Source organism: Metallococcus carri, assembly GCF_011440275.1.
Lineage (GTDB): Bacteria > Actinomycetota > Actinomycetes > Actinomycetales > Dermatophilaceae > Metallococcus > Metallococcus carri.
In genome coordinates, this window is record NZ_JAAOIV010000006.1 from 118984 (window position 1) to 176654 (window position 57671).

48 protein-coding genes and 2 riboswitches (1 of these 50 running past the window's edge) are annotated in these 57671 nt (G+C 70.3%); of the genes, 12 read left to right on the plus strand and 36 right to left on the minus strand.

All coding sequences use genetic code 11. The annotated features are described in order from the left end of the window. Window positions 1-329: hypothetical protein (locus G9U51_RS17075; RefSeq protein ID WP_207948179.1), on the plus strand; the 329-nt coding region annotated here is incomplete at its 5' end. On the opposite strand, the gene G9U51_RS09695 is transcribed toward G9U51_RS17075, so the two are convergent. The 5 genes from G9U51_RS09695 to G9U51_RS09715 all read right to left on the minus strand — a co-directional run bounded on the left by G9U51_RS09695 (window position 317) and on the right by G9U51_RS09715 (window position 5618). Continuing rightward, window positions 317-1879: an RNA polymerase sigma factor gene (locus tag G9U51_RS09695; RefSeq protein WP_166196431.1), complete on the minus strand. Its 1563-nt coding sequence runs from the start codon at window positions 1877-1879 to the stop codon at window positions 317-319. The genes G9U51_RS17075 and G9U51_RS09695 overlap by 13 nt on opposite strands. Window positions 1880-2112: 233 nt before the next feature. After that, window positions 2113-2466, minus strand: coding sequence for a universal stress protein (locus G9U51_RS09700; protein WP_166196432.1), 354 nt, complete (start codon window positions 2464-2466; stop codon window positions 2113-2115). Window positions 2467-2507: 41 nt separating this feature from the next. Continuing rightward, entirely contained in the window at window positions 2508-3638 is a 1131-nt protein-coding gene (metX, locus tag G9U51_RS09705; RefSeq protein ID WP_166196433.1) for a homoserine O-acetyltransferase MetX, read from the minus strand. Between the two features lie 40 nt (window positions 3639-3678). Beyond that, window positions 3679-3793: riboswitch (SAM riboswitch) on the minus strand. Window positions 3794-3825: 32 nt separating this feature from the next. Beyond that, on the minus strand, window positions 3826-4830 hold the full coding sequence (locus G9U51_RS09710; protein WP_166196434.1) for a DUF4192 domain-containing protein: 1005 nt from the start codon (window positions 4828-4830) through the stop codon (window positions 3826-3828). Window positions 4831-4925: 95 nt separating this feature from the next. Then, the gene (locus G9U51_RS09715) at window positions 4926-5618 is read right to left on the minus strand and encodes an EcsC family protein (RefSeq protein WP_166196436.1); all 693 of its coding nucleotides are present in this window, start codon (window positions 5616-5618) and stop codon (window positions 4926-4928) included. Window positions 5619-5670: 52 nt separating this feature from the next. On the opposite strand from G9U51_RS09715, the gene G9U51_RS09720 reads away from it, so the two are divergent. From G9U51_RS09720 to G9U51_RS09730, 3 genes are all read left to right on the plus strand, one after another. After that, a complete protein-coding gene (locus tag G9U51_RS09720) occupies window positions 5671-6075 on the plus strand; it encodes a SufE family protein (protein WP_166196438.1) in 405 nt (134 codons plus the stop codon). Window positions 6076-6133: 58 nt separating this feature from the next. Then, window positions 6134-7177 carry a hypothetical protein gene (locus G9U51_RS17080; RefSeq protein ID WP_207948180.1) on the plus strand — a complete coding sequence of 348 codons (1044 nt, stop codon included), beginning with the start codon at window positions 6134-6136 and terminating at the stop codon, window positions 7175-7177. Window positions 7178-7266: 89 nt separating this feature from the next. Beyond that, window positions 7267-8859: a DNA polymerase gene (locus G9U51_RS09730; protein ID WP_166196440.1), complete on the plus strand. Its 1593-nt coding sequence runs from the start codon at window positions 7267-7269 to the stop codon at window positions 8857-8859. Here G9U51_RS09730 and G9U51_RS09735 read toward each other — a convergent pair. The 5 genes from G9U51_RS09735 to G9U51_RS09755 form a co-directional block, all read right to left on the minus strand. After that, the gene (locus tag G9U51_RS09735; RefSeq protein WP_166196442.1) at window positions 8856-9767 is read right to left on the minus strand and encodes a PAC2 family protein; all 912 of its coding nucleotides are present in this window, start codon (window positions 9765-9767) and stop codon (window positions 8856-8858) included. The genes G9U51_RS09730 and G9U51_RS09735 overlap by 4 nt on opposite strands. 76 nt (window positions 9768-9843) lie before the next feature. Then, window positions 9844-10272: an HIT family protein gene (locus G9U51_RS09740; protein WP_166196444.1), complete on the minus strand. Its 429-nt coding sequence runs from the start codon at window positions 10270-10272 to the stop codon at window positions 9844-9846. 10 nt (window positions 10273-10282) lie between these two features. Then, entirely contained in the window at window positions 10283-14137 is a 3855-nt protein-coding gene (gene hrpA / locus G9U51_RS09745; protein ID WP_166196446.1) for an ATP-dependent RNA helicase HrpA, read from the minus strand. 91 nt (window positions 14138-14228) lie between these two features. Continuing rightward, window positions 14229-14726 (minus strand): hypothetical protein, encoded by a 498-nt coding sequence (locus G9U51_RS09750; RefSeq protein ID WP_166196448.1) that lies wholly within the window; start codon window positions 14724-14726, stop codon window positions 14229-14231. A gap of 108 nt (window positions 14727-14834) precedes the next feature. Next, window positions 14835-15806, minus strand: a complete 972-nt coding sequence (locus G9U51_RS09755) for a DUF4185 domain-containing protein (RefSeq protein ID WP_166196450.1) — start codon at window positions 15804-15806, stop codon at window positions 14835-14837. Between G9U51_RS09755 and G9U51_RS09760 the strand changes: the two genes are divergently transcribed. Beyond that, window positions 15805-16035 (plus strand): hypothetical protein, encoded by a 231-nt coding sequence (locus G9U51_RS09760; RefSeq protein WP_166196452.1) that lies wholly within the window; start codon window positions 15805-15807, stop codon window positions 16033-16035. The two genes, G9U51_RS09755 and G9U51_RS09760, sit on opposite strands and share 2 nt — an antisense overlap. Before the next feature lie 6 nt (window positions 16036-16041). Here G9U51_RS09760 and G9U51_RS09765 read toward each other — a convergent pair whose 3' ends face one another. The 5 genes from G9U51_RS09765 to G9U51_RS09785 all read right to left on the minus strand — a co-directional run bounded on the left by G9U51_RS09765 (window position 16042) and on the right by G9U51_RS09785 (window position 21075). Further along, entirely contained in the window at window positions 16042-16878 is an 837-nt protein-coding gene (locus G9U51_RS09765; protein ID WP_166196454.1) for a serine protein kinase RIO, read from the minus strand. Window positions 16879-17025: 147 nt separating this feature from the next. Beyond that, complete coding sequence (locus G9U51_RS09770) at window positions 17026-18345, minus strand: bifunctional o-acetylhomoserine/o-acetylserine sulfhydrylase (RefSeq protein ID WP_166196456.1); 1320 nt, start codon at window positions 18343-18345, stop codon at window positions 17026-17028. Window positions 18346-18392: 47 nt separating this feature from the next. After that, a riboswitch (SAM riboswitch) is annotated at window positions 18393-18509 on the minus strand. A 78-nt stretch (window positions 18510-18587) separates the two neighbouring features. Next, complete coding sequence (locus G9U51_RS09775; RefSeq protein ID WP_235945869.1) at window positions 18588-19847, minus strand: DUF445 domain-containing protein; 1260 nt, start codon at window positions 19845-19847, stop codon at window positions 18588-18590. A gap of 20 nt (window positions 19848-19867) precedes the next feature. Next, window positions 19868-20500, minus strand: coding sequence for a hypothetical protein (locus tag G9U51_RS09780; protein WP_166196458.1), 633 nt, complete (start codon window positions 20498-20500; stop codon window positions 19868-19870). 98 nt (window positions 20501-20598) lie between these two features. Then, complete coding sequence (locus tag G9U51_RS09785) at window positions 20599-21075, minus strand: hypothetical protein (protein ID WP_166196460.1); 477 nt, start codon at window positions 21073-21075, stop codon at window positions 20599-20601. Between G9U51_RS09785 and G9U51_RS09790 the strand changes: the two genes are divergently transcribed. Continuing rightward, on the plus strand, window positions 21062-21373 hold the full coding sequence (locus G9U51_RS09790) for a hypothetical protein (RefSeq protein ID WP_166196462.1): 312 nt from the start codon (window positions 21062-21064) through the stop codon (window positions 21371-21373). The two genes, G9U51_RS09785 and G9U51_RS09790, sit on opposite strands and share 14 nt — an antisense overlap. Before the next feature lie 75 nt (window positions 21374-21448). Here the strand turns inward: G9U51_RS09790 and serA are convergent, their stop codons facing one another. From serA to G9U51_RS09810, 4 genes are all read right to left on the minus strand, one after another. Beyond that, window positions 21449-22642, minus strand: a complete 1194-nt coding sequence (gene serA / locus G9U51_RS09795) for a phosphoglycerate dehydrogenase (RefSeq protein ID WP_328823409.1) — start codon at window positions 22640-22642, stop codon at window positions 21449-21451. A gap of 71 nt (window positions 22643-22713) precedes the next feature. Further along, window positions 22714-23025, minus strand: a complete 312-nt coding sequence (locus tag G9U51_RS09800) for a DUF3349 domain-containing protein (protein WP_166196466.1) — start codon at window positions 23023-23025, stop codon at window positions 22714-22716. Then, the gene (locus G9U51_RS09805; protein ID WP_166196468.1) at window positions 23025-23345 is read right to left on the minus strand and encodes a hypothetical protein; all 321 of its coding nucleotides are present in this window, start codon (window positions 23343-23345) and stop codon (window positions 23025-23027) included. The genes G9U51_RS09800 and G9U51_RS09805 overlap by 1 nt, the downstream gene beginning before the upstream one ends. A gap of 11 nt (window positions 23346-23356) precedes the next feature. Then, window positions 23357-24568: an inorganic phosphate transporter gene (locus G9U51_RS09810; RefSeq protein ID WP_166196470.1), complete on the minus strand. Its 1212-nt coding sequence runs from the start codon at window positions 24566-24568 to the stop codon at window positions 23357-23359. A 124-nt stretch (window positions 24569-24692) separates the two neighbouring features. Between G9U51_RS09810 and G9U51_RS09815 the strand changes: the two genes are divergently transcribed. Beyond that, a complete protein-coding gene (locus G9U51_RS09815; protein WP_328823411.1) occupies window positions 24693-28148 on the plus strand; it encodes a TM0106 family RecB-like putative nuclease in 3456 nt (1151 codons plus the stop codon). Here G9U51_RS09815 and G9U51_RS09820 read toward each other — a convergent pair. After that, a complete protein-coding gene (locus tag G9U51_RS09820; protein WP_166196476.1) occupies window positions 28145-29590 on the minus strand; it encodes an HAD-IB family hydrolase in 1446 nt (481 codons plus the stop codon). The two genes, G9U51_RS09815 and G9U51_RS09820, sit on opposite strands and share 4 nt — an antisense overlap. Before the next feature lie 10 nt (window positions 29591-29600). Continuing rightward, window positions 29601-30893, minus strand: coding sequence for an esterase/lipase family protein (locus G9U51_RS09825; protein ID WP_166196478.1), 1293 nt, complete (start codon window positions 30891-30893; stop codon window positions 29601-29603). 72 nt (window positions 30894-30965) lie between these two features. Between G9U51_RS09825 and G9U51_RS09830 the strand changes: the two genes are divergently transcribed. Together G9U51_RS09830 and G9U51_RS09835 are read left to right on the plus strand one after the other, a co-directional pair. Then, window positions 30966-32069, plus strand: a complete 1104-nt coding sequence (locus G9U51_RS09830; RefSeq protein ID WP_166196480.1) for a serine hydrolase — start codon at window positions 30966-30968, stop codon at window positions 32067-32069. Window positions 32070-32416: 347 nt separating this feature from the next. Continuing rightward, a complete protein-coding gene (locus tag G9U51_RS09835) occupies window positions 32417-32926 on the plus strand; it encodes a mycothiol transferase (RefSeq protein ID WP_166196482.1) in 510 nt (169 codons plus the stop codon). 132 nt (window positions 32927-33058) lie between these two features. Here the strand turns inward: G9U51_RS09835 and G9U51_RS09840 are convergent, their stop codons facing one another. The 3 genes from G9U51_RS09840 to G9U51_RS09850 all read right to left on the minus strand — a co-directional run bounded on the left by G9U51_RS09840 (window position 33059) and on the right by G9U51_RS09850 (window position 37162). Beyond that, window positions 33059-35935, minus strand: coding sequence for a vitamin B12-dependent ribonucleotide reductase (locus tag G9U51_RS09840; RefSeq protein WP_166196484.1), 2877 nt, complete (start codon window positions 35933-35935; stop codon window positions 33059-33061). A gap of 49 nt (window positions 35936-35984) precedes the next feature. Next, window positions 35985-36446: a transcriptional regulator NrdR gene (nrdR, locus tag G9U51_RS09845; RefSeq protein ID WP_166196486.1), complete on the minus strand. Its 462-nt coding sequence runs from the start codon at window positions 36444-36446 to the stop codon at window positions 35985-35987. Window positions 36447-36772: 326 nt separating this feature from the next. After that, window positions 36773-37162 carry a LysM peptidoglycan-binding domain-containing protein gene (locus G9U51_RS09850; RefSeq protein WP_166196488.1) on the minus strand — a complete coding sequence of 130 codons (390 nt, stop codon included), beginning with the start codon at window positions 37160-37162 and terminating at the stop codon, window positions 36773-36775. A gap of 245 nt (window positions 37163-37407) precedes the next feature. Between G9U51_RS09850 and lexA the strand changes: the two genes are divergently transcribed. Then, on the plus strand, window positions 37408-38127 hold the full coding sequence (gene lexA / locus G9U51_RS09855) for a transcriptional repressor LexA (protein WP_166196490.1): 720 nt from the start codon (window positions 37408-37410) through the stop codon (window positions 38125-38127). Here the strand turns inward: lexA and G9U51_RS09860 are convergent. Continuing rightward, window positions 38102-38989, minus strand: coding sequence for a Sir2 family NAD-dependent protein deacetylase (locus G9U51_RS09860; protein ID WP_166196492.1), 888 nt, complete (start codon window positions 38987-38989; stop codon window positions 38102-38104). The two genes, lexA and G9U51_RS09860, sit on opposite strands and share 26 nt — an antisense overlap. A 57-nt stretch (window positions 38990-39046) precedes the next feature. On the opposite strand from G9U51_RS09860, the gene G9U51_RS09865 reads away from it, so the two are divergent. Next, on the plus strand, window positions 39047-39997 hold the full coding sequence (locus tag G9U51_RS09865; protein WP_166196494.1) for a LysR family transcriptional regulator: 951 nt from the start codon (window positions 39047-39049) through the stop codon (window positions 39995-39997). A 21-nt stretch (window positions 39998-40018) separates the two neighbouring features. On the opposite strand, the gene G9U51_RS09870 is transcribed toward G9U51_RS09865, so the two are convergent. The 11 genes from G9U51_RS09870 to hflX all read right to left on the minus strand — a co-directional run bounded on the left by G9U51_RS09870 (window position 40019) and on the right by hflX (window position 57334). Further along, a complete protein-coding gene (locus G9U51_RS09870; RefSeq protein ID WP_166196496.1) occupies window positions 40019-42496 on the minus strand; it encodes a ComEC/Rec2 family competence protein in 2478 nt (825 codons plus the stop codon). Beyond that, window positions 42493-43506 (minus strand): ComEA family DNA-binding protein, encoded by a 1014-nt coding sequence (locus G9U51_RS09875; protein ID WP_235945872.1) that lies wholly within the window; start codon window positions 43504-43506, stop codon window positions 42493-42495. The genes G9U51_RS09870 and G9U51_RS09875 overlap by 4 nt, the downstream gene beginning before the upstream one ends. A gap of 165 nt (window positions 43507-43671) precedes the next feature. Next, a complete protein-coding gene (locus tag G9U51_RS09880) occupies window positions 43672-44550 on the minus strand; it encodes a DegV family protein (protein WP_166196498.1) in 879 nt (292 codons plus the stop codon). A 13-nt stretch (window positions 44551-44563) separates the two neighbouring features. After that, window positions 44564-47425: a leucine--tRNA ligase gene (gene leuS, locus G9U51_RS09885; RefSeq protein ID WP_166196500.1), complete on the minus strand. Its 2862-nt coding sequence runs from the start codon at window positions 47423-47425 to the stop codon at window positions 44564-44566. Between the two features lie 238 nt (window positions 47426-47663). Next, entirely contained in the window at window positions 47664-47924 is a 261-nt protein-coding gene (gene rpsT / locus G9U51_RS09890) for a 30S ribosomal protein S20 (RefSeq protein WP_166196502.1), read from the minus strand. Window positions 47925-48379: 455 nt separating this feature from the next. Continuing rightward, window positions 48380-49336, minus strand: coding sequence for a DNA polymerase III subunit delta (holA, locus tag G9U51_RS09895; protein WP_166196504.1), 957 nt, complete (start codon window positions 49334-49336; stop codon window positions 48380-48382). A gap of 21 nt (window positions 49337-49357) precedes the next feature. Further along, window positions 49358-51754 (minus strand): ATP-dependent DNA helicase, encoded by a 2397-nt coding sequence (locus G9U51_RS09900; RefSeq protein WP_166196506.1) that lies wholly within the window; start codon window positions 51752-51754, stop codon window positions 49358-49360. Between the two features lie 78 nt (window positions 51755-51832). Beyond that, window positions 51833-52675, minus strand: a complete 843-nt coding sequence (locus tag G9U51_RS09905) for a hypothetical protein (RefSeq protein WP_166196233.1) — start codon at window positions 52673-52675, stop codon at window positions 51833-51835. Between the two features lie 32 nt (window positions 52676-52707). Continuing rightward, the gene (locus G9U51_RS09910) at window positions 52708-55377 is read right to left on the minus strand and encodes an MGH1-like glycoside hydrolase domain-containing protein (RefSeq protein ID WP_328823412.1); all 2670 of its coding nucleotides are present in this window, start codon (window positions 55375-55377) and stop codon (window positions 52708-52710) included. A 19-nt stretch (window positions 55378-55396) separates the two neighbouring features. After that, window positions 55397-55822 (minus strand): aspartate 1-decarboxylase, encoded by a 426-nt coding sequence (gene panD / locus G9U51_RS09915; protein ID WP_166196508.1) that lies wholly within the window; start codon window positions 55820-55822, stop codon window positions 55397-55399. Window positions 55823-55867: 45 nt separating this feature from the next. Continuing rightward, the gene (gene hflX, locus G9U51_RS09920) at window positions 55868-57334 is read right to left on the minus strand and encodes a GTPase HflX (protein WP_166196510.1); all 1467 of its coding nucleotides are present in this window, start codon (window positions 57332-57334) and stop codon (window positions 55868-55870) included. Between the two features lie 72 nt (window positions 57335-57406). Between hflX and G9U51_RS09925 the strand changes: the two genes are divergently transcribed. Further along, window positions 57407-57671: the 5' portion of a class I SAM-dependent methyltransferase gene (locus tag G9U51_RS09925; protein WP_166196512.1), read on the plus strand. The gene runs 374 nt beyond the window's last position; only the first 265 of its 639 coding nucleotides appear in the window; the start codon lies at window positions 57407-57409; its stop codon lies beyond the right edge, outside the window.

A 57671-nucleotide genomic window follows, 5' to 3' on the forward strand; every position in this document is an offset into this window, starting at 1 on the left:
CATACGGCCCCCGCCTGCCGCCTCACCGCGCGCGGCCGCCGAGCACTACCGGCGGGCGGCGCTGCTGGGCGGGTCCACCTCGGAGGCGCTGCGCCGGGCGACCGCGACCGTCGAGCGGGTGCGTTACGCCCCGCCCGGGGCGGCATACCGACGCCGACATCGCCGAGGACGGCGCGCGCGTGCTGCGCGGGGTGCAACAGCACGCATCGCTCACGACCAAGCTGCGCGCGCGGGTGCTGCCGACCGTGGGCCGCTCCTATCTGCAGGAGGTATGGCGGCGCCTCACCTTCCGCGCTCCCTCACGGGACCGACGGGATCAGTCCAGGTAGTCGCGCAGCACCTGGCTGCGGCTCGGGTGACGCAGCTTGCTCATGGTCTTGGACTCGATCTGGCGGATCCGCTCGCGGGTGACGCCGTAGACCTTGCCGATCTCATCCAGGGTCTTGGGCTGACCGTCGGTGAGGCCGAAGCGCATCGAGACCACACCGGCCTCGCGCTCGGACAGGGTGTCGAGGACGGAGTGCAGCTGCTCCTGCAGCAGGGTGAAGCTCACCGCGTCGGCCGGCACGACCGCCTCGGAGTCCTCGATCAGGTCGCCGAACTCGCTGTCGCCGTCCTCACCGAGCGGGGTGTGCAGCGAGATCGGCTCGCGGCCGTACTTTTGCACCTCGACGACCTTCTCCGGGGTCATGTCGAGTTCCTTGGCCAGCTCCTCCGGGGTGGGTTCGCGGCCGAGGTCCTGCAGCATCTGCCGCTGCACGCGGGCGAGCTTGTTGATGACCTCGACCATGTGCACCGGGATGCGGATGGTGCGGGCCTGGTCGGCCATCGCGCGGGTGATCGCCTGCCGGATCCACCAGGTCGCGTAGGTCGAGAACTTGTAACCCTTGGTGTAGTCGAACTTCTCGACCGCACGGATCAGACCCAGGTTGCCCTCCTGGATCAGGTCCAGGAAGAGCATGCCGCGGCCGGTGTAGCGCTTGGCCAGCGAGACGACCAGCCGCAGGTTGGCCTCGAGCAGGTGGTTCTTGGCCTTCTTGCCGTCCTGGGCGATCCACCACAGCTCGCGCTTGAAGGTCATGTCGATCTTCTCGCCCGAGTTGAGCTTCTCCTCGGCGAACAGGCCGGCCTCGATGCGCTTGGCGAGCTCGACCTCCTGCTCGGCGTTGAGCAGGGCGACCTTGCCGATCTGCTTGAGGTAGTCCTTGACCGGGTCCGCGGTCGCGCCGGCGGTGACGACCTGCTGGGCCGGGGCGTCGGCCTCGTCGTCATTGCTCAGGGTGAAGCCGGCGTTCTCCTCGCCCTCCTCACCGGCCTTGGCGGTGGGCTCCTCGGTCTCGGCGGCGAGCTCCTCCAGCGACAGGTCCACGACCTCTTCGCCGTCGACGGGCGCGGCGTCGGCGTCGGTGGTGGTCTTCTTCGCCGAGGTCTTCTTGGCCGCGGTCTTCTTGGTGGCGGTCTTCTTGGCCGGCTCGGCGGCTGCAGCCGCGGCGGCCTTGGTGGTTGCCTTCTTCGCGGTCTTCTTCGCGGCGGGCTTCTCGGCGTCCTTGACCGTGTCCTTGGCCGCGGTCTTGGCGGCCGACTTCGCCGTGGTCTTCGCAGCCTTGGCGGGGGCCTTCTTGGCCGGCGCCTTCTTGGTGGTGGCCGCGACCGCACGCTGGGCGGTGGCCGGGTCCAGGGTGACCGCGATGCCCTGCTTGTCGAGGGTGCGCAGCACGACCTTCATCCGCGCCGAGCTGATCTGAGCCGACTCCAACGCGACCTTCAACTCGGCACTGTCGACCGACCCGTTGACCAGCCCGGACGCCAGCAGCTCCTGCAGTGCGGGGTGGGTGAACTCTTCGGGGAGATCGGCCGGGCTCTGGGGCGCAGAGGTCACGAGTTGCCTTCCGTGCGACGAGAGACCGTCGTCGCACGCAAGCGAGCGCGACGACTCGACCGCTGCGGGCGGCCGGAGGTCTCGGGTGGGGGTGGAGCGAGGGCGCAACGGTCGGTGTTCGGTTCTCGCCGGGGGGCTCGGAGCCGGGCGTCCGCTGCGTTCTGTCTTCCATTATAAAACGAGATGCCCGGACGCACCGAGCGTGTCCCCGAGATGAGGCCGTATGCCGCCCGTCACTCGGCGGTGACGGTCAGCACCGGACAGCGCGCGTCGAGCAGGATGCGCTGCGCGCTGCCGCCCAGAATGAGCTTGCCGACGGCGGTGCGCTTGCGCAGCCCGATGACGATGAGTTCGGCACCGGCCTCGTCGGCCCGGGCGAACAGGCCGTCGACCACATCGCCGTCGTCCGGCAGCGAGACCACGTCGGTGCCGGGGTGCTGCGCGGCGAACCGGTCGGCCCCTTCACGCGCCTCGGCGGTGAACGGGACGACGGTCAGGCCGATCCCGTGCGCGGACGCCTCGATGGCGCCGCGCTCCAGTGCGGCGTCTCCTTCGGCGTTTCCGGCATACCCGACAACGATCGACATACTGCCCTCCTGCGCGGCCGTCGGCGACCGCAGGACCGAAGCTACCCGACCCGGGCGATCCTGCGGTCGGCTAGTGGCCGACAGGCTGCGTCGGCGACGATCGCTTCGATCTGATCGGTCTCGACCAGGAAGCCGTCGTGGCCGCACCGCGAATGGATCAGCCGCAGCTCCCCGGCGGGGTGCGCCCGCACGATCTCGCGGGACAAGGCGGCCGGGAAGAGCCGGTCGCTGTCGACACCGGCGACGACCAGTCGGCCGGTGAACGGCGCGAGCGCCTCGGCGAGTGACCCGCGGCCGCGGGTGACGTCGTGCGTCGCCATCGCCCGGGTGAGGGTGAGATAGGACCCCGCGTCGAAGCGCGCGGTGAGCTTGGCCGCCTGGTGGTCCAGATAGCTCTGCACCGCGAACCGGCCACCTGCCAGCGGGTCCTCCCCCTGCTGCGGCTCGGCACCGAAGCGGTCGGCCAGCTCGTCCGCGCTGCGGTAGGTCTGGTGCGCGATCCGCCGGGCGAGGCCGAGCCCGGCGGTGGGCGCGACGCCGCGGGCGAGATAGTCGCCGCCGTGATAGGCCGGGTCGGACTCGATCGCCAGACATTGCGCGTGGCCCCACGCGATCTGGTCGGCGGTGGCGTGCGCTGCCGAGGCGATCACGAGGGCGGTGCGGGTGCGTTCGGGGTGGGTGGCGGCCCACTCGATCACCCGCATGCCGCCCATCGACCCACCGAGCACCAGGTGCCACGAGCGGATGCCGAGCAGGTCGGCGAGACGACGCTCGGCCGCGACCTGATCGCGGATGGTGATCTGCGGGAAGCCGCCGCCCCAGGGCCGGCCGTCGGCACGGGGTGAGGCCGGCCCGGTGGTGCCGCGGCAGCCGCCGAGCACATTCGGTGCGACCACGAACAGGTCACGGGTGTCGAGCGGTCGGCCCGGCCCGATGATGCCCGGCCACCAGCCAGGGGTCGGCTGGCCGGGTCCGATCGGGCCGACGACATGGGCGTCACCGGTGAGGGCGTGCTCGACCAGCACGGCATTGGAGCCGTCGGGAGCCAGCGTCCCCCAGGTCTGGAAGGCCATCGTGACCTCGGGCAGCGTCACGCCGGATTCGAGTGGCAGGTCGCCGAGATCGGCGGCCCGCAGGGCGGGGTTGTCGAATGGATCGTCGGCGGCAGCCATGACATCTCTCCCGGTCGTTCCGGGGGCCCGTCGGCCACGAACCCCGCGCTTGCCGACGCGAGGTGCGCGCCGGCCTTGTCCTCACCCGGGGCACCCCACCGCGGTAGGAGGGTTGCCGGCCAGCGAGCCGGGGCTTGACGCTGGCGCTCTTGACCGGGTCGAGACTAGCAACCGGGCGCAGCAGCGCCTACGCGGACGGCCGGCGCTCTCGCGGACTGGGACGCATGCCGCCCTGGATGGCGGTGAGCACCAGGAGCGCCAGGGAGTGGTCCGGGTCGGCCTCAAGCGCCTTCTCGATCGCGATGGAGGCGACGGCGCCTCCTTGGGTGAGCCAGGCGTAGGTCCCGAGCAGCGCCCACGCCCCGGCCCGTTCCGGCCCTTGCGTGCGCCGGGCCCATTCGGCGAGCCGGTGGCGCAGCGCGTGGTCGTGCTCGCCCTGCTCGCAGCCGTGCGGGCAGTCGGCTTCCTCCCAGTCGTCGCCGTCGTCGTCGTCATCTTCGTCGTCGAGCGGGTCGGCGCCCCAGGCCGGGACCAGCAGCCGCAAGATGATGTCGCGCCGCCCGCCATCCCCGAGCAGGACGGCCAGCCGGCGCACCCGTTCGGCGCCGAGCGAGCTGATCGGTGGGCCATGCGGGTCGATGAGGTCGAGCAGCAATGCCCAGTCCTCCTCGGGCCAGGTGGTGTCCCCCGGATCGACCACTTCGGCGGCCACCGGCGCGAGGCGCTCGTAGATCGCCCGGCGGGAACCGTCGAGGTGCACCCCGCGCGCGATCTGCTCGGTGACCATCGCGACCTGGTGGGCCTGGGGCAAGGGTCGTGGCGTCACCGGGCAGGTGCCGCAGGTGCAGCGGCGGGCCCACCACTGCCCGTCGCGCACCTCGAGCAGGTGATCCAGCGCGACACCGGCCCGGCGATAGGAGGCGGCGATCAGGTCCATCGCCCGCCGGGACAGGTCCGGAGCGTTCCACCGGGTCAGCACCACGACATCGGCGTGCGGCGCGCCCGGCGCCCCTATGTCTTTGGCCCACTCGGTCTCGTGGTGGGGATGCGGCGGGTCCAGTCGCAGGTTGAACGCGACCGCGCCATCGCGCAAACCGGTGACAATCAGGCTGTTGTCCGGCACGAACTCGAAGGCCCACGGCAGATAGGTGAGCAGCTGCCCGAAGCCGCGTACAGAGGAAGTCGTCGTCATACGACCCAAGCCAACGCGGGTCGGACGGCGAGCGACAGGGCGACCGGGCCCGGCTGTGGATAACCGGAACTAGGCTCCGCGCGCCCCTGTGCAGATCAGCGGGGCTGGTTGAGCACCTGGGTCGCCGGCGGGAACTGGGTCTTGGCGTTGTCGGCGATCTTGCGCAGCAGGTAGACATCCAGCCCGGCACCGATGAAGCCACCGGCGAGGGGGATCGCCTTGCCCAGCCGGGTGGCGAACTTCTCACCGAGCTGGCCGATGAGGCGGAACCCGACGGCCTTGTTGACCACCATCAGCACCGGAGCCGGCAGCTGCTGGGTGGCCATGCTGGCCAGCCGGCCGGTGGCCACGACGCCGGCCTTGCGCAGCACGTCGTCAGCGTCGGCGCCGACGAGGGTGAGCAGGACGGCGCTGCGCAGCTTGGGGTCACGCAGGTCGTAACCGCGGATCGCGGCCACCGCGGCGACCATCCGGGTGGCGGCGACATAGAAGCCCGCGACATTCGCCGGGAGGGCGACGACCATGGTGACGAACCCGCCGAGGCCGGTGAGGAAGCCGTTGGCGGCCACCATCTTGCGGTGATCGCCGATGACCTCCTCGATCGCCTTGTCGGCATTGCCGTTGTGCTTGGCCAAGGCGTCGCGCGCGACCTTCTCGGCCGGGTCGAAGCCGGCCTTGCCGCCGATGCCGACGTCGACGAGCTTTTGGGCCAGCGACATCGCCGAATTGCCGAGGGGACCGTTGTCGAGTTTGACGGGCGTCTGCGCGTCGCGCTTCTTACCGAACATGGGCCACATCCTGCCTGATCGACGACGCCCGCGGCGGCTTAGGGTGCAAGGCGTGACCACGGCCGGCTGGCAGGAGCTCGTCGCGCAGTTCGATGGGCTGGACGAACGCGCGCGCCTCCAGGTGCTGCTCGAGTTCGGGGAGGACTTGGCGCCGGTGTCGCCGGAGCCGGACTGGCGGCGGGTGACCGGTTGTCAGGTGCCGGTCTTCCTGCGCACCCGAGCGCTCGATGGCCGGGTCGAGTTGCGCATCTCGGTGTCCCCCTCGGCCCCCGTTGTGCGGGGGTATGCCGGTCTGTTGCAGGCCGGCGTCGACGGCGCCGTCCTCGGTCCCCCGGCATACCCGCCGCGGGATCTGCCCGAACGACTCGGACTGCCGCGGGCGGTCTCGCCCCTGCGCCTGCGCGGTCTGTACGCGCTGACCGAAGCGGTCACCGACGAACTGCGGCGACTGCGCTGATCCGGCGCGCGGGCGCGGACCCGGCGGCCAGTGCCGTGCATGAGTTAGATTTTGGCGCATGTCAAACACTTCCGCCGGCCCGAAGAAGGCCCTGCTCGCCCTCCCGGCGGCGGTGGCGCTCATCGGCCTGGTCCTCGTCCTCGTCGCCCTGCTGTCCAGCTCTGCGGTGAAGCTGGCCGGGTTCACCGACCGCCAGACCATCCAGGCGAACGCGTCCGGCTTCTCGGTCTACAGCGCCGACCAGGGGGCTCGCACCACCGCGAACTGCCAGGCCGCGGCCGGTGGCAACAACGTCAGCCTCAACCAGCCGGCCTCCGACTTCTCGGTGTCCGCTGGGGGCTCGAAGTACTGGGAGATCGCCCGCACCCCCGACTCGCTCAGCGCCGGTGACTACCAGGTCACCTGCCAGGGAGCCAACGGCACGCTGTATGCCGGCCCGCGCGCCGACAAGATCGGCGGCGGCTGGAAGACCCCGGTGCTCATCCTCGGCCTGCTGATGCTGCTCGCCGGCATCATCGGCGCGGTGCTGATGTTCCTGCGCGGCAAGAAGGCCACGCCGCAGACCTCCGGTGGTTACCCCAACCAGTACGGCGGCGGTTACAACAACAACCAGTACGGCGGCGGTTACTCCGACGGCTACGGCACCCCGGGCTCGTATGGCGTGTCGACCGGCTCGGGCAGCAACACCCCGGCCTACGGCCAGGGCGGCTACGGCCAGCCGGCTCAGGGTCAGCCAGGCTACGGCCAGCAGCCCGGTCAGCAGGGTTATGGCCAGCCCCAGCAGGGTGGCTACGGCCAGCAGTCTGGTCAGCCTGGTCAGCCGGGTTACGGACAGCAGCCCGGCCAGGGTTACGGCCAGCCGCAGCAGGGTGGTTACGGCCAACAGGGTTATGGCCAGCCCCAGCAGGGTGGCTACGGCCAGCAGTCGGGCCAGGGTTACGGCCAGCCGCAGCAGGGTGGTTACGGCCAGCAGCCCGGCCAGGGTGACTCCGATGTCTCCGACGCGGCGACCCAGGCGGTGTCGGCCGACGACGTGCGCGACGCGGGCCGCAACAACTCCTCCGGTGGCTGGGAGCCGCCGAGCGAGGGCCGGCAGTCCTGACGCCCGACCCGCACTCCCACCGAGCCCCGCAGCGCCCAGCGTTGCGGGGCTCGGTGTGTGCGCTGGCGGTGGCGGGCGATCACGCGGCCGTGATCACGCCGCACACCGAGCAGGTGGTCGCGGTCAGCGAGTGGGCGAGCTTCGTGCGGGCCACGGACCCGGCGTGGCGCTGGACCTGGTGGTCTGCGCCGGCCGTCGCGCCCGCGCTGACCAGCCGGCCGGTCGCGCGCTGCTTCGACATCGCGGCGGTCCACCGCCTGCTGGCGGGCGGCGCCGCCGACGAACCCGCGCGGGCGTGGGCCTACGTGCGGGACCTGCCCGCGGACGGCATACCGGCCGATCGGCAGAGTGCGGACGACCTGTTCGCGGTGCAGACCGAGCCGGCCCTGGTGCGCAGCGACGGCCACCTCGACCCGCGCGCGGGCGGGCCGGGCTGGTCCCCCGATCCTTCGCAACTGCTGGAGTGGGCGCGGCTGGCGGCCGCGACCGCGACCGCGCAGGCCGACCGGCTGGCGGCACGCGAGCACGGCCTGGAGACGGCGGCCAGCGAATCGGCCGCCGCGCAACTGTGCCTGGAGTTGGAGCGGGACGGGCTGCCGGTCGACCGGGTGGCGCTGGAGCAGCTCCTCGGGGAGCTCATCGGGCCGCGGCCGCGCGACGAACAGGATGCGGCCGCCAACCGGCGCGCTCGCGACGCGATCGTCTGGCGGCACGCGCCGGCCGGCCGGCCGGTCGACCTGCGCAATCCGGCGGTCGTGCGCGATCTGCTGCGTTCGGCCGGCATCGTCGTGGACGACACGCGCGCCTGGCAGCTGGAGCCCTATCGCGCGGTCTCACCGCTCGTCGACGCGCTGCTCACCTGGCGCAAGGCGGAGCGGATCGCGACGACCTACGGCTGGAGCTGGGTCGAGCGCTGCCTCGGGAGTGACGACCGGTTGCGCGGGCCATGGCACCCCAGCGACGGTGGCGCGGGACGGATGACGGCTGGCGCGGGATTGCACAGCCTGCCTGCTCCACTGCGGCCGGCGATTGCCGCTCCCCCGGGCCGGGTGCTCGTGCGTGCCGACCTCGGCCAGGTGGAGCCGCGAGTGCTCGCGGTGGTGAGCGGCGATCCCGCCTTCGCACAAGCGACCCGCGCGGACGATCTGTATGCCGTGGTCGCGCGTCAGTTGGCGATCGAGCGGCCGGTCGCCAAGATCGCGGTGCTGGCGGCGATGTACGGCCAGACGAGCGGTTCGGCCGGCCAGGCCCTCGCCCGGCTCGAGCGCGCCTATCCGGTCGCGATGGACTATTTGCGCACCGCTGCCCGCCAGGGTGAATCGGGCGAGCCCGTCGAGACGTATGGCGGCCGGCTGGTCCCGGTGACCGGCGGCGGTGACCTCGCGACGACCCGCGCCCGCGGACGCTTCACCCGCAATGCGGTGGTGCAGGGCGCGGCCGCCGAACTGTTCAAGGCGTGGGCGCTCACCGTGCGGCACGAGATTGCACCGCTGGGGGGCCGGATCGTGATGTGCCTGCACGACGAACTGCTCGTCGAGGTGCCGCAGGAGCACGCGACGGCCGCCGCCGAGGCGGTGGACCGCGCGTTGGCGGACGCCAGCCGGCGGTGGAGTCACGGCGCGCCGGTGCGTTTCGTCAGCGACACCCAGGTGGTGCGCCGCTGGTCGGAGGCGAAGGGTTAGGCCTCGTCGTCGGCGTCGCGCAGGAACTGCTCGAACTCCGCACCGATCTCGTCGGCGCTCGGCAACTCGGCCAGCTCGGTGGCGAGCAGGCTCTCGCGGCGCCGGCCCTCGGCGAAGGCGTCATACTGCCGCTCGAGACCGCGCACGACCTCACCGACCTCTTCGCTCTCCCCGATCTGGGCATCGATCGCCATCCGGGTCTGCTCGGCCAGCGCGGCGAGTTCGCCGATGGACAGCTTCAGCCCGGTGCTCACCCGGATCGCCTCGAGGGCGGCCACCGCGCCGTCGGCGAAGTCGGCCTGCACCAGGTAGTGCGGCACGTGCACGCCGAAGCCGATCACGTCATAGCCCGCTTCGCCGAGGCGGTAGTGCAGCAGCGTCTCCAGGCTGGAGGGCACCTGCACCAAGCCGAAGACGGGGGCGTTGCCGGGGATCAGGTCGGGGTCGTTGGCGTAGCGCGTCATCCCGACCGGCCGGGTGTGCGGCACCGCCATCGGTATGCCGTGCGCGCTCACCACCCGCTCCACGCCGAGCACTCGCACGAGGTGGCGGACCGCCTCGATGACGCGCTCCCACTGGTAGTCCGGCTCGGGGCCGGTGAGCAGCAGGAATGGCGTGCCCTCGTCATCGACCAGCCGGTAGAGCAGCAGGCTCGGATCGGCATACGCGCTGAAGTGGTCGGAGTCGAAGGTCATGACCGGGCGACGGCCGCGGTAGTCGATCAGTTGGTCGACATCGAAGGACGCCACGACGGTGTGCTCGCAGGACGCGAGCAGGTGCGACACCAGCAGCCGCTGTGCGTTGCCGGCGTCGATGAAGCCGCCGAGCGCCACCATCAACGTGGGAGCGCCGAGAGCGGCGGGCGGGGTGTCCTGCTCGAAGCGGAACAGCTCCAGCGGATCGCGCACGGGATCTCTCCTCAGTCGTTCTCAAAACGTGTCTGCGGGGTGCAACGGCCCCGGCCCCGAGGGCATTCCCGGCGGATCAGTCCTGCGGGACCTGTGCTCCGGCGCCGTCGGTGCGCAGCTGGTCACGCAGCTTGGCGGCATTGGCGGCGAGGATCTGCTGGTCCTGCCCCCGGGTGACGTTGTGCACCTCGAAGTCGTCGAGCGAGTTCGCCGGCCAGGTGTGCAGGTGCAGGTGGGGCACCTCGAAGCCCTCGGCGAGCAGGCCGACGCGCTGGGAGCCCCATGCCGCCCGCTGCGCCCGCCCGATCGTGCGAGCCACCTGCACCAGATGGTTCAGCAGGTCGGGGTCGGCGTCGACCCACTGGTCGATCTCCTGCCGCGGCACGACGACGGTGTGCCCGTCGGTGATCGGGTCGATGACCAGGAAGGCGACGCAGCGGTCGTCCTTCCAGACGAAGTGCGCGGGGATCTCCCCGTCGATGATCTTGGTGAAGAGGGTCGCCATAAACCTCAGGCTAGCGAGCGGCCCGCGCCTCGGTCTCGTCCTCCACCGCATCCATCGCCTGGTAGATCCGCTTGGGTGACACCGGCCCGGCAGTGCCGAGCTTCTGCGCGAACAGGCTGACCTTGAGTTCCTCGATCATCCAGCGCAGGGCGACGACATCAGGGTCGGTATGCCGGGTGGGCGCAGTTTTCGCGAGCAGCGCCTGCCGCTCGGCCTCCACGGTGTCGACCTCGGCCTGCCGCTGGGCGTCGCGCGCGAGGTTCTCCGGCGCCTTGGTGAGGCGCTCGGTGCCGGCCCGCACGTAGCGGTCCAGGGCGACCAGCCGCTCGGCGCCGGTCTCGCTGACGAAGCCGGGGTGCACCAGTGCGTCCTTGCCCTTTTGCACCTCCGCTCGCAGCGCCGCGACCGACGGGGCGGTCATGGCGTCGAGCCGCAGCTGCAACTCGCGCGCGTGCTCCAGCACCGGCCCGACCCGGTCGACGATCTCGATCACCCGCGGCACCACCTGCTGACGCACGAGGCGCAAGGCCTGGTCGAAGTCGGCCTCGGTGCGCACGCTGCCGCCGGGCAGCCCGTCGGCCACGATCGCGTCGATCGCGGCGGCGAGGATGTCGTCATACAGCGCCTGCTGGCTGGCGTAGGGGTGACTCGACAGCGCGAGTTTGCGCCGGGTGTCGAGCAGACCGAGGATCTGCTTCCACGGCACGGTGGTGTTGAGCAGCAACAGTTTTCGCAGCCCGGCGCGGGTCGCGTGGTCGCGCTCGGAGGCGGTCGGCAGCACCTTGAGGTCGACCGTGTCCCCGCTGTCGACGAGCGCCGGGAAGCCCTTCACCCGGTTGCCCTCGAAGGTCTCCGGCAGCGTGCCGAAACTCCAGGCACGCAGGCCGCTGCGCTCGAGGGAACCTGCCGCCTTGGACACGGTGCGCTGCACGTCACCGGCCAGATCCCGTTGCAGCACAGCGAGATCCTTGCCTTCGGCGAGTGTGCGACCACGGGCGCCCTCGACCCGGAAGGTCATCCGCAAGTGGTCGGGCACCCGGCTCCAGTCCCACTCCCCCGGATCGACGCCGGTGCCGGTGCGCTGCCGCAGCACCTCGCCGAGCACCTCGGTGATCGGCCGACTCGGGTCCGTGCCCATCACGACCAGGGCGGCGCGAGCGTGGTCAGGTGCCGGCACGAAGCTGCGCCGCGTCGCCTTGGGCAACGACCGGATCAGGGCAGTGACCAGTTCCTCGCGCAGTCCCGGCACCAGCCAGTCAAAACCGTTGTCCTGCAAGCGATTCAGCTGATCGACTGGCACATGCACGGTGACACCGTCGGCGTCAGCGCCGGGGTCGAACTGATAGGTCAGCGGCAGGGACAGGTCACCCTGGTGCCAGGTTTTCGGATAGTCCGCGACGTCGACGGCGGCGGCATCGTCGGAGAGCAGCAGGTCCTCGGTGAAGGTGAGCAGCCGCGGGTGCGCCTTGGAGTGCTTCTTCCACCAGCTGTCGAAGTGCGCGCCGGAGACGATATCGGCGGGCAGCCGCTCGTCGTAGAACTCGTAGAGCACGTCGTCACCGACGACAAGGTCGCGGCGCCGGGCGCGTGCCTCGAGTTCGGACAGGCGCTGCACGAGCTTGCGGTTGTCGTGGAAGAACCGGTGGTGGGTGTCCCAGTCGCCCTCCACCAGCGCGTGCCGGATGAACAGCTCGCGGGCGTATTCGGGGTCGACCGCGGCGAAGTTGGCCTGCCGCCCGGCCACCAGCGGTATGCCGTAGAGCGTCACCCGCTCGGCCGCCATCGCCGCAGCGCGCTTGCGACTCCAGTGCGGGTCGCTGTAGCTGCGCTTAACCAGGTGCTGCGCGGCCGCCTCCACCCAGGCCGGGTCGATCCGCGCGTTGTCGCGCGCCCACAGGCGGCTGGTCTCGACCATCTCGGCCGCCATCACCCAGTCCGGCTGAGAGCGGAACAGCGCCGACCCCGGCTGGATGGCGAACCGTGCGTTGCGGGCCCCGAGATAGTCGCGGGTGTCCCGATCGCGCAGCCCCACCTGCGACAACAGGCCGGTCAGGATCGCCTGGTGGATCGTGTCGGGGGCGGCGGGGTTGTCCGAGGGCCGCAACCCCAGATCACGGCATACCTGACGCAGTTGGGCATGCAACTCCTGCCACTCGCGCACCCGCAGATAGTGCAGATATTCGTCGCGGCACATCCGGCGAAAAGCGCTGCCAGACAAGGCTTTCTGCTGCTCCCGCAGATAATCCCAGAGGGCGAGGTAACCGAGGAAGTCGCTGTCCTCGCGTTTGAAGCGCGCGTGCAACTGGTCGGCCTGGGCACGCTTGTCGACCGGCCGCTCCCGCGGGTCCTGGATCGACAGGGCGGCCACGATGACCAGCACCTCGCGCAGGGCGCCGGTCTCGGCGGCAGCGACCAGCATCCGCGCCATTCGCGGGTCGACCGGCAGCGCGGCGATCGAGCGACCGGTGCGGGTGAGCCGGCGGCGCCGATCGGTGGCACCGGAGTCGATGGCGTCGAGTTCGTGCAGCAGTCGCAGCCCGTCGGTGATCTGCCGCCGGTCCGGTGCGTCGACGAAGGGGAACCGGGTGATGTCGCCCAGGCCGAGCGAGGTCATCGCGAGGATCACCGACGCCAGGCCGGTGCGCTGGATCTCGGGATCGGTGAACTCCGGGCGGGCCTCAAAGTCCTCCTGCGAGTAGAGCCGGATGCAGACACCTTCGGCGACGCGGCCGCACCGGCCGGTGCGCTGCAGGGCGCTGGCCTGCGAGATCGGTTCGATCGGCAGCCGCTGCACCTTGGTGCGCTGGCTGTACCGGGAGATCCGCGCGGTGCCGGTGTCGACGACATACCGGATGCCGGGGACTGTGAGCGAGGTCTCGGCGACATTAGTGGCGATGACGATGCGGCGCCCCTGGTGCGGGGTGAAGACGCGGTGCTGCTCGGCCGCGGACAGCCGCGCGTAAAGCGGCACGATCTCGGTGTCAGGCAGCTTCAGCCCGGCCAGCGCGTCGGCTGCGTCGCGGATCTCGCGCTCGCCGGAGCAGAAGACGAGCACGTCGTGCGGGCCGCCGGTGTCCGGCTCGGTGGCGAGCTCTTCGATGGCGTCGACGATGCCGGTCACCTGGTCGACGTCGACCGTGGTCGGGGTGCCGTCGGCGCCCTTGCCGGGGATCTCGCGCACGAGCGGTCGGTAGCGCACCTCGACCGGGTAGGTGCGTCCCGAGACCTCGATGATCGGCGCTGGAACCCCTTGTGTCGCAAAGTGTTCGGCGAATTTCTCGGGGTCGATGGTCGCCGAGGTGATGATGACCTTGAGGTCGGGGCGGCGCGGGAGCAGTTGCTTGAGGTAGCCGAGGATGAAGTCGATATTGAGTGACCGCTCGTGCGCCTCGTCGACGATGATCGTGTCGAACTGCCGCAGGTCGCGATCGGCCTGCATCGCCGACAGCAGGATGCCGTCGGTCATCACCTTGATCAGGGTGTCGCGGGTGGAGTGGTCGCTGAACCGCACCTGGTAACCGACCGTAGCCCCGAGCTCCACGTCCAGCTCTTCGGCGAGGCGCTCGGCGACCGCGCGGGCCGCGATCCGGCGCGGCTGGGTGTGGGCGATCATGCCGCCGAGCCCGCGACCGATCTCCAGGCACATCTTGGGCAGCTGGGTGGTCTTGCCCGAGCCGGTCTCACCGGCGACCACGACCACCTGGTGCTCGCGCAAGGCGGCGACGATCTCGTCCTTGGCCTCGACGACCGGCAGCTGCTGCGGGTAGTTCAACGCCGGGACGAGGGCCCTGCGTTTGTCCTCATCGAAGGACCACCGGGGCGTATGCCGCTTCGGCCGGCGCCGGCGGGTGGGAGTGGAAGGCATGACGGGGATCCATTCTCCCAGACCCGTGGTCGGTGGCGCGCGGGCGTTTGCTGCCGCGACGTCGGAGTGCGGCTGCACGCCGAGTCGGACCTCAGATGCGGTGCGCGGGGGTGAAGTACTTCGCGCAGTTGTCCTTGCCGACTCCCTTGATCTCCCGGCAGACCTTCATCTCCATCCGGACCTTGGTCGCGACGCGTCGCTGGTACCAGGTGAAGTGCTTGGGGATGTTGATGCTCGCAACTCCGCGCACCTCCCGGTTGACACCTTTGCGGTTGTTGTAGCGCTCCGAATAGCCCACCGTCGGGTAACCCACCGAGTGCCACTCACCCCAGTCGCCGTCGTAGTACTGCGGCACGAACCGCACGTAGACGTCATGACCGTCCTTGCGCGTGTCCCGCAACACGTAGGACATCGTGTAGGTCGACCCTGAGCGGGTCCAGGTGCCGATGGCGTAGGCGCCCGTGGTGCGCCCGCTCCAGCCGGTGGCGGCTGCGGCGTGCGGCATGGTGGTGAGCGCGACGATCGGCACGATCGCACCGGCGATGAGGCTGCCGCGGATGGCGTATTTCTTCGTGGTGGAGCGTTTCATGATGAGCCCTCCCTGGCTCGTCCGGGGGATGGCCGGGCGTCTTGAAGCCCGACGCAAAGACTCGGACGTGATCGCGGCGCGAGGGGATCCGTCGGATCGACAGGTCCTTCAGGGGCGGGGCACCTCGAGGAAGAACGGCCGGCCGCGCCGGGGGTCGGCGAACAGATCCGAAAGCTTGGCCGGGTTGCGCGACACGGACACGAGCAAGTTCCCTGAGCTCAGGACGATCTCGGGGTGCGCCAGCGGCTGGTAGACCACGTCGCCACCAGCCGCAGCCGGCACCGCGGCTCGGGACGCCAGGGTCCACGGGCCGGTGGGAGCGGGAGCCCGCCATACCGCCACGGAGCGCGCGAGGTCACCGCCCTGGGTGGAGACCGCGACAACTCCCCCACCCCACGGGATCACGCTGAAGGCTTGGGAGACACCGAAACTCGAGGGCAGCACGGCACGCGCCGCGGACGGGTCGTCGGTCCACCCGGAGCCGTCGAAATAGCGCCATGCGGCCCGGTCGGTGGCGCTCGCCGGTGGCACCCGGGCCAGATACGCAGCACGCGTGCCGGCCGACCCCTGCAGCGCGGTGCCGTAGATGTACAGCTCACCGTCGCGCACGATCATCGCCGCGCCCCAGTTGACCTGGCCGGGGTTCTCGTCGTCCGGTGTCACTTTCGCAACCCCGGTCACCTGCGGAGCACCGCCGCGGGGCACCTTCAGCGTCGCCAAGCTCAGACCCAGATAGGTGAAGGCCAGCAGGCCGCCGGGCTGCCGCTTCACCCGCGAACAGGCGACGAGCAGCCGGTCCTCCCCAGGCGCCGGCACGCTCGCCATCGACGTGGGCCAGCAGGCTGTCCGCGCCGCGGGGTCGGGCACCAAGGCACCATGGCTGCGCGGCACCGCGGGCTGGGCGCACAGACCGGTGGTGACGAAGGCCGAGTTCGACACGATGCGCGGACTGCGCGAAGCGGCGCGCAGGGTGTCGCCGAAGACCCACAGCACCCGCCCGTCCAGCAGCGACGCGGTCAGACCCACATCGGCCGACTGCCAGTCCGGCAGGCCGTTCAGCCGGCCCATCCAGGCGTTCATGTCGTTCACCGTCGTCGGTGTGCCCCCCGCCGCCGGGCACTTCGCGCCGCTGCTCGTGCGCAGCGTCGTCGGCGGTTCCGACCTTGTGGCGGCCCGCGACGAGGGCAAGGGCGACTCGGCATACGTCGGGGGCGCGACATCGCGGCCACCGCAGCCGGCGGTCACCGCGAAGGCGACCACCGCCACCAGGGCTTGCGGGATCGCGGCGCGGCGCACGCGGCAACCCTAACGAGGCTCACCACAGCGCACCCAGCAGTTCGGCGAAGAGCAGGTCACCGTCGACGTCCAGGCCCTTGCTCGCAAACCAGGTGCACACGTTGACGCAATCGCGGTGCAGGAAGTCCGGTCCGTTGACATTGGCGATCAGGTCGACCGCTTGCGGAACGTCGATGATCACCAGCCGGTCCCCGCTCGTCAGCAGGTTGTATGCCGACAGGTCCCCGTGCGCGATTCCCTTGCCGGCCAAGGTGATCAGCGCATCGCGCAGCTGGTCATACCACCCCTGCAGTTGCGCCCGGGTGCCCCGCGAGGCGGCCAGGCGCGGTGCGGGATAACCGTCCTCGTCGGTAATCAGCTCCAGGCACAGCTCGGTGCCGTCGATCTGCACTGGATAGGGCACGGGTAGCCCCTCGCGCCACCAGTCGACAAGGACACCCCATTCGGCCTGGGCCCAGACGCCCGAGGCGACCTCCCGGCCGAACCGGCTGCCCTTGGCCACCGCGCGGCGCTCCCGGGAGTCCTTGATATGCCGGCCCTCGGTGTAGCTGTCGTTGCGCCGGAAGGTGCGGTGCTCGGCGGTGCGATAGCGCTTGGCCACCATCCGGGTCGAGCGGGTGGGATCGGAGGCGGCGGTGCGTTCGATGAGGAAGACATCGGCTTCCTTGCCGGTCTTGAGGACACCGAGTTCGGTGTCGATGGACTCGTCGTCGGTGATGACGAAGTCCGGTCGCGGCTCGGGTCCACGTTGTAGGCGTTCGAGCGAGGACCAGCTCGACCAGCGTTGGCCGGGTGCGAGCTCGTCGTCGATCGGGCGGAAGTCGAAGGGGTCAGGTGATGCGGCCTCGAAGGGCATGGGCGGTGCTCCAGCTGATGGAAGGGAAGGACCGGTTGCGGTCCAGGACCGTCGTCGACATGTCACTGCTCCTTCCATCGGTGCACCGCGAACGCAGTGCTGGGCGCCCACCACGATGGCGGACGCCCAGCACCAGCGGCAACCGATTTACTTCGCGGCGCGGAAGCCCTGCTCGAGGTCGGCGAGGATGTCGTCGATGTGCTCGGTGCCCACCGACAGCCGCACCAACCCGGGCGTCACGCCGGCCGCGAGCCGCGCGGCATCCGAGCCCTGGGAGTGGGTGGTCGAGGCGGGGTGGATCACCAGCGAGCGCACATCGCCGATATTGGCGACATGCGAGTGCAGGGTGAGGCCCTCGACGAACCGCCGCCCGGCGTCGGCACCACCGGTGATCTCGAAGGAGATCACCGAGCCGGCGCCCTTCGGCGCGTACTTCTGCGCGAGCGGGTAGTAGCGGCTGTCGGGCAGCGAGGCCCAGAAGATCTCCTCGACCTGCTCCTGCCCCTGCAGGAAGTCGGCGACCGTACGGGCGTTGTCCAGGTGCTTGTCGATGCGCAGGCTGAGCGTCTCCAGCCCTTGTGCGATCAGGAAAGCATTGAAGGGCGCGATCGCCGAGCCGAGGTCGCGCAGCAGCTGCACCCGCGCCTTGAGGATGAACGCGAGGTTGGCACCGAGGGGGCTGCCGACGCCGAGATCCTTGGCGTAGACCAGCCCGTGGTAGCTCTCCTCCGGCGTGTTGAAACCGGGGAACCGCTGCGGGTCCTGCGCGTAGTCGAACCGGCCGGCGTCGACGATCACGCCGGCGATCGCGGTGCCGTGGCCGCCGAGATATTTGGTCGCCGAGTGCACGACCACGTCGGCCCCGTGTTCGAACGGCCGCGTGACGTATGGCGTGGCCACCGTGTTGTCCACGATGAGCGGCACGCCCACCTCGTGCGCGACATCCGCGACGGCCTGGATGTCCAGCACCTCGGAGCTGGGGTTGGAGATCGTCTCGCCGAAGAAGGCGGCGGTGTTGGGCCGGGCGGCGGCACGCCACTGCTCGGGGTCGCTGGCATCCTCCACGAAGGTGACCTCGATGCCGAACTTCGGCAGCGTGTACTTCAGCAGGTTGGCGGTGCCGCCGTAGAGCGCGGGGCTGGTCACCACGTGACTGCCGGCCTCAGCGACGTTGAGGATGGCGAGGGTCTCGGCGGCCTGCCCGGAGCTGACGAGCAGCGCGCCGACGCCGCCCTCGAGGGAGGCGATGCGCTGCTCCACGACGTCGGTCGTGGGGTTCATCAACCGGGTGTAGATATTGCCGAATTCCTTGAGCCCGAACAGGTTTGCCGCCTGTTCGGTCGACTCGAAGACGTAGGACGTGGTCTGGTGGATCGGCAACGCCCGGGCGCCGGTGCCGTCGATCGGCTGGCCGGCGTGGATCTGCCGGGTCTCGAAGGACCAGTTGGGTGCGGTGGTGTCGGTCATCGCTGGTCGCCCTCCCGAGGCGACAATGCGGGCCTTCGCCTCGAAGGATCCCGCGCTTGCGCACCGGCGATCCGCGCCGGCGGCCCGGTCATCACCCGGGGCACCCCACCGCGGTGGAGGGTTGCCGGCCAGCAAGCCGGGGCTACGCGCTGGCACTCGTGACCTGATCCGACGATAGAACACCGATCTCGCCCGCCGGGCGGGGTGTCTCTGCATCCGGACACCACGAGGGGCGCCGCGGTTCAGAGCAGTTGGGCGAGGGTGTAGATGAGCAGGCCCACCAGCCCGCCGACGACGGTGCCGTTGATGCGGATGAACTGCAGGTCGCGCCCGACGTGCAATTCGATCCGTTGCGAGGCCTCCCGGCCGTCCCAGCGGTCGATCGTCTGTGAGATGACCGTCGACAACTCCCGGCCGTAGGTCGTGACCATATAGACCACCGCGTCGGCGAGGCGCCGGTCGAGGGAAGCGCGGAAGGACGCATCGGTAACGATGCGACCGCCCAGGTCGCCCAGCGCACGCGCCATACGGGCTCGCAGTTCGCCGTCCTCGTCCCCGAGGGCTTCGACAAGCGCGCGCCGCACCGATCCCCACAGGGACACGAGCGACCCCGCAACGGATGGGTGCTCGAGCACGGTGAGCTTGAGCGCTTCGGCCTTCGCCTGGGTGTCGGGGTCGGTCTGCAGACGGCCGGCGAGTTCGCGCAGGAACTCGTCCAGGGCCTCGCGCACCCGGTGGTCGGGGTTGTCGCGCACATCCGCCAGCCAGGTGACCATCTCGGCGTGGACGCGGCGAATCACGATGTCGTCCAACGACTTTGGCGACCACCACGGTGCTCTGGTCGCGAGGATCTGGGAGACGGTCTCCTCGTTGGCGATCACCCAGTCGTGCAGCTGGGTGACACCGAGGTCGACCAGTCCGCGGTGCGATCCGTCGCGCACCACTCCCTCGAGCAGCGAACCGGCGAGCGGTGCGATGGGTTCACGGCCGAGGCGCGGCAGCAGGATGCGATCGAGCAGCTCGGCGACCTCGGAGTCCTTGACCGAGGACACGCCGCGGGCGAGCGCCGGCGAGGCCTCCGCGACGGCGCGGCGGGCATTGGCCGGCTCCTGCAGCCAGCGGCCCACCCGCAGCATCACCTCGGCCGACTGCAACCGGGTGCGCACGTTGTCGGCGGTGAGGAAGTTGTCGGTGACGAAATCCTCGAGGCTGCGCGCGATGGTCTGCTTGCGCTCGGGGATGATCGCGGTGTGCGGGATCGGCAGCCCGAGCGGGCGGCGGAAGAGCGCGGTCACGGCGAACCAGTCGGCGACCGCACCGACCATCGCCGCCTCGGAGGCGGCATTGACATAACCCCACACTCCCCCGCGACCGTGGGTCAGCACGAAGATCACGGCGGCCAGCAGCAGCAGCGACAGGGCGACCGCGCGCATCCGGCGGAGCCCGGCGCGGCGGCTCTCATCGGCGGCCGACAGGATCGGCCCGGAGGAGACCTCGGACATGGGGCCTTAGCGTAGGCGGCTCAGCCGCGCCAGCCGAGGTCGGCGTCGGCGCCGGGAATCGCGTTGGAGCTGTAGAGCAGTGTCCACTTGGTGTAGTCGCCGCCCCCGCGCACGACATAGACGAGCTTGCCGCCGGTGGACGCCTGGCCGGCGGACAGGTTGGCGGACACCAGCAGGTCGTTGGACGGCACCGCGCCGGAAGTGGAGTCGCGGCTGCAGGCATTGCCCTGGGGGTCGCGCAACGCGAAATCGGTGAAACCCACCCGCGGCTTGATCGAGGAGCCGGTGTCCTTGAGCGTCACCGAGACCTCGAAGACGAGCGCGACATCGTCCGTGGCGTAGGTCGAGGAGTCCGGCCGCTTGACGACCGTCGGACCGGAGGTCTTCACCTCCACCAGCGGCTGGTCGGCGACCAGACCGAAGCCGGACTTGTAGTTGGTCTGCTGCGCCGTGCCGTATGCCGCGATCTTGGTCGCGCCGCCGGACCGGGTCGCCAGTCCGAGGATGTCGGCCCGGCAGCTTCCGGCGGCGGCAGCGGTGCTCGAGCCGGAGGACGGTGCGGCCGTGGGCGGAGTCGTGGTGGGCGCGGCCGCAGTGGTGCCGGAGCCACTGGTGGATGTGCCGGTGGGTCTCGCGGTGGCGGTTGATGGCACCACCGTCAGGGGCGCGTCGCTCGCGCAGCCCGCCACTGACGCGCCGACGGCGCTCGCCGCACCTGCAGCGAGCGCCCGTCGACGCCATCCGGTCAAGGTCAGCCGCTCCAGCCCACCTGCGCGGTCGCGCCGGTGTCGGAGTTGGAGCTGAACATCAGGGTGTACTTGCTGTAGTCCTGACCCTTGGGCACCACGAACGCGATCTGCCCCTTGATCTCGTCACCGCTCATGCGGCCCTCCGGGAGCTTGTCCTGCACCTTGATCACCGGGCTGGAGCTGTCGCGCTGGCAGACATTCTGCTGGCCGTCCATCAGGGTGAAGTTCAGGTAGCTCATGTAGCCATACCCGCTCGCGTCCTTGAGCTTGGCGGTGATCTCGAAGACCAGCGCCTGCTGACCACTCTCGTACAGATAGGAGTCACCGGCCGGCGCCTTGGCCTGCGGCTTGCCGGACGAGATCGACATCGGGGTCTTGTCGCTGCCGATCGAACTGATGTATTCGGTGTCGAACTTGGTGCCGAAGGGCTTGATCTGGGTGGAGCTGCCCTTCTTGGAGAAGTAGTTGGTCGACGACACCGTGCACACCGCGCCGGAGTTGCCGCCGTCGCTCGCGGAGCTGGTGTCACTGCTGGCCGAGCTGGAGTCACTGCTCGTGGAGCTGGAGTCGCTGCTCGAACTGCTCGAGTCGCTCGAGCTGCTGGAATCGCTGGTGCTGGACGAGTCGCCCGCCCCCTGCGTGGTGCCACTCGTGGAGCTCGGTGCGACGGCCTTCGGCGCCTCCTGCTGGCAGGCCGTGGTGCCGACGGCGATCATGGCAACGGATGCGGCCACGGCCACCGAGCGACTGATGCGGTTCATGGTTTCCTCCCACTGAAACCAGCGCGCCCTCACGCGCTGTGCGTTTTCCGGGCATGAGACTACGCGGTCAGCCGACTGGTTCCCGGCACCTCTATTCGACGACGCGCAACCGGATCGTCTCCGGCAGCGCCCGCAACTCCTCGATGGCGGCGGCGGGGACATCGCGCACGTCGCTCACGACATACCCGATGTCGGCCTTGGTGGCGAGCAGCTGACCCTCGATGTTGACGCCGTGGTTGGCCAGGATGCTGTTGACCTTGGCCAGCACGCCGGGCGTGTTGGTGTGCAGGTGCAGGATCCGGCGGTCGCCCGGGTGGCCGTCGAGGGTGAGCGCGGGCAGGTTGACGGTGAGGGTGGTGGTGCCGCGCTCGACGAAATCGCGCAGCTTGGTCGCCACGAACCGGCCGATATCCTCCTGCGCCTCCTCGGTCGAGCCGCCGATGTGCGGGGTGAGCACGACATTGGGGATGCGCTGCAGCGGCGAGACGAATTCGTCCCCGCGCTTCTTGGGCTCGGAGGGGAAGACGTCGACGGCGGCGCCGGCGATATGCCCGGACTCGAGGTTGTCCCGCAGCGCGTCGTAGTCGACGACGAAACCGCGCGAGAGGTTGAGGAAGAGCGAGCGGTGGCGCATCCGCTCGAATTGTGCGGCGCCGAAGAAGCCGGCGTTGCCGGGGCGGCCGTCGACATGCAAGGTGATGACCTCGGCGGTCTCCAGCAGCTCCTCGAGGCTGTCGCAGCGCTTGGCGTTGCCGAGCGCGAGTTTGTCCTCGACGTCGTAGAAGTAGACCTGCAGCCCGAGCATCTCGGCGACCACCGACAGCTGGCTGCCGATATTTCCGTAGCCGACGATGCCGAGCTTGCGGCCGCGGATCTCGTGACTGCCCTTGGCGTTCTTGTCCCACACCCCGCTGTGCAGGGCGCCGTCCTTCTCGGTGAGGCGGCGCGCCATCACGATGATCTCGGCGATGGCGAGTTCGACGACGCTGCGGGTGTTGGAGAACGGCGCGTTGAACACCACGACACCGCGCTCGGCGGCCTCGGCGAGGGCCACCTGGTTGGTGCCGATGCAGAAGCAACCGATGGCCTCGAGGTCGGTGGCCGCCGTCAGCACCCGCGGGGTCACCTCGGTCTTGGACCGTATGCCGAGCAGGTGCACGCCTTCCAGCGCGGCGATCAGCTCGTCCTCGTCGAGCGCGCCGGGGCGGGTCTCGACCTCGAAGCCGGCGTCGCGCAGCAGCGATTCGGCGAGGGGGTGGACGCTTTCGAGCAGCAGTGCCTTCACGCGTTCTATCGTCTCAGTGCCACCTGGGAGCGCGCGGAGGCGGTCCGTCATACGGGCTGGCAAAGGTGCGCTCAGGGCGGGTCGAGCGGACGGTCCTCGAACGGCCAGCCGCCCCGCTCCAGGTGCGCGCGCACCCTGGCGATATCGGCTTCGGTCGGCAATTCGTCGATCACCTTGGTGATGTGGACCACGGCATCGATCCGGCTCACCGGCTCGCCCTCAGGCGTGCGCTCGGCGAGCCGTGCGGCGATCTGGGCGGCCTCGTCCTCGCTGACCTGACGACGCAGCAGCGCGAACAGCGGCACGTAGTCGCGCTCCGGGACGCCTTCGGGATAACCGGCCCGGATCCAGTCCAGGATCCGGGCGAGGCGGCTGGCAGCCATCACCCCAGCCCCGGGAACACGGTCCAACCGGTGTAGTGGGCGATCGTCTTCTTCATCACCAGCAGCAGGCCGCACACCACGGCGGCGACGATCAGCACGAAGGCCAGCGCGGCGCCGGCCAGGGCCAGCGGGTTGGCCTTGGTGACGGTGCCGTCCTTGGCCACCCCGCCGGTGCCGGCATCCCACAGGCGCAGGCCGACGGCATACAGCGCGGGCAGACCGGCACCGAAGACCAGGCCGACGAGCAGCACCTTGATCGCGGACTGCCCGATGCCCGGCCAGTCGATGCTGCCTGCGCTTTTGACGACGAGTGACTTCATGACGACCTCCCTCAGGCGACCGGTTCGGACACCCGGTCGGCCGGGGTCGGCGAGTGGGTCTGCTCATCCCACGCGTGGTTGACGTTGGTGTGATCGACCTTCTGGGCCCGGCTACGCAGATACATCCAGGAGGCGAGCGCCACGAGGATCGCGAAGATGGTGAGGGCCCCGGGCAGCCCGCCGATGAGGTGGGCCACGGCGTAACAGGCGGCGCCCACGACGCCGGCGGCGGGCAGCGTGGTCAGCCAGGCGAGCACCATCCGGCCGGCGACACCCCAGCGCACGGTGGCGCCGGGCTTGCCGACGCCGGAGCCGAGGATCGAGCCGGTCGCCACGTGGGTGGTCGACAGGGCCATCCCGAGGTGGGAGGAGGTGAGGATGATCGCGGCCGAGGACGCTTCGGCGGCCATGCCCTGCGGCGACTCGATCTCGACCAGGCCCTTGCCGAGCGTGCGGATGATGCGCCACCCGCCGAGATAGGTGCCGAGTGCGATCGCGAGCGCGCAGGTGAGGATGATCCACACCGGCAGGCCGTCGTTCTTGACGCTGTCGGCGGTGAGCGAGCCGTGCGCGATCAGCGCCAGCGCGATCACGCCCATCGTCTTTTGCGCATCGCCGGTGCCGTGCGCGAGGGAGACCAGCGACGCGGTGCCGACCTGACCCCAGCGGAAGCCCTGCTCGCGACGGCGAGGCCGCACGCGCTTGCTCACGGCATACACCACGAAGGTGCCGATCGCCGCGATCAGCCCGGCGATGAACGGCGACAGGACCGCGGGCACGAGGACCTTGCCGACGATGCCGTTCCAGTTGACGCCGCCGGTGCCGAGCGCGGCGAGGCCGGCGCCGATCAGGCCGCCGAAGAGGGCGTGCGAGGAGCTGCTCGGCAGGCCGAGCAGCCAGGTGAACAGGTTCCACAGGATGCCGCCGATGAGGCCGGCGAAGATGATCGTCATCGCGTCCGCACCGGTCAGCCCGGCGGTGAGCGCACCGGTGGCGGACTGGATCTTCAGCACGTCCTTGGTGATGGTCGCGGCGACCTCGACCGACAAGAACGCACCGACCAGGTTGAGGATCGCCGACACCAGCACGGCGACCTTGGGCTTGAGTGCGCCGGTGGCGATGGAGGTGGCCATCGCGTTGCCGGTGTCGTGGAAGCCGTTGGTGAAATCGAAGCCGAGGGCGGTGATCACGACGAGCGTGAGGATCACCAGATCAGCGCTCATGGATGTCAGTGTGGGGCCGCCGGGCCGCCCGGCGCCAACCCGGGGTCCCGCCACTGCGGGGCGGTTCACCAGATGTTCATCTTCACCGGCCTGCCTGTCGGTGCCGTCCCCTAGATTTCGTGACGTGAGACATGTCGGAGACCGCTGGGTGGTGAGCGCGACCGATATCGCCGCGGCCGCTCACTGCGAGTTCGCACTGTTGCGCCGGCTGGACACGGCGCTTGGCCGGCTGCCCGGGCCGCAGGTGGCCGAGGACCCGTTGCTGGCCCGGCTGTCGCAGTTGGGCACGGTGCACGAGGAGCGCGAGACCGAGCGGCTGCGGGCCGAGCGCGGGCTGGACGGTGTGCTCGCGATCGGCCGGCCGGCGCACACCCACGCCGCCCTCACCGCGGCGGCGCAGCAGACCGCGCGGGCCCTGCACGAGGGCGTACCGGTCGTCACCCAGGCCTGTCTGTATGACGGCGATGTCGTCGGCTTCGCCGACTTCCTGGTGCGCTCACCGGAGTGGACACCGCAGCAGCCGGTCTATGAGGTGGTCGACACCAAGCTGGCCCGTCACGCGCGCGCCGAGGCCCTGTTGCAGCTCGGGACATATGCCGGTCTGCTCCGGTCCGCGGGCATCTGCCCCGACCGTGAGGTGCGGCTGGTGCTGGGCGACCGCACCCGGCCGGGGTATGCCACCCAGGAGGTCGAACTCGTTGCGGCACAAGCCCGTTCGCGCCTGCTGGCCGCCGTCGCGGAACGTCTGGCCGCCACCGCTCCGGTCGGTTGGGAGGAGGTCATGGCCTGTGGCCGGTGCGAGACCTGTCAGGCGGAGGTCGAGTCGACACGGGACCTGCTGCTGGTCGCCCGGCTCAGGTTGTCCCAGCGGGTCCTGTTGCGTGAGCAGGGGATCCACACGATCGATGAGCTCGCGCACTCGACCGGACCGGTGGCCGGCATACCGGAGTCGACGCTGGCGACGCTGCGGGCGCAGGCGGCCCTCCAACTCGAGGGTGAGGCGGCCGGTGAGGTCGTGGCCGAGGTGTTTGACCCCGGTCAGCTGGCGCGGCTGCCGCAACCCGATCCCGGCGATGTGTTCTTCGACTTCGAGGGCGACCCGCTGTGGACCGACGGCACCGAGGACCAGGGGCTGGAATACCTCTTCGGCGCGATGACGACCGACGGGCAGTTCCGGCCGTTCTGGGCGCACGACCGCGGCGAGGAGCGGCAGGCGCTGATCGACTTCGTCGACTGGGTGCACGAGCGGCGCGCGGAGCACCCCGGCATGCACGTCTACCACTACGCCGATTACGAGCGGGCCGCGCTGCTGCGGCTGGCAGCCCGGCATGGCGTCTACGAGGAGGAGGTCGACGCGCTGCTGCGGGCCAATGTGCTGGTCGACCTGTATGCCGTGGTGCGCGCCGGGGTGCGGGTGTCGACCCGGTCCTACTCGATCAAGAAGCTCGAGCCGCTCTATATGGGTGCGGACCTGCGCGAAAGCACGGTCGCCGACGGCGCGGCCTCGATCGTCGAATACCACCGTTACGCGACCGCGGTCGCGCTCGGTGACTCCACCCAGGCGGCGGAGATCCTGGAGCAGATCCGCGACTACAACGAATACGACTGCCGGTCCACGCTGCGGCTGCGCGACTGGTTGTGGGACCGGCGCGACCCCGCGGCGACCACGGACGACGCCGAGGTCGAGGTGCGTGAGGTCAGCGAGAAGACCGCCGAGCGGCTGGCGCTGGCGGCCCGGCTGATGGACGGGCTGCCCGACGCCCTCGACCGCACCCCCGAGCAGCGGGCGATCGCGCTCGTCGCAGCCGCGGTCAACTACTTCTCGCGTGAGGCAAAACCCTTCTGGCACAAGCACTTTGACCGGCTCAACTCCCCCATCGGGGATTGGGAGGACTCACCCGAGGTGCTGCGCCTGACCCAGGCCGAGGTGGTGACCGACTGGGCCAAGCCGACCGCCCGGGCGCGCACCCTGGCCCGCGCGCTGCGGGTGATCACGACGCCGGTCGGTGGCCAGCTCCCCCCGGCCAAGATGTGGCCGGTCTACGCCATGCCAGCGCCGGCGGTGACCGAGTCGCCCGGCCTCGGCGGCTACGGCTGGCTGAACAAGGCGGCTGAGGTCACCGTTGTGGAGGAGTTCGAGGACGGCCGCATCGTGGTCGATCTCGTCGAGGCCCTGCCGCAAAAGGCCGACGGGCATGCCCAACTGCCGCTCGCCGCGGTGATCGCCGACCAGGACTACAGCGACCCGCTGGCCGCCTCGCTCACCGCGCTCGCCCAGCGGGTCGAAGCCGAGGGACTGCCGCAGGATCACCCCGGCGTGCAACTGCTGCTGCGCGCCGCGCCACGGTTCACCACCGGTGGCCTCGCGCCGGTCACCGGCACGACGGCCGACGCCATCACCGATGCGGTGCGGCGGCTGGACCGATCCGTGCTGGCGGTGCAGGGGCCGCCCGGCACCGGCAAGACCTTCGTCGCGGCGACCGTGATCGAGCGACTCGTCGCCGAGGGCTGGCGGATCGGCGTCGTCGCCCAGTCGCATGCGGTGGTCGAAAACGTCCTGGAGACCGCGATCGGGCGCGGCATCCCGGCCGACCGGGTCGTGAAGAAGATCGATCCGGGTGCTGCCGACGGTGGCGCCGACCGGTCGTGGACCGTGGTGACCGACAAGAAGCAGATCCCGGGCCTGCTGCCCTCCGGTGGTGCGCTCGTCGGTGGCACCGCCTGGGATTTCGTCGGCGACACCTTCGGTGAGAAGTTCTTCGACCTGCTGATCGTGGACGAGGCCGGCCAATTCAGCCTCGCGCACACCCTCGCGGCCAGCCGCGCCGCCCAGCGCCTGCTGCTGCTCGGCGACCCGCGTCAGCTGCCGCAAGTCACCCAGGCCCGGCACCCCGAGCCGATCGATTCCTCCGCGCTCGGGTGGGTCATGGGCGACGAGCCGGTGCTGCCAGCCGACCGCGGTTACTTCCTGGCCGAGTCCTGGCGGATGCACCCGGCGGTCTGCGCCGCCGTCAGCGAGTTGTCGTATGCCGGGCAGCTGCACTCGCGTGCCGACGTGACCGCCGCGCGGTCGCTCGAGGGGACCACGGCCGGCATACGGCTGGAGCTGGTCGAGCACGAGGGGCGTGACCTGGCCAGTCCCGAGGAGGCCGACCGGATCGTCACGGTGATCCAAGACCTGCTCGGTCGGGACTGGACGGCGGATGCGGGTGCGGCTTCGCGGCCGCTGGCGCAGACCGACGTGCTGGTCGTGGCGCCCTACAACGCTCAGGTGGATCTGGTGCGCTCGAGGTTGCGCGCGGCCGGGCTCGGAGCGGTGCAGGTGGGCACGGTCGACAAATTCCAGGGCCGTGAGGCGGCAGTGGCGATCGTGTCGATGACCGCATCCTCGCTTGCCGAGCTGCCGCGGGGCGCGGACTTCCTGCTGTCGCGCAATCGTCTCAATGTCGCGATCAGCCGGGCCAAGTGGCAGGCGATCATCGTGCGATCAGCCGGCTTGACCGATGTGGTGCCAAGGACGCCGGAGGAGGTGGTGCAGCTGGGGGCCTTCCTGCGGCTGTGCGCGCAGGCGGTGGCTTAGCCCGCTGTGTTCGCGGCGATCGCCGCCTCGATCGCGGGCAGGTCCTCCTCGGGGATCCGCCCACCTGGATAGCTGCTCGCCACCTGTTCCAGGCTCGTGACCGGAATGTCGCCGGCGCCCTCGGGCAGCAGCTCGACGATGGCGTTGAGGATCCGCCGGGTGTCAGCGACCTCCGAGCGATACTTCAGCTCGACCGGGGTGCCGATGTTCACCGTCACCGTCGGCGGATCGGTCACATTCCAGACATGCGGCAGGCTCGAGCTGCGCGGCCACACCTGCTCGGTGCCGCCGAGGGCGAAGGGGATGACCGGTGCCCGGCTGAGTGCTGCCAACCGGGCGACACCGGTGAAACCTTCGAGGGTGGCGGAGAAGAAGTCGAGGCCACGCGGAATCGTGCCCTCCGGCAGAATCCCGACGAGCTCGCCGCCCGCAAGCACCTTGACCGCCGCGGCCAGCGGGTCCGGCCCGTCGCCGTCGGTGCGGTCGCGGTCGACTCGGATGCCGCCGATGCCGCGCATCACGTGTCCGAGCACCGGCAGGTCGAACATCTCGCGCTTGGCGAGGAAACCCCCGGTGCGTCCCGAGGTGCGCAGCACCAACATCATCGTGGGCATGTCGAAATAGCTGCGGTGGTTGCCCGCGAGGATCGCCGGGCCCTCGGCCGGGATGTTCTCGATGTCGTTGATCTGGAAGCGTGCGTAGCGCATCGTCTCCGGCCGCGCGAGCTCCATCACCAGCTTGCGCACCTGCACATCGAGCAGCGGCACCTTCATCGTGCCCGGCGCGACGTCGAGGTGCAGCACCGGCCACCGCTTGGCGGTCGCGAGCAGGTGCAGGCGCGGGTCGGGGTTGACCGCGTGCGGGTGGCCGACCGCCGACAGCAGCGGCGCGTCGAAGACCGAGTCGGAGTAGGCGTGCGATTCCTTGAGGTCGACGTCGTGCTCGGCGGCCCACTCGCGCACCGAGGCCAGCTTGTTCCACGACCAGACGAACCGGCCGTCATGCTGACCGTTGTAGCGGCCGTGCTCGTCGACGGCATACCGCGTGGCGATGACGTCGTCGAGCCCGAGCCGGTCGGCCAGCGGCTTGATCAGGTGGTATGGCGTCGTGGTCGCCAGCACGACCGGCCGCCCGGCGTCCTGGTGGTCCTTGATCAACCCGTGCGCATAGGGCTCGACCATGTCGTAGAGCGCCTCCGCGGCGATCTCGGCCGCCTCGTGGTAGCCGTCGGCCGGCTTGCCCATCGCGGTGAGCACGGCCTGCCGGGCCAGAGCGATCGCCGGCAGCGACTCACCGAACCGGTTGAACCACCAGAAGATCGCCGACTCCGCGGGCACCCGGCCGCGCACCAAACCGGCGTCTCGCAGGGTCTGGGCGATCACCGGACCCGACGCCTTGCGGATCAGGGTGCGATCGAGGTCGAAGAACGCGGCGCCGGGCATGGGCCAGACCTTAGCCGCGCGGATGCCGCAGCGGCAGCGCTTCCACCCCGAGACGGTCGGCGAGGACGGCATACACCCGCGGGTGGTTGAGCAGGTCCATGTGGTTGACGCCGCCGAGCAGCAGCGAATCCCATTTGGTGGCGTCCAGGCCGCGGGCGCTGCGGCGCGAGACGACGAGGTCGCCGAGCAGCCGGCTGCGGGCCGAGTGCGGGTCGCCGGTGACCGTGCCCGCGATCGCCAGATGCCGGATGTGCTGGGGGTGCGCGCGGGCGACCTGCCGCCAGTCGGCCGGGTCGTCGGGGTCGTGGCCGGCCCAGTCGTCCTCCAGCAGGTTGCCGTGCCGCAGGTCTTTGACGCCGCCGCTGCGATAGCGCAGGATCTCGGCCGCCCAGCGGGTCGCCAGATGCCGGTCGAACTCCTTGGTGAGCTTGGTGACGCCACGCTCGAGCAGGGCGCCGTGGTAGGGCGTGCCGAGGGTGACGGTGTCGGTCACCAGCTCACCCCAGCGCGCGCCCGGCGGGATCTGCAGCAGGCTGCTGTGCACCACCAGGCCGCCCATGGAGTGACCGACGAGCACGATGCGCTCGACCGGTTCGGGCCAAGCGTCGACGACCTTGCCGATGAGATTGCCGAGCTCGCGGCCGTTGGTGGAGACCCGCTGGCCGGTGTTGTACCGCACCCACAGGGCCGACCAGTCTCCGGCGGCTTCCATCCGGCGGCCGTAGCTGAGCCGTCGCCCGTCGTCGTCGCGGGCCGCGCGCCGCTTCCACATCTGCTCGGTGCCGACGAACCCGTGCACGAAGAACACCAGGGATTTCGCATGATCTGGGTAAGCCTGTTCGAGTGCGGCCCGGGTGACCGGGACATCGCGCCCGGAGCGCCGCAGTGTCATCCGGTAGGCCATCGGCGAGTTGGCGATGTGGTCACCGCCCAGTCCTTGCACGAAGGCGGAGGTCGCTCCGAGACGGCGGGCCACCTGCCGGGAGGCGGGCAGCCGGGTGCCGAGCGTGGACGCCGCCGACTCGAACAGGTCGGACCCGTGGTCGAGCACCCGCCCGGCGACGCCATACGCGTTGTGGGCGATGAAATCGTGGGTGACCTCGACCGGGGTGACCAGCGGACCGGCATACCGCCGGGCGATCCCGAAGCCGAGGTTGGCGAGCGCACCGTGCGCATCGCGCAACGAACCGGTCAGGGCGCGCACGGCGGTGCCCGCCTCCTGCGCCTCCTGTGCAGCAGTCAGCTCGGCGTCGCTCACCAGGCCCCGTCCCTTGTCGTCGTGTCGCGTCGTTGAGGCTTCCATGACCGCCCGTCAGGCTAGCTTTCCCAGGGCGGGCGCGTGGGGAGGTTCGCGGCACTCCCTAGGGTGGGATGTATGCCGCGCCGCCTCGCCTTCGCGTGCTGCGCCGCCGTCGCGATCGCCGGGTGCTCGACCCCGTCCGCGCCGCCGCCCCACTCGACGAGGGCGGTCACGAGCTCCGCGCCCGGCTCACCCTCGACCACCGTGCGGCCGTCGGCCTCCCCCACAGGGGGCGTGCGGGTGCTGCCGCCCCGGCCCCCGGTGTCAGCGGCGTGGCAGCAGCTCGACCGGCAGGCCGCGTCGCTCGCCCCGTCGGTGGCTGTGGTGGCGGGCCAGGTGTTGCCCGACGGACGGTTGCAGCTGGTGCACCGGTCGGGGCCGACCGATGCCCGGCCGCTCGCGTCCGTGGTCAAGCTCTATGTGCTGCTGGCGGTCGCCGACCAGGTCCGCTCCGGAGCGCTGCGGTGGGACAGCCCGCTCCGGCTGCAGGACGTCGACCGCGCGGGCGGCAGTGGGTCGTTGGGCGGTCGTGCGACCGGCTCGACGGTCACCGTGCAGGAGGCTGCGCGGTTGATGATTCACATCTCCGACAACACCGCGACCGACCTGCTCATGCGCACCGTCGGGCAGCCCGCGCTCGCGAAAGCCGTTGCGGCATCTGGACATTCAGACCCCACCCGGTTGTCGCCGTTTCCGACGATCCGGCAGGACCTGTGGCTGGAGTGGTCCTCCTCGCCGGCGGCGGTCGCGGCGCGGCGGTCGTGGGCGGGAGCGTCTCCCTCGCAGCGGGCGGGGTTGCTCCGCACCGCCGACACCTCTCCCCCGGCCGATCTGTCCGCCGCGGTGCCGCGGTGGCAGCAGGGCTTCGGTTACTTCGCCACCGCCACCGACATTGCCGTGGCGCACGTGCTGTTGCACCGCGCTTCGAAGGAACGCGGTCTGGCGCCGTTGCGCGCCATCCTGCACAACCCCGATGTGGCCATTGTGCAGCCGCCGAGCTGGCGGTACACGGCATACAAATCCGGCGCGGTCGCCGGGGTGCAGAACGGCAGTTGGTATGCCGAAACCGCCCGCGGCGACCAGGTGCTGGTCGTGCTCGCCTCATCCCCCGGTTCGGTCAGCCCGGCCAGGTTCACCGCGCTCGCTTCCAACGCGGCGGGCGTTCTGTCGCGCAGCTGACGCTCGCTCCGCGGCAGCGTCCGCACTGCCGCACCAACGGTCGTGCAGATCCGCGGACACTAGCCGCCTCCAACCGCAGCGTCCGCATTAACGCACGACCCCTCGTGCGCATCCGCGGACACTCGCACGCGCTCCGCCGCAGTGTCCGCATTAACGCACGACCCCTCGTGCGCATCCGCGGACACTCGCACGCGCTCCGCCGCAGTGTCCGCACTGACGCACGACCCCTCGTGCGCATCCGCGGACACCCGCACGCGCTCCGCGGCAGTGTCCACATTAACGCACGACCCCTCGTGCGCATCCGCGGACACCCGACCGTGGCTTCCCGACTGGGTATGTTCGCATCCATGGCGAGAACTGGGGCGAAGCGTGCCGAGCAGCCGGGCGACGGCGATGAGCGGGCGATCGGCCTCGGGTGGTTGGCGTTCCATCGAGATGCCCTCAAGGCGAAGTGCGCCGGGCTCAGCCCCGAACAGTTGGTCGAGCGCAGTGCCGACCCGTCGCATTTGTCGCTGCTCGGCCTGGTGCGGCACATGGCCGAGATGGAGCACGCCTACGGATCGTGGCCGCTGGGCACGGACCCGGTGTTCCGGTGGATCTGGGGCGACTACGAGAACGACGCCGAGGACGACATCGACTGCACTCTCGCGGACGTCGGGATCTCGTTCGAGACGTGGGACGCGGAGATGGACAAGACCGACATGGCCCTCGGTGAGGTGTCGGACTGGTCAACGCTCAGCCCGGCGAACAACCGCAGCGTCCGCTGGAACGTCGCCAAGCTCGTCGGTGAATACGCCCGCCACAACGGGCACGCCGACATCATCCGCGAACGGATCGACGGCCAGACCGGCGAGTGACCACCGACGTGTCCGCGTTTGGGCACGGCCCACCGTGCCCAAACGCGGACAACTCGGTGAGCGTCGGTCGCCGGAAACGCAAAGGTCTGCCCGGGAGCATTCGCTCCCGGGCAGACCCTTGTTCGCGGTGGCTCAGCTGCAGCCGGAGGTGCTGCCGCAGCCCTCGCAGACATAGCAGCTGCCGGCTGGGCGCATCTTGGTGCCGCAGGTCATGCAGATCGGCGCGTCCGCTGCCTTGCCCTGGAAGCGCTCCATCAGCTCGGCCGAAGAGTGGATCTCCGGGGAGACCTTGCGAGCGTCCGCCGCACCGGACCCGGACTGGTCCTCCGCGGCCGGCTCCGGCTGCGACTTCTTCGCCGCCGGCGCCGCCGACTGCGAGAAGGACTCCAGCTCGCCTTCGAGGTCCTCGTCAGACTCGTTGGTCGGCTCGGCATACGACCCGGTCTCCAGCTGGCGGGCGCGCTCGTCGGCACTGTGGATGCCCATGAACGACCGGGTCTCGAAGTCCAGGTGGTCCAGCGCCAGGCGACGGAAGACGTAGTCCATGATCGACTGCGCCATCCGCACGTCCGGGTCGTCGGTCATGCCGGCCGGCTCGAAGCGCATGTTGGTGAACTTCTCGACGTAGGTGTCGAGCGGCACGCCATACTGCAGCGCCACCGAGATCGCGATCGAGAAGGCGTCCATCATCCCGGCCAGGGTCGAGCCCTGCTTGCCGAACTTCAGGAAGATCTCGCCTAGCTCGCCGTCGTCATAGCTGCTGGCGGTGAGATAACCCTCGGCGCCGCCCACGGCGAAGGACGTGGTCTGGGAGTTGCGCCGCTTCGGCATCCGCTTGCGGATCGGGCGGTACTCCACGACCTTCTCCACCGGCGCGTCCTGCGCGGCGTCCTTCTTCTCCGCCTTCGCGTCAGACAGGGGCTGGCCGACCTTGCAGTTGTCGCGGTAGACCGCCAGGGCCTTCAGGCCGAGCTTCCAGCCCTCGAGGTGCACCTCGGCGATGTCCTCGATCGTCGCCGACTCCGGCAGGTTGACCGTCTTGGAGATCGCGCCGGACAGGAACGGCTGGCAGGCCGCCATCATCCGCACGTGGCCCATCGGGGTGATGGCCCGCTTGCCCATCGCGCAGTCGAAGACCTCGTAGTGCTCCTGCTTCAGCCCGGGCGCGTCGACGACGTGGCCGTGCTCGGCGATGTACTCCACGATCGCCTCGATCTGCTCCTCGAGGTAACCGAGCTTCTTCAGCGCCCGCGGGATCGTGTTGTTGACGATCTGCATCGAACCGCCGCCGACGAGCTTCTTGAACTTCACCAGCGAGAAGTCCGGTTCGATGCCGGTGGTGTCGCAGTCCATCATGAAGCCGATGGTGCCGGTCGGCGCGAGCACGGACGCCTGCGCGTTGCGGTAGCCGTTCTTCTCACCGAGCTCGATCACCTGGGCCCACGCCTTGGTCGCGTAGCGGTGGATGTCACCGTCCATCGAGTCCAGGGTGCGCACCTGGTCGTTGGCGGCCTGGTGCTTGCGCATCACGCGCTTGTGCGCCTCGGCGTTGCGGGCGTACCCGGCATACGGCCCGACGATCCCGGCGAGTTCGGCAGACCGCTTGTATGCCGCGCCGGTGAGCAGCGAGGTGATCGAAGCGGCGAGACTGCGGCCACCCTCGGACTCATACCCGTGGCCGGTGGCCATCAGCAGCGCACCGAGGTTGGCGTAGCCGATGCCGAGCTGGCGGTAGTCCACCGTGGTCTTGCCGATCGCCTCGGTCGGGAAGTCGGCGAAGCAGATCGAGATGTCCATCGCGGTGATGACCAGCTCAACGACCTTCTGGAAGGTGGCGGCGTCGAAGGTGTCGTCCTCGCGCAGGAACTTCAGCAGGTTGAGGCTCGCCAGGTTGCAGGAGGAGTTGTCGAGCGACATGTACTCCGAGCACGGGTTGGACGCGGTGATCCGGCCGGTCTCGGGGTTGGTGTGCCAGGCGTTGATCGTGTCGTCGTACTGCACGCCCGGGTCGGCGCACTCCCACGCGGCCTGGTTGAGCTTGTTGAACAGCTCGCGGGCGTCGACGGTCTCGATGACCTCGCCGGTGCCGCGGGCGCGCAGGCCGAACTCCTTGCCCTCCTCGACCGCGCGCATGAACTCGTCACTGACGCGCACGGAGTTGTTGGCGTTCTGGTACTGGACCGAGGTGATGTCCTTGCCGCCGAGGTCCATGTCGAAGCCGGCGTCGCGCAGCGCGCGGATCTTGTCCTCTTCGCGCGCCTTGGTTTCGATGAACTCCTCGATGTCGGGGTGGTCCACGTCGAGCACGACCATCTTGGCCGCGCGGCGGGTCGCGCCACCGGACTTGATGGTGCCGGCGGAGGCGTCGGCGCCGCGCATGAAGGAGACCGGGCCGCTCGCGGTGCCGCCGGAGGACAGCAGCTCCTTGGAGGAGCGGATGCGCGAGAGGTTCAGGCCGGCGCCCGAGCCGCCCTTGAAGATGAAGCCCTCTTCCTTGTACCAGTTGAGGATCGAGTCCATCGAGTCGTCGACCGACAGGATGAAGCAGGCCGACACCTGCTGCGGGCTCTTGGTCCCGACGTTGAACCACACCGGGGAGTTGAAGCTGAAGACCTGGTGCAGCAGTGCCCAGGTGAGCTCGTGCTCGAAGATCTCCGCGTCCTGCTCGGTGGCGAAGTAGCCGTGCTCCTTGCCCGCCTTGACGTAGGTGAGCACGACTCGGTCGATGAGCTGCTTGAGCGACTGCTCCCGCGCCGGCGTCCCGAGTGCACCGCGGAAGTACTTGGTGGTCACGATGGTGGAGGCGTTCAGCGACCAGAAGTCGGGGAACTCCACGCCGCGCTGCTCGAAGATCGTCTCGCCGGACTTCCAGTTGGTCTGGACGACGTCGCGCCGCTCCCAGGTCACCTCGTCGTAGGGGTGCACGCCGGGCGTGGTGAAGATCCGCTCGATCTTCAGGCCCTTGCCGGCGCGACCCGTCCTCGACGGTGCGCTGCTGGTGTCGGTCATGTCTGCTCCTCCGTGCAGGGTGGGAAATGGATGAGTCGTGCGGTGTGCGTCAGGGATGCGTCGCGTCACGTTCGGCGCGCAGCAAGGTGATGGCGGACTCGAAGTCCTCCAGACCTTCGAACGCCTGGTAGACCGAGGCGAAACGCAGGTAGGCGACCTCGTCGAGCGATCGCAATGGTCCAAGGATCGCCAGGCCGACGTCATGGGCGTCGACCTCGGCCGCGCCCTGAGCGCGGATGGCCTCCTCGACCTCTTGAGCCAGCAGTGCCAGCTGGTCCTCGGACACCGGCCGGCCCTGGCAGGCCTTGCGGACACCCGAGGCGACCTTGGCCCGTGAGAACGGTTCGCTTACGCCGGAGCGCTTCACGACCGTCAGGCTCGCGGTCTCCATCGTCGAGAACCGCTTGCCGCAGTTCGGGCACTGGCGTCGCCGCTTGATGCAGGTGCCGTCCTCGCTGGTGCGGCTGTCGACGACGCGGGAGTCGTCGTGACGGCAGAACGGACAGTGCACGGCGCGCTCCTTTCGTGCTCGAGCCGGTCGGCTCGTCGGCCCTCATGGCTGCCTGCACACGCCCCGGTTCCGGGCATAGGAATGCCCGGGATCAGGACCCAGCGGCCCCGTCCTGTGGATGGTTCTGTGGGGAACCGGTGGAGAAGGTGGGGACTAGATGTGCATGAACCACAACGGTGTAACTACTAGATATAGGGATAGTAGGCACCTTCGACCCCATGACGCAAGGCCTGCGCGTGTCGCGTCCGATGGCCTGCCATCGGCGCAGGTCAGCGACCTCTGCTCGGCGTGTCACGGCCATCGCACTCACCCGCTCGCAGGACGCTTCAGCGCGGGATGCGCAGCTGCTGACCGGGCTGGATCTGCAGCGAGTTGAGACTATTGGCCAGCTGGATCCGCACCACGGCCTCGCGCAGCGGCAGGCCCGGCAACTGCTGAGCCGCGATCTGGTCGAGCGTCTGCCCCTGCTGCACAGTGACCGTCGGCGTGGCCACCGGTCCACCGGTCACGGCACGGGCGACGCCGAAGGATCCGGTGGCCGCGAGCAGCGCCAGCGCGCCGGCGGCGATCACCCGGCGGCCGCGGACGGTCAGCGACCACTGGCTGGCGGCGGGACGTTCCACCGGCGCACCAACCAGGTGCAGGTGGCGCGGCCGCTGCGCAGCGGTGCGCTGCTGCGGTCGACTCGGCCGGGACTCGATGGTGACGGCGCTCATGATGTCCTCCCGTTCCGGACTCGTGACCTTCGCACGAATGTCCGATAGAACCTTTGTACGATTTGTAGCACAGACGTTCGAAGAAATCGAGACACGCGTCGTACACATGTTTGGAAACTGTGTCCGAACGGCATACCCTCGTTTCATGGTTCGAAGCCTTGCACCGACCACCGACAGACCTTCGTGGTCAGTGGTCGCGCTCGGCCTCGAAGCGCCCCTGACCTGCGACGACGTGAGGTAACCCGATGGCCAAGATCCACCAGATGCCCGACGCCGAAGGCAGCGGCCTGACCACCCGTCAGCGCAAGGTGCTCGAGGTGATCCGCAATTCGGTCGACCGGCGCGGTTATCCGCCGAGCCTGCGCGAGATCGGCGAGGCGGTCGGGCTCACCAGCCCCAGCTCGGTCGCCCACCAGTTGTCGATGCTCGAGCGCAAGGGCTACCTGCGCCGCGATCCCAACCGGCCGCGCGCGATCGAGGTGATCTCCCCCGATGCCGACAAGGACACCCGCGGCTATCGCGGAGGCGCCAGCGTGTCGAGCATGACCGACACCTCGATCGACGAAACCCTCATCGCCGACAACCGGCCGAGCCCCTCCTATGTTCCGCTCGTCGGCCGGATCGCCGCGGGCGGGCCGATCCTCGCCGAGGAGCTGGTCGAGGACGTCTTCCCGCTCCCCCGCCAGATCGTCGGCGAGGGCGACCTGTTCCTGCTCACCGTCGTCGGCGACTCGATGATCGACGCGGGCATCTGCGACGGCGACTGGGTCGTGGTGCGCCAGCAGCCCACCGCCGAGAACGGTGAGATCGTCGCGGCGATGCTCGACAACGAGGCCACCGTCAAGACCTTCAAGCGCAGCCACGGCAAGCTGTGGCTGCTGCCGCAGAACCCCAACTACGACCCGATCGACGGCACCGACGCGGTGATCCTCGGCAAGGTCACCGCGGTGCTGCGGCGGCTCTGAGGGCCGACTCGAGCGCCACCGTCGCCTGTGGGAGTGCGCGCGTGAGGTCTTCGTCGATCTTGAATGGCGTGAGTTCGGCCGCGCGCGACCAGCCCCGGTTGGCCAGGATCAGCGGTATGCCGTGCGCTGCCGCCCTTCGCGCGAACCGCAAGCCGGACATCACCCCCAGCGAGGAGCCCAGCACCACCAGGGCGCGGGCCTGATCCACCAGCTCGAAGCAGCGGTCCACCACCGGCCGATCGACCGACTCCCCGAACATCACCACGTGCGCCTTGAGCAGGTCGCTGCCACACGTTGGGCATGGGGGCACCTGCCAGCGCTCGAACCAGGCTGGGTCGACGTCGACATCGCCGTCCGGACGCAGCGGTGCCTGGCTCGCCGACTGCAGCACCGCGGCGGCCTGCGGGTTGAGCGCGGTCATCCAGGACTGCAGGTCGGCTCGGGCGAAGATGGTGCGGCAGTGCAGGCACACCACCTCCGCGAGCGAGCCGTGCAGCTCGACCACGCGGCGGCTGCCGGCCTGTTGATGCAGCCCGTCGACGTTCTGGGTGATGACCGCGTCCACCACGCCGAGCCGCTCCCAGGCGGCCACCGCGGCGTGCCCAGCGTTCGGGGCGGCGGCCGCGAAACGGGACCACCCGACATACGACCTGGCCCAATAGCGCTGTCGCGCAAGGTGATTGGCGCGAAACTGGGCGATGGTCATCGGCTCGACCCGGCGTTCGCCATTCGGTCCGCGATAGTCGGGCAGCCCACTGGCGGTCGAGAGGCCGGCGCCGGAGAGCACGACGACACCGCCGGTGGTCAGGGCATCCAGCAGTGCCCGGCCCGGCGCCGAGGTCAGCCACGAGGGCTCGGGCATCGTGCTCCTTCTCACGCGGTGAAGCAGTCCTGCAGCGAGGTTATATACGCTAGGTGAATGATCGACGCCGCCGGCCTGCGCGTGATGCGAGCCATTTCCGAAGAGGGCAGCTTCACCGCCGCCGCGGCCTCCCTTGGTTACTCCCAGCCCGCGATCTCGCAAATGGTGCGCCGGCTGGAGGAACGTCTCGGCACCCCACTGGTCGAACGGCTCGGCCGCAATGTGCGCCTGACCGAGGCCGGCCAGGTGCTCGCGCGGCATGCCGGCGCGGTGCTCACCGCGATCGACACCGCCGAGTCCGAGGTCGCCGCGATCGCCGGGCTGCGCTCGGGGCGGGTGCGACTGATGGCCTTCCCGTCCTCGTCCTCCTCGCTGGTGCCGCGCGCGTTGGCGCTGGTGCGCGAGCGTTTCCCCGACGTGCGGGTGAGCTTCGCCGAGGGTGAACCGCCGGAGTCGTTGGCCGCGTTGCGGGCGGGTGACTGCGATGTTGCGGTGGCGTTCAGTTATGAGGATGTCGACGTCAGCCGCGGCGAGGACGATCTGGACGCCTTCGAGATCAAGCCGCTGCTGGAGGACCAGGTCCGGCTGGCGCTGCCGCTCGATCACCCGCTCGCGGCCGGTGACAGCGTGAAGTTGTCCGAATTCGCCGACGAGCCGTGGATCGCCGGCTGTCCGCGCTGTCGAGGTCACCTGCTCACGCTGGCCGGCAACTCCGGTTTCGCCCCGAATGTCGCCTTCGAGACCGAGGACTATGTCGCCGTGCTCGGCCTGGTCGCCGAAGGGCTCGGCGTCGCGCTCGTGCCGGACCTGATCCTGCGGTCCGCGCCCAACTCCGGCATCCGCGCGCTGCCGATCGACCCGCCGTCGCGCCGCACGGTGTATGCCGTCACCACGCCCGACCTCACCAAGGTGCCGGCGGTGGCCGCGACGGTGCAGGCGCTGGTGGACGCAGCCGACTGCCTCGAGGGCGCTGCGCCGGGCACGCTGCCGCCGACGCGCACCGCCTGAGCGCCTCGCGCGCGAACAGCTTCACGGCCGGGCCACCCAGGCCCGGCCACCCCGCGCCACGACGGCGATGTCGCCACCGCGGTCGGTGCGGTAGACCGCCGAACCCGCCGATGCCAGCAGCGCCAGGGTGCGCGCAGCCGGGTGTCCGTAGTCATTGCCCGCGCCGACGCTGACCAGGGCGACCGGGGCTCCGACCGCGCGCACCAGGTCGGGGTCCTGGTTGGAGGATCCGTGATGGGCGACCTTCAGCACATCGAACCTGCTGCCCTGTCCGAGCGACTGCAACTCGCGCAGCACGGCGGCCGCGCCTTCCCGCTCGAGGTCGCCGGTGAGCAGCAGCCGCAGGCCGCCGGCACGGACATCCAGCGCGACGCTGCCGTTGTTCTGCACCGAGCCGGCGTGCAGGGTCCGGCCCGGCCACAGCACGCGTGCCTCGACCCCAGGCCAGCGCAGCAGATCGCCCTGCCGCAGCGGGGTCACCCGCCATCGGTAGTTGCGCGCGACCCGCTCGACTTCTGCCGCCCGCCCAGCTTCGTCACGGCTGCCGGAGCCACCGGTGCCGGAGTCACTGGTGCCGGAGCCACCGGTCCTGGCATCGCTGTTGCTGGACTGGCTGGACTCGGCGTTGCTGGGGGCGTCGGCGCCGGAGCTGACCGAGGTGACGAAGAGTTCTCCGACCGGTCGGCCGGCGGCCACCCCTGCCAGCCCGGTCACGTGATCGGCATGGAAGTGGCTGAGCACGATGGCGTCGATGCTGGTGACCTTGAGGCGGTCCAGGCAGCCGGTCATCGCCTGCGGGTCGGGACCGGTGTCGACCACCACCGCGCGCCCAGCAGCGGTGCGCAGCACGAGCCCATCACCCTGCCCGACGTCACAGGCCACGATCACCCAGTCCGCCGGTGGCCATCCGCCCCCGGGCAGGGGCACGACCACTGCGGCGGCGACGACGACCGAACTGACGGCCGCCCAGGGCCGACGCCGGGCAGTGGCGGCCACCCAGGGACCGGTGAGCAGAGCGGCGAGGGTCAAAGCGGCCAGCAACAATGCTCCGAACGCGCCGCCTGGCCACGGCAGGGAACCCCAGGGCACCGCGGCGCAGACATGCGCGATCGTCGCGATCCCCCAGGCGGGCAGCCCGGCGGCCCACGACGGCAGCCAGGCGACGCTCGGACCGAAGGGCGCGAGCAGCACCGTCATCACGCCGCCGAGCGTGGCGGGTGCGACCAGCGGCGCCGCCAGCACGTTGGCGGGCAGGCCGACCAGGCTGACCGAGCTCTGCAGCAGGACGATCACCGGTGCACACATCGCCTGTGCCGCCAGCGGTATGACGATCGCGTCGGCGAGTGGGTGCGCACGTGGCGGCAGGTGCCGGGCCAGTGCGTCGCCCCAGGGGCGGGCGAAGAACAGCAGCCCGGCGGTGGCGAGCGCGGAGAGCGCGAAGCCGAAGGACCGGGCCAACGATGGGTCGATGACGAGCAACACCAAGATCGCCGCCGCGAGAGCGGAAGGGCCGGCGCTGCGGCGCGAGGCAGACATGCCGAGCAGACCCACGGCGCCCATCACGGCCGCCCGGATGACGCTCGGTTCCGGCCGGCATAGGAAGACGAAGGCGGCCAGCACCGCGAGGCTGGCGGGCAGCCTGGCCCGTCGGGGCACCCGCAGCCAGCCTGCAACCCAGCCGGTGGCCATCAGCACGAAGGTGACATTGGAGCCGCTCACGGCATTGAGGTGGGTCATGCCGGTGGCGCGCATGTCGTCGTCGAGGTCGGGAGGCAGCCGGCTGGTGTCGCCGATGACGAGCGCGGGCACCAGGCCGCGGGCGTCCGCGGGCAGGTGGTCGGTGGCCGCGCGCAGGTCGGCGCGCAGGGCCTCGGCCACGCGCTCGACTGGTCCGGCGCGGGCAAAGACCTGCGGCTGGCCCCGGGCACTCGCGGTGGCGACGGCATCGTCACCGGGCCGGGCAGCCTGCAGGCGCACGGTGACGCGCACGCGCTCGTGCCAGCGGACGGTCAACCAGGATTCGTCACCGAAGACGACGATCGGCGTGCGCACCCTGGTCGCTGCGCCCCGGCCCTCGACCCGCAGGACGAGCAGGCGGATGACCACCAGGGTTCGGCCACGCAAGGTGGTCGAGGTCAGGCGACGCGGGTCGGAGCTCACGCTGCCCTCCACCGTGACGATGGCCCTGCGCTGGGCGAGCTGATCGATGGGCCCGGTCGTGGCGACCAACCGATGCCCGATGACCGCGGTGAGCGTGCCGGCCACCGCGACCAGCACCAGCTGTCCGAGCACCAGCCGCTGCCGACCGACGCGCCCGACACCGGCCCGGTGCAGCACCACGGCCAGGGCCGTCGCGGCCAGCAACGCCGACGCGGTGACCGACACCGCCACGACGACAACCCGAGCCGCCGGCATACCGAGCACCAGCGCGACCACCGCCCAGGCCGCCCCGGCGGGCAGCAGCAGCCGCAGATCCAAGCCGCGCCGCTCGGGCGTCATACCGTCACCAGCGGACGCAACTGCTCCAGCAACTTGTCGCCGATGCCACTCACCTCCCCCAGCTCGTCCACGCTGGTGAAGCGGCCATTGGCGGTGCGCCACTGCACGATGCGGGACGCGAGCACCGGGCCGACCCCGGGCAAGGTGTCCAGGGCGGTTTCATCGGCGGTGTTGAGGTTGACCGGCGCCGTGGGACCGGCCGATCCACCGGAGCCGGCACCCGCCCCGCCTCCCCCGGCCCCGGCTCCGGCACCCGCGCCGCCACCCGGCACGGGTGGCGGCGTGACGACCTCGCCCGGTTTGGGCACCCGAATCTGCTCGCCGTCGGTGAGCACCCGCGCGAGGTTGAGATTGGTCAGGTCGGCGGACGGGAGCGCGCCACCCGCCGCTTGCACCGCATCGCTCACCCGCGCACCGACCCGCAGCGACACCACACCGGGACGACGCACCTGACCGACCACGTGCACCACGACGGTCGTCGGGGCAGAGGATGCGCCTCCCGCGGGTGACCGCGCGGTCGCACCCGCCAGGCCGGACCCCGGTGCGCCCGCGGTGGTCGCCGTGACACCCGGACCGGTGCCACCGACAGCCGAGGTGCGCAATCCCGTTGGGGCAGTGACGGGTTGGGGTCGGGCCTGGTCACGGGCCCACGACACCCGCACCGCCAACACCGCCGCAACGGCCACGACCAGCGCCACCAGGCCCAGCACGGCCATCTGGGCGGGCGTGGTGCGTGCTCCCGAGAAGGACGCCGGCGCCCGGATGAGCGGCTCACGCGGTCGCACCGTCTCCTGCTCGGCCCGCCCACGCCCCTCCGGCCGTCCGCGCCGCTCGGCCCGGGTCGCGAACCGCTGCATCGGCGTCGGCCGGTCGAAGACGGCGGCCTCCTCCGGCACCCAGCCGGGAGTGCGCCGCGACTGCTCCACCTCGGCAAGGATCGCGGCCAACCGGTCGGCGGGTTCAGCGCCGGGTGACCTGCCCGGTGACCTGCCCGTTGACGTGCGTGCCATATCCGGCACGTTAGGTCGCCCGAACCGGCCGGCGCCGGTCCTGCCACCTCCCCTGTGGACAACCGGCTGTCCGCCCGGAGCCGGCCTGTGGACAACCCGCTCCGAGCGCCGGGTGCGCCGTCGCCGGGCTGAGTCGGCGTCGCCTACCCGGCCGCCATCGCCCAGCTAGTCGCCGGCGCCCACCACGGCTCGTCGGCCCGGCGAACGCGGCGACAGGCTCACCGCAATCGTCCCCGGACCAGCGTGTGCGCCGACGGCGGCGCCCAGCTCGACCAGGTGCACCCGCCGGGCCTGGTCCACCTCGCCTGCCAGCCGTTCGGCCAGCTGCTCGGCCCGGTCCCGAGCGGCCAAATGCTGCACGGCCAGATCCACCCCGGCGTCGCACGCCGCGGCCGCCTCCACGGTCAGCGCCACCAGCCGGCTCATCGCCCGCGTGGAGGTGCGCACCCGCTCCAGCGGTTCGATGTGCCCGCCACTGACCTGCAGCAACGGCTTGATCGCCAGCGCCGAACCGAAGAAGGCCGAGGCCTTCCCGACCCGGCCGCCCTTGCGCAGATACTCCAGGGTGTCGACATAGACGAAGGTCCGCGACGCAGCCGCGGTGTCAGCGGCGACCTGCGCCACCGAGGACAGGTCGGCACCGGCTTCGGCGGCCTCGACCGCGGTGAGCACGGCATACCCCATCGCCATCCCGACGGTGCCGCTGTCGACGACCCGCACCCGAGCGGGCGACTGCTCGGCCGCGATCTCCGCGGACGACAGCGTGGCCGACATCTGCGCGGACAGGTGCACCGAGACAATCTCTCGCTCGCCGCGAGCGGCGAGTTCTTCGTAGACCTGCAAGAAGGCACCGGGCGAGGGCCGCGAGGTGGTTACGGCGCCGCCGTCCCGCAAGGCGCGGGCGACCTCGTCCGCCGTGACGTCCACACCCTCGTCGTAGGACGTGCCGTCGATCGCGACGTGCAGCGGCACGATCGCCACCCGGTGCGACCCGACCAGCTGCGCCGGGAGGGACGCGCTCGAGTCGGTGACGATCGCGACCACGCTCGGACCTCGCTCAGACGACGATATTGACCAGTTTGGGCGCGCGCACGATCACCTTGCGGATCACCTGATCGCCCACGGCCGCCTTGATCTTCTCAGTCGCCAGTGCCTGCGTCTCCAGATCGGCGGCACTGATGTCGGCCGCCACCTCGAGGCGGTCGCGCACCTTGCCCTTGATCTGGATCACGCAGGTGACGGTGTCGTCCGCCAGGAGTGCCGGGTCGGCTTCGGGGAAGGGCTCGTAGGCGATGGATCCGTTGTGGCCCAAGCGTTCCCAGAGTTCTTCGGCCAGGTGCGGCGCCAGCGGCGAGACCATCTGCACCAGCGGTTCCACCACCGCACGCGGCGGCGCCTCGGACCGGGTCAGCGCGTTGTTGAGCTCGATCAATTTGGCGACCGCGGTGTTGAACCCGAGCGACTCGAAGTCGCGGCGCACCCCGTCGATCGTCTTGTGCAGCAGCCGCAGGGTCGCCTCGTCCGGCGCCGCGTCGGACACCCGCAGCGCGCCGGTCTCCTCGTCGATCACGTTGCGCCACAGGCGTTGCAGGAAGCGTTGCGACCCGACCACGGCCCGGGTCTCCCACGGGCGCGACTGGTCCAGCGGGCCCATCGACATCTCGTAGACCCGGAAGGTGTCCGCGCCATACTCCTCGCACATCTCGTCGGGAGTGACGACATTCTTCAGGGACTTGCCCATCTTGCCGTATTCGCGGGTGACCGGCTGGCCCTGCCAGGTGTATGCCGTCCGCCCCGCCTCCTCGTGCTCCTGCACCTCAGCGGCGGGCACCGGCTGGCCGCGGTCGTCGCGGAAGGCATAGGCCTGCACATAACCGTGGATGAACAGCCGACGGAAGGGTTCCTCGCTGGAGACATAGCCCAGGTCGAAGAGGACCTTGTGCCAGAACCGGGCATAGAGCAGGTGCAGCACGGCGTGTTCGGCGCCACCGATGTAGAGGTCGACGCCGCCGGTGTCATTGGCGCGCCCCTCCCCCTCACCGCGGCCCGGACCCATCCAGTAGCGCTCGACCTCGGGGTCGACGAAGACCTCGTGGTTACCGGCGTCGGTGTAGCGGATCTCATACCAGCACGACCCGGCCCAGTTGGGCATGGTGTCGGTCTCGCGGCGGTACTTCTTCGGCCCGTCGCCCAGGTCCAGCTCCACCTCGACCCAGTCCTCGGCCCGCGACAACGGCGCCTGCGGGGTCGAGGCGGCATCGCGCGGGTCGTAGGTCTTGGGCGAATAGTCGGCCACCTCGGGCAGCTCGACCGGCAGCATGCTGGCGGGCACAGCGTGCGCCACGCCGTCCTCGTCATACACGATCGGGAAGGGTTCGCCCCAGTAACGCTGGCGGGAGAACAGCCAGTCGCGCAGCTTGTAGGTGATCGTGCCGCGGCCGGTGCCCTCGCGCTCCAGCAGCGCGATGACGTCTGCCTTCGCCTGGTCGATTTCCTTGCCGTTCAACGAGATTCGCTCGTTGTCGGAGTTGATCATCACGCCCGGTCCGGTGTAAGCCCGGTCCTCGTCGTGCCCCTCGGCCGGCTGCACAGTGCGCAGATAAGGCAGGTCGTAGGCCTTGGCGAAATCCCAGTCGCGGGGGTCCTCGGCGGGCACCGCCATGATCGCGCCGGTGCCATAACCCATCAGCACGTAGTCGGCGACGAAGACCGGCACCTGCGCGCCGGAGACCGGGTTGGTGGCGAAGACACCGGTGAACACACCGGTCTTGGCCTTGTCGTCGGTCTGCCGCTCCAGGTCGGACTTGCGGGAGGCCTGCAAGCGGTATGCCGACACCGCCTCCTTCGGCGACGCCGCACCACCGGTCCAGGCGTCCTTGGTGCCCTCGGGCCACTCCTGCGGCACCACCTGATCCAGCAGCGGGTGCTCCGGCGCCACGACCATAAAGGTCGCTCCGAAGATGGTGTCCGGCCGGGTGGTGAAGACCTCGATCTCGTTGTCCCCCAACGGGAATCGGATCGCCGCACCGTGGCTGCGACCGATCCAGTTGCGCTGCATCGTCTTGATCGACTCCGGCCACTCGACCCGGTCCAGGTCGTCGGCCAGCCGGTCGGCATACGCGGTGATCCGCATCATCCACTGGGCCAGGTTGCGGCGGAAGACCGGCATATCGCCGCGCTCGGTCAACCCCTCGTTGGTGACCTCCTCGTTGGCGACCACGGTGCCCAGGCCCGGCGCCCAGTTGACCGGCACCTCACGCTTGTAGGCCAGCCGTCGCTGGTCGACCGCATCCGCCTGCTCGACGCGCGACAGTTCGGCCCACGGGCGCCCGTCGGGGGTCGGCAGCTCGCCGCTGGCGTAGGCGGCGACCAGGTCGTCGATGTGGCGCGCGCGACCGGTGCGCTCGTCATACCAGGCATCGAAGATCTTGGTGAAGATCCACTGGGTCCAGCGGTAGTACGACGGGTCGATCGTGGAGATCCGGCGGCGCTGGTCGTAGGACAGGCCGAGCCGGCGCAGCTGCCGCTTGAAGACCGCGATGTTCTCCTCGGTGGTCTTGCGCGGGTGCTGGCCGGTCTTGACCGCGAATTGCTCGGCGGGCAGGCCGAAGGCGTCGAAGCCCTGGGTGAACAGCACATTCGCGCCCGTGGTGCGCAGATAGCGCGCGTAGGTGTCGGTGGCGATATAGGGCAGCGGGTGGCCGACGTGCAGACCGGCGCCGGAGGGATAGGAGAACATGTCCTGCACCATCCGCTTGGGCCGCTCGGCCACGCCCGGCTCACCCCACGGCCCGGCCGGGTTGGGCACCTCGAAGGTGCCCTCCTCCTCCCACCGGTCCTGCCAGCGCTGCTCGATCTGCCCGGCCAGCGCCGCGGTGTACCGGTGCGGTGGGATCGCGTCGTTGTGCTGCGTGCTCATGCGTTCGTCAGGTTCTTTCGCGTCGTATGGCGTCGGTCGGGCACCGGACGTGCCAACAAAAAACCCCTCGCATCAGCAAGGGGCAGCCGCGCTGAGGTCCGGTCGGTCAGCGCGGCGGGCTAAGGAGCGAGGGTGCGCGATACGGCATACGGGTCAGGGTAGCGCACGGGCCGGGCGGACCCACAGACGTTTCGAGGCCGCCACCCCGGCACGGGACGGCGGCCTCGAGGAGCCGTGGTCAGAGTCCGTTGACCTGCTTGGCCAGCGCGGACTTCTTGTTGGCAGCCTGGTTCTTGTGGATGACGCCCTTGGAGACGGCCTTGTCCAGCTTGCGACCGGCGGTGCGCAGGTGCTCCTGCGCCTTCTCGGCGTCACCGGCGGCGACGGCCTCGCGGGTCTTGCGGATCCAGGTGCGCAACTCCGACTTGTACGCCTTGTTGCGCTCGGTGCGGACCGCGTTGGTCTTGATCCGCTTCATCTGCGACTTGATATTTGCCACGAAGTTCTTCCTTGGTCGGTCTGTTGGTTGTCGTAGAGGGCGACGACGCGCCGGAACGGATGAGGCGTGGGGACACCTTGGCGAGTTCGACGCGTTTTCCTGCTTGAGGTCCTGCTGCGAGCGCGCACGACCAGAGCGCGCACGCGAGGAACAAAGTTACCGCACCCGCGCAATCGCGCCCAAATCGCGCTCTCGCCACCTGACCCGCCGGGCCAGCACCGTCTCAGGCGCTCCGGCCCCTGGTGCGCCGCTGCCCCTGACACCACACCCGCCCGACCACCACCGTCAGGCACTCCGGCCCCTGGTGCGCCGCTGCCCCTGACACCACACCCGCCAAGCCACCACCGTCAGGCGCTCCGGCCGGTCGTGTGCCGCTGCCCCTGACACCACACCCGCCCGACCACCACCGTCAGCAGCGTCAGCGGCTCCGGCCGGTCGTGCGCCGCTGCCCCCGGTCAGCCCTGGCGCTCGCGGCAGATGGTGAGCACCGCGCGTTCGACGGCATACACCGGGTCGCGGCCGCCGCCCTTGACTTCGAAGTCCGCCGCGGCGACCGCCTGGATGGCCCGCCCGAGCCGTATGCCGTCCCACCCGGCCGCCGCTCGGCGCGCGCGGTCGATCTGCCACGGGGCCATGCCGAGCTCCTTGGCGAGCGAGGCCGACGAGCCGCGCCCGGCGGCCGCGACCCGGGCCACCTGGCGCAGCTGAGAGGCGAGCACCGCGACGACCGGGACCGGATCGAGGCCACCGGACAGCGCGTGCCGCAGCAGCCGCAGCGCCTCAGAGGCATTGCCGGCGACCGCGGCGTCGGCCACCCGGAAGCCGGTCGCCTCCACCCGGCCGCCGTAGTAGCGCTCGACGGTCTCCACCTCGACCGTGCCGGTGGTGTCGGCGATCAGCTGAGCGCAGGCGGCGGCGAGTTCGCGCAGATCCTTGCCGACCGCCTCAAGCAGGGCGTGCACGGCATCGGGCGCGATCCGCCGCCGCGCGACGCGGAACTCCCCAGTGACGAAGGTGCCCTTGTCGCGGTCAGATTTCACCGCCGGCGCCTCGATCACGCGCGCCTTGGCCTTCTTGAGCGCATCGAGGGCACGCTTGCCGCGATTGCCGCCCTTGTGCACCAGCACCACATGAGCATCCATCGGCGGGTCGGCCGCGAGCGCCACGACCTCCTCCAGCAGGTCGTCGGTGCCCTCGTCGAGGTCGCGGACCACGACCACGGTCGTGCCGCCGAACAGCGAAGGACTGGTGTGCAGCGCGAGCGCACCCGGCTCGTAGGCCGGACCGTCCAGGCGCACCACCTCGGCGCCAGCGTCCACCTCGCGGATCAGCGCCAGCGTCGACTCCACGGCGCGTTCGGCCAGCACCTGCTCCGGGCCGGCGATGAGCACGAGGGGCGGGACGGACGTCATACGGGACACTCTCGCATCAGGTCAGGACACTCCGAGCTGGTCCAGCCGGGCGCGTACCTGCTCGACCGGACGGTCCAGATGCTCGGCGAGTTCGTCGGCGTCGAGACCGAGCGAGTGGCCGTCGCGCAGCTCCTCGTCGTCCTCGTCCGACCAGTTCGCCGGCTCGGCGCCGGCGTCGATCGGCTCGGCGCCAGCGTCAGTCGGCTCGGCGCCAGCATCGGCCTGCTCGCCGCCGACCTCGCCGACCTCGCCCGGCGGGTCGGACGCCAGCCCCAGCGACGGCTCGACCGGCGCCGGGTGCTGCACCGGCTCGTCCGGATCCTCCACGACCGTGCCGTATGCCGTGTCGCTGCTCGCGCTGATCGTCGCGGCTTGCGCCGCGAGTCGATCGGTGGCGGTGCGCGTCGGCGCGGCGATGGCGGTGGTGGAGGCAGTGGTTGCGGCCACCACGCGCTCCCCTGGCCCCGACACCGGCAGCGGGTCGGGCGCGATCTGGTCCAGGCGCCGCAGCGCGCCGAGCACCAGCGCCCGGTCGGTGGTGGGCCAGAAGGGAGGCAGCGAGCGCTGCAGGAATCCGGCATACCGCGCAGTCATCAGGCGCGAGTCGAGGAAGGCGACGACGCCGCGGTCGTCACCGCGCCGGATCAGCCGGCCGGCGCCCTGGGCCAGACGCAGCGCCGCGTGCGTCGCTGACACGGCCATGAACCCGTTGCCGCCGCGTTCGGCGATGGCCTGCGACCGGGCCGAGGAGATCGGGTCGTCCGGCCGCGGGAAGGGGATGCGGTCGATCAGCACCAGCTGGCAGGCCGAACCGGGCACGTCGACGCCCTGCCAGAGCGACAACGTGCCGAACAGGCAGGTGCGCGCGTCCGCGGCGAACTCACGCACCAGCGTCGGGGTGCGGTCCTCGCCCTGACACAGCACCGGATACTCGTCGCCCAACCGGTCACGCATCGCCTCGGCAGCGGCCGTCGCCGCCCGCATCGAGGAGAACAGCCCGAGCGTGCGGCCGCCGGCGGCGCGGATGAGCTGCTCGATCTCCGCCATGGTCTCCTCGGCGGTGCCATCCCGGCCGGGCGGCGGCAGGTGGCGGGCGACATACGCGATCGCCTGGCCCGGGTAGTCGAAGGGCGACCCGACGTCGAGACCATCCCACGGCGGCGCGCCGTCGCCGCGCAGGCCGATGGTGCCCGCGACCGCGTCGAAGGTGCCACCGAGTTCGAGGGTGGCCGAGGTCAGCACCACCGACCGGCCCTCGAAGATCTTGTCGCGCACCAGCATCGCCACCGTCATCGGCGCGACGCGCACCACCGGCCCACGGCGTGGGTCCTGCGAGATCCAGGCGACGTCGACCTCGCGATCCTCGAGCAACCGCGCGGAGGTGTCGAAGACCTCGTCGACGGCGGCGCGGGCCCGCTGCCGGGCGCCGTCGTTGTCCTGGGCGTTCGCCGGCTTGATCTCGGTGGACACCTCGCGCGCGGCGTCATGCACCTGCTGCACCGCGAGCGCGAGGGTGTCCGGCACGCCGAGCAGCCGCCCCTCTTTGAGAGGTTGCAAGGCCTGCTCGAGCACGGTTCCGGCGGCGGCCAGCGCGTCGGTGTCCGCGAGCCGAGCAGCCGCCCGGGCGGCCGCGGCCACCAGTCCTGGCGTGAGCTCGTCGGTGATCGTGGAGGTGATCCGGTCGACAAGCTCGTGGGCCTCGTCGACGATCAGCAGGTCGTGCTCGGGCAGCATCTGGCGCCCCTCGAAGGCGTCGATCGCCATGAAGCTGTGGTTGGTGACCACCACATCGACATCGGCGGCCTCGGCGCGGGACTGCTCGACGAAGCATTCGCTGGCCAGGGGGCACCGCGACCCGAGGCACTCCTTGGCCGACACCGACACCTGCCGCCACGCGCGTTCGCTCACGCCGGGCACGAGCGTGTCGCGGTCGCCGGAGTCGGTCTCCTCGGCCCATTCGCGCAACCGCACGACCTCGCGTTCGAGCCGGCCGAGTTGCTGGTCGACCTCACCGACCCCGAGCAGGGTGTCGCCGTCGTCGTCGGGATAACCGCCGAGCAGTTTGTGCTTGCACAGGTAGTTGCGCCGGCCCTTCACCAGCCCGAAGGTCGGGCGGCGCTGCAGCAGCGGCGCGAGGGCGTCGGCGATCCGGGGCAGGTCACGATCGACGATCTGCGCCTGCAGCGCGAGCGTTGCGGTGGCGACCACGACCGGCTTACCGGTCGCCTGGGCGTGCGCGATCGCCGGGACGAGATAGGCGAGCGATTTACCGGTGCCGGTGCCGGCCTGCACCAGCAGGTGCCGCTTGCGCTCGACCGCCTCGGCGACGGCGTGCGCCATCCGTTGCTGTCCCGGTCGCGGCGAGCCGCCGACACCACCGACCGCGGCGTCGAGCAGGGCGTCGAGAGTGGGCGGCATTGGGCCAGCGTATGCCGTCCGCGGTCATCGCCCGCACGCTCTCCACAGCGGGGCGGGCGACCGGTGCCGGACGACGAATTACTGCCAGGTGGCGTCGAACGACCGCACCTTCACCACCGCGTCCGAGGTGGCCTTCGGGTTGCCCCAGATCTCCATCCGGAACTTGCCGGGCGACAGCGGGCTGCTGCTGTCGGTCGTCGAGACCACCTGCTTGCCGTTGATGCTTCCGGTGATCGTCACCGATGAGCCGTTCTTCACGCACGACGCGCTGATCTCGTTGGTGCCATTGGGATCGAAGCCGGACACGGAGTTGGACGCGAGCGAGACGATCTTGCCGCCGCCGTCAGCGGTCTTGTAGATGACCAGCTTGCCCTTGTTGTTGACCAGCACCTCGTAGAGCGATTGCACGTCCTGGTCGATGATCAGGGCGAAGCAGCCGATGCCGACGAGGGGGTCACCGGTGAACCCCGAGACCGTCATCTTCGCGGTGACATTGCCGCTGCTCTCGGACTTGAACCGCCCGTTGGACAGGATGAACACGCCCTTGGGTTTCACCGTCACGACATAGGTGTCGCTGTCGAACTTCAGCGTGCCCTTCTTGGCGTCGCTGCCGGTCGACCAGTTGTCCTGGTCGGTGGTGGAGCTGAAATCGGAGGTATAGCTCTTGCCACCGCCGCTCGACGACGAGCTGTCGCTGGAGGTGTCGGAGGAGGACGAGCTGTCACTCGAGGTCGAGCTCTCGCTCGAACTGCTGCTCGAGCTGTCACTACTCGAGCTGCTTGAACTGCTCGAGGAGGACGAGGTGGTCGTGCTCGTGCTCGACACCGCATTGACCGACGGACCGGCGGTTTCGCTGCCGCACGCCGCCAGTCCCAACACTCCCGCTGCGACGACGACTGCCGTCATCTTGGTCCGCACCATGGTCTCCTCCTGCTCGGAACGCTCCCCGATCCCTAAGACCCAGAGCCTATTGCGTTGGTTCCCTGCGGTCCGGCAACCGGGCGGTCGCACAGCAGGTGGGCGACCATCGCGGTCCAGCCGGTCTGGTGGGTCGCGCCGAGCCCGGCGCCGGTGTCGCCGTCGAAATATTCGCTGAAGGTCACCTGGTCGTCCCACAGCGGCCCGGAGGGATACCACCGCGGGGTGCCCGGTCGCCGCCCGTCGGCGCCGGGGCGGAAGAGCGAGGTCAGCCGGTCCTCGAGCGCGTCCGCGACCTGCCCGAGCGTATGGCGGGTGCTCGCCCCCGCGGGGAAGGGCACGTCCTCGGCCGGCGACCCCGCGGCATACGCCCGCAGCGCGTCGACCAGCAGCACATTGATCGGCAGCCACACCGGGCCGCGCCAGTTGGAATTGCCGCCGAAGAGGTTGCTGCGCGACTCGGCCGGGTCGTATTCGATGGTGAAGCTGACGCCGTCGACGGTGACCTCGCGACCGCCACGGTAGGTCGCACTGAGCGAGCGAATCCCGAAGGGCGACAACAGTTCTGACTCATTCAGCAGATGATCGAGCAGTCGTGCCCGGCGGTTCTTGTCGGTGAGCGCGATGGTGATCCGGCCGCCGTTGTCGCTCTCGTGCTGCACGAGGATGCCGCTGAGCTCGGGATTGCGCCGGGCGATCCAGGCGACCTCGTCCAGCAGCCCGGGCAACCGGTCCACCACCTCCGGGGGCACGGCTTCGACGGCGATCAGCGGCAGCATCCCGACCAGCGACAGGACCGGCAGCTGGCTGGCGGTGCCGTCGCGGTGCACGATCACGTCGTAGTAGCAGCCGTCCTGCTCCGACCACAGCGAGATGCCGCTGGAGCCGAAGTCGTCCATCGCCCCGGCCAGCCGCAGGAAGTACTCGAAGAAGGTGCGCGCGGTCGACTCGAAACCAGGCAGGTCGTGCCGGGTGAGCTGCACCGCGATCCGCAGCATCGACAGCGCGTAGAACGCCATCCAGCTCGTCGCGTCGGACTGCTCGAGGCGCATCCCGTCCGGCAGCGGCTTGGAGCGGTCGAAGAAGCCGATGTTGTCCATCCCGAGGAAGCCGCCTTCGAACAAATAGGACCCGTCGGCGTCCTTGCGGTTGATCCACCAGCTGAAGTTCATCAGCAGCTTGGTGAAGACGCGCACCAGGAAGCCGGTGTCGCGGCCGCCGTCGAGCAGGAACACCTTCCAGGTCGCCCACGCGTGCACCGGCGGGTTGACGTCGTCGAAGTTCCACTCGTAGGCCGGCAGCTGACCGTTCGGGTGTTGCGCCCACTCCCAGCACATGAGTTCGAGCTGGCGTTTGGCGAACTCGGGGTCGACATGCGCGAGCGCGACCGCGTGGAAGGCGAGGTCCCAGGTGGCGAACCACGGGTACTCCCATTCGTCCGGCATCGAGATCACGTCGGCGAGGTCCAGGTGGTCCCAGCGGGCATTCCGTCCGGTATGCCGGACCGCTGGTGGCGTGGGCTGCGCGGGGTCACCTGCCAGCCACTCGGTGATGCTGTAGCGGTACAGCTGCTTGCCCCACAGCAGTCCGGCGAAAGCCCGGCGAGCGATGAACCGGTCGGCGTCGGAGACCTCGGCCGGGATCACCGCAGCGTAGAACTCGTCCGCCTCGGCACGCCGCGTCGCGAGCGTCTGCTCGCTGTCGCCGCCGGCCTCGGCGATCGGCGCGACCTGGGCGGTGCGGTCACTCGGGGTGGCGGCCTGCACTCCGGTGAGGCGCACCCGCACGGTCTGGGTCTGGCCGGGGTCGAGTTGCAGCCGCCAGCACAGCCCGGCCTTGGTGCCCTTGTCGTCGCGCACCCCGGTTTCGTCGCCCTGCACGATCGCGCGGTCCAGCCCGTTCTTGGGGCAGCCGGTGACCGCCTCGCCATACAGGCTGCGGTCGGTTTCGTTGTCGCAGAAGAGGATTCGCGCGCCGGGCGTCTCGGGGACGAGGCGGTAGGTCCCGAGCCAGGCATGCTGGACGAGCACCCCGTCGCCGTCGCGGGTCAGGCTGGGTGTGCGGTCATCGCGGCCCCAGGACCAGGTGTTGCGGAACCAGCCCTGCACGATCAGGTCGAGTGGCACGGCGTCCGGGCCGCGGTTGGTGGCGGCGACCTGCAGCACCAGGTCGGTCGGTCCGGCCTTGGCCCAGGTGACCTCGACATCGGTGAACCGGTCCTGCGCCAGCACCCCGGTGTCGGTCAGTTCGTATTCGTCGTCGGCCTTGCCGCGAGCGGCGTTGGTGGCCAGCAGGTCGGCATACGGGAAGGCGGCCTGCGGGTAGCGGTAGAGCCACTGGGCGTAGGAGTGGGTGGGGGTGCCGTCGGTGACCCACCAGACCTCCTTGACGTCCTCGCCGTGGTTGCCCTGGGCGTTGGTGAGCCCGAAGAGCCGCTCCTTGAGCCGGTCGTCCTGGCCGTTCCACAGGGCGATGCCGAGGTTGAAGAAGCCGTAGCGATCGCAGAAGGCACCGAGGCCGTCCTCGCCCCAGCGGTAGGCGCGGCGGTGGGCGTGGTCGAAGGGGAAGGACGCCCACGCGTCGCCGTCGGCGGAATAGTCCTCCCGGACCGTGCCCCACTGCCGCCCGGCGACATAGGGACCCCAGAGTTTCCAGGGGTCGTCGTCGTTGGGGGCCTGCGCGAGTCGGTCCTGCTCAGCGGTCACGCCGGCCAGAGTACGGCGCCTAGACGTGGGCGCGGTGGGTCACCGCGGATGTCTTCAGACCGAAGCCGTCCGGCACGTCACCGGCGTCGTGGTCGATCTGCACGATCTTGTTGTCCTTGTCCACGAAGACCACCTGGGGCTCGAAGCTGCGCGCCTCGGCGTCGTCCATCGCGGCGTAGGCGATGACGATCACGGTGTCGCCCGGGCTGATCAGCCGCGCCGCGGCGCCGTTGATGCACAGGATGCCGGTGCCGCGCTCGCCCTCGATCGCGTAGGTCGTGAGGCGGTTGCCGTTGTCGACATCGACGACATCGACCTGCTGGCCCGGCAGCAGATCCGCCGCGTCCATCAGGTCGCGGTCGATCGTCAGCGACCCCACATAGTGCAGGTCGGCCTGGGTGACCGTGGCGCGGTGGATCTTGCTGTGGAGCATGAAGCGCTGCATGGCATCAGTCTCCCGCACCCGGGCGGCACGACGGCGCGGCCCCCGTCATACGGCATAGGAGGTGAGTTCGGCGGCCAGCCGCTGACCGACCTTCGCGTGCACGCGGGTGCCTTCGCCGGTGTGCTCGGTGGAGAGCACCTCGGCCTCGTCGTGCATCCGCGACAGCAGGTCGCCGCGGTCGTAGGGCAGCAGGACGTCGACCCGGATCTCGGGCTTGGGCAGCTCGCGCGAGATCAGCTCGCGCAACTGCTCGAAACCCTGGCCGGTGCGCGCGGACACCACCAGGCAGTGCTGCTCGGTGCGCTGCAGCCGCTCCAGCACCTCCGGGTCGGCCACATCGGCCTTGTTGACGATGACGATCTCCTTGACATCGGTCGCGCCGACATCGGCCAGGACCGAACGCACCGCGGTGATCTGCGCCTCGGGGTCGGGGTGGGAGCCGTCGACCACGTGCAGCAACAGGTCGGAGTCGGCCACCTCCTCCAGCGTGGAGCGGAAGGCCTCGACCAGCTGGTGCGGCAGGTCGCGCACGAAACCGACGGTGTCGGCGATCGTGTAGAGCCGACCCTCCGGGGTCTCCGCGCGGCGCACGGTCGGGTCAAGGGTGGCGAACAGCTGGTTTTGCACCAGCACACCGGCGCCGGTGAGCCGGTTGAGGATCGAGGACTTGCCGGCGTTGGTGTAACCGGCGATGGCCACGGCGGGCACCTGGCGCTCGCGACGGCCGCTGCGCTTGGTGTCGCGGACCGTCTTCATCGAGACGATCTCGCGCTTGAGCTTGGCGATGCGGGAGTTGATCCGGCGGCGGTCCAGCTCGATCTTGGTCTCACCGGGGCCACGCGAACCCATGCCCTGACCACCGGCGGCCTGGCCACCGGCCTGCCGCGACATCGACTCACCCCAGCCACGCAGGCGCGGCAGGAGGTATTGCAGCTGGGCCAGCTCGACCTGCGCCTTGCCCTCCTTGGACTTGGCGTGCTGGGCGAAGATGTCCAGGATCAGCGCGGTCCGGTCGATGACCTTGACCTTGACGACGTCCTCCAGCGCGCGGCGCTGGCTGGGGGCCAGTTCGCTGTCGCAGATCACGGTGTCCGCGCCCTCGGCGATCACGACCTCGCGCAGCTCGGCAGCCTTGCCGGAGCCCAGCCAGGTGCCGGGGTCGGGCCGGTTGCGCCGCTGGACGACGCCGGCGAGCACGGTCGAGCCGGCGGTCTCGGCGAGCGCGGCGAGCTCGCGCAGGGAGTTTTCGGCGTCCTCGACGGTGCCTTCGGACCAGATGCCGGCGAGCACGACGCGCTCCAGCCGCAGCTGGCGGTATTCGACCTCGGAGACGTCCTGCAGCTCGGTCGACAGGCCTTCGACGCGGCGCAGCGCGGCTCGCTCGGAGCGGTCGAGCTGGTCACCGTCGGGGTCGTCGACGAGGAAACCGTCGTCGTCATAGCGCGGGTCGAGGTCGATGTCGGCGGCCAGCGCCTCGGCGCGGGCGGCCAGGATGTCGTTGCGTGCAGTCATGTTCTCCTCAGGATCGCACTTGGGGAACGCGCGCGGCGAGTTCTTTATGCCTCGGTGTGCGTCGCTTTCTTTATGCCTCGGTGTGCGTCGCTACCGTTCGGTGTCGTGAGCGACCACTACTTCACCGCCGAGCCCGCGAGCCCGGACGAACGCCGCGAGATCGAGGTCTCGCTCGCCGGATCGAGGTATGCCGTGCAGGTCGCCTCCGGGGTCTTCTCCCCCGGCCATGTGGATGCGGGCACGCAGGTGCTGCTCAAGGAGGCGCCCCAGCCCCCTGCCGCCGGGACCTTCCTGGACCTCGGCTGCGGCTGGGGGCCGATCGCGCTCTCGCTCGCGC

What these genes read in the sequence shown, in the direction of transcription:
- G9U51_RS09765 (WP_166196454.1), bottom strand. Translation starts at nt 16,878, where the DNA reads ATGCCCTTCGAGGCCGCATCACCTGACCCCTTCGACTTCCGCCCGATC.
- G9U51_RS09830 (WP_166196480.1), top strand. Translation starts at nt 30,966, where the DNA reads ATGCCGCGCCGCCTCGCCTTCGCGTGCTGCGCCGCCGTCGCGATCGCC.
- G9U51_RS09710 (WP_166196434.1), bottom strand. Translation starts at nt 4,830, where the DNA reads ATGACGACGACTTCCTCTGTACGCGGCTTCGGGCAGCTGCTCACCTAT.
- holA (WP_166196504.1), bottom strand. Translation starts at nt 49,336, where the DNA reads ATGACGTCCGTCCCGCCCCTCGTGCTCATCGCCGGCCCGGAGCAGGTG.
- hflX (WP_166196510.1), bottom strand. Translation starts at nt 57,334, where the DNA reads ATGACTGCACGCAACGACATCCTGGCCGCCCGCGCCGAGGCGCTGGCC.
- G9U51_RS09850 (WP_166196488.1), bottom strand. Translation starts at nt 37,162, where the DNA reads ATGAGCGCCGTCACCATCGAGTCCCGGCCGAGTCGACCGCAGCAGCGC.
- panD (WP_166196508.1), bottom strand. Translation starts at nt 55,822, where the DNA reads ATGCAGCGCTTCATGCTCCACAGCAAGATCCACCGCGCCACGGTCACC.
- G9U51_RS09755 (WP_166196450.1), bottom strand. Translation starts at nt 15,806, where the DNA reads ATGAACGCCTGGATGGGCCGGCTGAACGGCCTGCCGGACTGGCAGTCG.
- G9U51_RS09800 (WP_166196466.1), bottom strand. Translation starts at nt 23,025, where the DNA reads ATGGCTGCCAGCCGCCTCGCCCGGATCCTGGACTGGATCCGGGCCGGT.
- G9U51_RS17080 (WP_207948180.1), top strand. Translation starts at nt 6,134, where the DNA reads ATGTCAAACACTTCCGCCGGCCCGAAGAAGGCCCTGCTCGCCCTCCCG.
- G9U51_RS09700 (WP_166196432.1), bottom strand. Translation starts at nt 2,466, where the DNA reads ATGTCGATCGTTGTCGGGTATGCCGGAAACGCCGAAGGAGACGCCGCA.
- G9U51_RS09750 (WP_166196448.1), bottom strand. Translation starts at nt 14,726, where the DNA reads ATGAAACGCTCCACCACGAAGAAATACGCCATCCGCGGCAGCCTCATC.
- metX (WP_166196433.1), bottom strand. Translation starts at nt 3,638, where the DNA reads ATGGCTGCCGCCGACGATCCATTCGACAACCCCGCCCTGCGGGCCGCC.
- G9U51_RS09770 (WP_166196456.1), bottom strand. Translation starts at nt 18,345, where the DNA reads ATGACCGACACCACCGCACCCAACTGGTCCTTCGAGACCCGGCAGATC.
- G9U51_RS09775 (WP_235945869.1), bottom strand. Translation starts at nt 19,847, where the DNA reads ATGTCCGAGGTCTCCTCCGGGCCGATCCTGTCGGCCGCCGATGAGAGC.
- G9U51_RS09835 (WP_166196482.1), top strand. Translation starts at nt 32,417, where the DNA reads ATGGCGAGAACTGGGGCGAAGCGTGCCGAGCAGCCGGGCGACGGCGAT.
- G9U51_RS09715 (WP_166196436.1), bottom strand. Translation starts at nt 5,618, where the DNA reads ATGTTCGGTAAGAAGCGCGACGCGCAGACGCCCGTCAAACTCGACAAC.
- hrpA (WP_166196446.1), bottom strand. Translation starts at nt 14,137, where the DNA reads ATGCCTTCCACTCCCACCCGCCGGCGCCGGCCGAAGCGGCATACGCCC.
- lexA (WP_166196490.1), top strand. Translation starts at nt 37,408, where the DNA reads ATGGCCAAGATCCACCAGATGCCCGACGCCGAAGGCAGCGGCCTGACC.
- G9U51_RS09825 (WP_166196478.1), bottom strand. Translation starts at nt 30,893, where the DNA reads ATGGAAGCCTCAACGACGCGACACGACGACAAGGGACGGGGCCTGGTG.
- G9U51_RS09740 (WP_166196444.1), bottom strand. Translation starts at nt 10,272, where the DNA reads ATGGCGACCCTCTTCACCAAGATCATCGACGGGGAGATCCCCGCGCAC.
- leuS (WP_166196500.1), bottom strand. Translation starts at nt 47,425, where the DNA reads ATGAGCACGCAGCACAACGACGCGATCCCACCGCACCGGTACACCGCG.
- G9U51_RS09820 (WP_166196476.1), bottom strand. Translation starts at nt 29,590, where the DNA reads ATGCCCGGCGCCGCGTTCTTCGACCTCGATCGCACCCTGATCCGCAAG.
- G9U51_RS09865 (WP_166196494.1), top strand. Translation starts at nt 39,047, where the DNA reads ATGATCGACGCCGCCGGCCTGCGCGTGATGCGAGCCATTTCCGAAGAG.
- G9U51_RS09810 (WP_166196470.1), bottom strand. Translation starts at nt 24,568, where the DNA reads ATGAGCGCTGATCTGGTGATCCTCACGCTCGTCGTGATCACCGCCCTC.
- G9U51_RS09900 (WP_166196506.1), bottom strand. Translation starts at nt 51,754, where the DNA reads ATGCCGCCCACTCTCGACGCCCTGCTCGACGCCGCGGTCGGTGGTGTC.
- G9U51_RS09875 (WP_235945872.1), bottom strand. Translation starts at nt 43,506, where the DNA reads ATGGCACGCACGTCAACGGGCAGGTCACCGGGCAGGTCACCCGGCGCT.
- G9U51_RS09805 (WP_166196468.1), bottom strand. Translation starts at nt 23,345, where the DNA reads ATGAAGTCACTCGTCGTCAAAAGCGCAGGCAGCATCGACTGGCCGGGC.
- G9U51_RS09860 (WP_166196492.1), bottom strand. Translation starts at nt 38,989, where the DNA reads ATGCCCGAGCCCTCGTGGCTGACCTCGGCGCCGGGCCGGGCACTGCTG.
- G9U51_RS09760 (WP_166196452.1), top strand. Translation starts at nt 15,805, where the DNA reads ATGTCGTTCACCGTCGTCGGTGTGCCCCCCGCCGCCGGGCACTTCGCG.
- G9U51_RS09840 (WP_166196484.1), bottom strand. Translation starts at nt 35,935, where the DNA reads ATGACCGACACCAGCAGCGCACCGTCGAGGACGGGTCGCGCCGGCAAG.
- G9U51_RS09870 (WP_166196496.1), bottom strand. Translation starts at nt 42,496, where the DNA reads ATGACGCCCGAGCGGCGCGGCTTGGATCTGCGGCTGCTGCTGCCCGCC.
- G9U51_RS09905 (WP_166196233.1), bottom strand. Translation starts at nt 52,675, where the DNA reads ATGGTGCGGACCAAGATGACGGCAGTCGTCGTCGCAGCGGGAGTGTTG.